This window comes from Arthrobacter glycogeni (genome assembly GCF_054510815.1).
Genome location: NZ_JBTNDV010000008.1, coordinates 1 through 57,671, shown reverse-complemented (window position 1 = coordinate 57,671; position 57,671 = coordinate 1). Strand labels below are relative to the sequence as shown.

50 protein-coding genes, 3 tRNA genes and 1 pseudogene (1 of these 54 running past the window's edge) are annotated in these 57,671 nt (G+C 60.4%); 29 read left to right on the top strand and 25 right to left on the bottom strand.

Going from position 1 to position 57,671, the window contains the following annotated elements:
- From ACX80G_RS10000 to trxA, 3 genes are all read left to right on the top strand, one after another.
- A protein-coding gene (locus tag ACX80G_RS10000; RefSeq protein WP_459307488.1) for an ABC transporter substrate-binding protein crosses the window boundary here: on the top strand, positions 1–937 show its 3' portion. Its footprint begins 587 nt before the window's first position; only the last 937 of its 1,524 coding nucleotides appear in the window; its start codon lies off the left edge, out of view; it ends in the stop codon at positions 935–937.
- A gap of 134 nt (positions 938–1,071) precedes the next feature.
- Positions 1,072–2,142 carry a thioredoxin-disulfide reductase gene (trxB, locus tag ACX80G_RS09995; RefSeq protein ID WP_459307487.1) on the top strand — a complete coding sequence of 357 codons (1,071 nt, stop codon included), beginning with the start codon at positions 1,072–1,074 and terminating at the stop codon, positions 2,140–2,142.
- Positions 2,139–2,462, top strand: a complete 324-nt coding sequence (gene trxA / locus ACX80G_RS09990) for a thioredoxin (RefSeq protein ID WP_459307486.1) — start codon at positions 2,139–2,141, stop codon at positions 2,460–2,462. Before trxB ends, trxA begins: the two co-directional genes overlap by 4 nt.
- Positions 2,463–4,039: 1,577 nt before the next feature.
- Here trxA and ACX80G_RS09985 read toward each other — a convergent pair.
- The 8 genes from ACX80G_RS09985 to rpmH all read right to left on the bottom strand — a co-directional run bounded on the left by ACX80G_RS09985 (position 4,040) and on the right by rpmH (position 9,783).
- Positions 4,040–5,362, bottom strand: coding sequence for a ParB/RepB/Spo0J family partition protein (locus ACX80G_RS09985; protein ID WP_459307485.1), 1,323 nt, complete (start codon positions 5,360–5,362; stop codon positions 4,040–4,042).
- Between the two features lie 94 nt (positions 5,363–5,456).
- On the bottom strand, positions 5,457–6,419 hold the full coding sequence (locus ACX80G_RS09980; RefSeq protein WP_459307623.1) for a ParA family protein: 963 nt from the start codon (positions 6,417–6,419) through the stop codon (positions 5,457–5,459).
- Between the two features lie 260 nt (positions 6,420–6,679).
- Positions 6,680–7,312 (bottom strand): 16S rRNA (guanine(527)-N(7))-methyltransferase RsmG, encoded by a 633-nt coding sequence (rsmG, locus tag ACX80G_RS09975; protein WP_459307484.1) that lies wholly within the window; start codon positions 7,310–7,312, stop codon positions 6,680–6,682.
- Positions 7,313–7,334: 22 nt separating this feature from the next.
- Positions 7,335–7,892, bottom strand: coding sequence for a Jag family protein (locus ACX80G_RS09970; protein WP_459307483.1), 558 nt, complete (start codon positions 7,890–7,892; stop codon positions 7,335–7,337).
- Positions 7,889–8,851: a membrane protein insertase YidC gene (gene yidC, locus ACX80G_RS09965; RefSeq protein WP_459307482.1), complete on the bottom strand. Its 963-nt coding sequence runs from the start codon at positions 8,849–8,851 to the stop codon at positions 7,889–7,891. The genes ACX80G_RS09970 and yidC overlap by 4 nt, the downstream gene beginning before the upstream one ends.
- A gap of 13 nt (positions 8,852–8,864) precedes the next feature.
- Entirely contained in the window at positions 8,865–9,212 is a 348-nt protein-coding gene (gene yidD / locus ACX80G_RS09960) for a membrane protein insertion efficiency factor YidD (RefSeq protein WP_459307481.1), read from the bottom strand.
- Positions 9,209–9,562 (bottom strand): ribonuclease P protein component, encoded by a 354-nt coding sequence (gene rnpA, locus ACX80G_RS09955; RefSeq protein ID WP_459307480.1) that lies wholly within the window; start codon positions 9,560–9,562, stop codon positions 9,209–9,211. Before rnpA ends, yidD begins: the two co-directional genes overlap by 4 nt.
- Positions 9,563–9,645: 83 nt before the next feature.
- Positions 9,646–9,783, bottom strand: a complete 138-nt coding sequence (rpmH, locus tag ACX80G_RS09950; RefSeq protein ID WP_022892375.1) for a 50S ribosomal protein L34 — start codon at positions 9,781–9,783, stop codon at positions 9,646–9,648.
- Positions 9,784–10,196: 413 nt separating this feature from the next.
- On the opposite strand from rpmH, the gene dnaA reads away from it, so the two are divergent.
- From dnaA to ACX80G_RS09890, 12 genes are all read left to right on the top strand, one after another.
- Positions 10,197–11,621: a chromosomal replication initiator protein DnaA gene (gene dnaA, locus ACX80G_RS09945; RefSeq protein WP_459307622.1), complete on the top strand. Its 1,425-nt coding sequence runs from the start codon at positions 10,197–10,199 to the stop codon at positions 11,619–11,621.
- 450 nt (positions 11,622–12,071) lie between these two features.
- Positions 12,072–13,196: a DNA polymerase III subunit beta gene (dnaN, locus tag ACX80G_RS09940; RefSeq protein ID WP_459307479.1), complete on the top strand. Its 1,125-nt coding sequence runs from the start codon at positions 12,072–12,074 to the stop codon at positions 13,194–13,196.
- 65 nt (positions 13,197–13,261) lie between these two features.
- The gene (gene gnd, locus ACX80G_RS09935; RefSeq protein WP_459307478.1) at positions 13,262–14,155 is read left to right on the top strand and encodes a phosphogluconate dehydrogenase (NAD(+)-dependent, decarboxylating); all 894 of its coding nucleotides are present in this window, start codon (positions 13,262–13,264) and stop codon (positions 14,153–14,155) included.
- Positions 14,156–14,165: 10 nt separating this feature from the next.
- Entirely contained in the window at positions 14,166–15,338 is a 1,173-nt protein-coding gene (gene recF / locus ACX80G_RS09930) for a DNA replication/repair protein RecF (protein ID WP_459307477.1), read from the top strand.
- The gene (locus ACX80G_RS09925) at positions 15,325–15,900 is read left to right on the top strand and encodes a DciA family protein (protein ID WP_459307476.1); all 576 of its coding nucleotides are present in this window, start codon (positions 15,325–15,327) and stop codon (positions 15,898–15,900) included. Before recF ends, ACX80G_RS09925 begins: the two co-directional genes overlap by 14 nt.
- A 291-nt stretch (positions 15,901–16,191) precedes the next feature.
- Complete coding sequence (gyrB, locus tag ACX80G_RS09920; protein WP_459307475.1) at positions 16,192–18,261, top strand: DNA topoisomerase (ATP-hydrolyzing) subunit B; 2,070 nt, start codon at positions 16,192–16,194, stop codon at positions 18,259–18,261.
- 74 nt (positions 18,262–18,335) lie between these two features.
- On the top strand, positions 18,336–20,957 hold the full coding sequence (gyrA, locus tag ACX80G_RS09915) for a DNA gyrase subunit A (RefSeq protein ID WP_459307474.1): 2,622 nt from the start codon (positions 18,336–18,338) through the stop codon (positions 20,955–20,957).
- Positions 20,954–21,490 (top strand): DUF3566 domain-containing protein, encoded by a 537-nt coding sequence (locus ACX80G_RS09910; RefSeq protein ID WP_459307473.1) that lies wholly within the window; start codon positions 20,954–20,956, stop codon positions 21,488–21,490. The genes gyrA and ACX80G_RS09910 overlap by 4 nt, the downstream gene beginning before the upstream one ends.
- 86 nt (positions 21,491–21,576) lie before the next feature.
- Positions 21,577–21,650: transfer RNA gene (locus ACX80G_RS09905), tRNA-Ile, on the top strand.
- A gap of 41 nt (positions 21,651–21,691) precedes the next feature.
- Positions 21,692–21,808, top strand: coding sequence for a DLW-39 family protein (locus tag ACX80G_RS09900; protein ID WP_459307472.1), 117 nt, complete (start codon positions 21,692–21,694; stop codon positions 21,806–21,808).
- A 36-nt stretch (positions 21,809–21,844) separates the two neighbouring features.
- A tRNA-Ala gene (locus ACX80G_RS09895) sits at positions 21,845–21,917 on the top strand.
- Between the two features lie 91 nt (positions 21,918–22,008).
- A complete protein-coding gene (locus tag ACX80G_RS09890; protein ID WP_459307471.1) occupies positions 22,009–22,920 on the top strand; it encodes a DMT family transporter in 912 nt (303 codons plus the stop codon).
- On the opposite strand, the gene ACX80G_RS09885 is transcribed toward ACX80G_RS09890, so the two are convergent.
- On the bottom strand, positions 22,917–23,822 hold the full coding sequence (locus ACX80G_RS09885; RefSeq protein ID WP_459307470.1) for a glycosyltransferase family 2 protein: 906 nt from the start codon (positions 23,820–23,822) through the stop codon (positions 22,917–22,919). The genes ACX80G_RS09890 and ACX80G_RS09885 overlap by 4 nt on opposite strands.
- Positions 23,823–23,895: 73 nt before the next feature.
- A complete protein-coding gene (locus tag ACX80G_RS09880) occupies positions 23,896–24,744 on the bottom strand; it encodes a hypothetical protein (RefSeq protein ID WP_459307469.1) in 849 nt (282 codons plus the stop codon).
- Between the two features lie 170 nt (positions 24,745–24,914).
- Here ACX80G_RS09880 and ACX80G_RS09875 point away from each other — a divergent pair, with 170 nt between their 5' ends.
- Both ACX80G_RS09875 and ACX80G_RS09870 read left to right on the top strand, forming a co-directional pair.
- On the top strand, positions 24,915–25,457 hold the full coding sequence (locus tag ACX80G_RS09875) for a peptidylprolyl isomerase (RefSeq protein WP_459307468.1): 543 nt from the start codon (positions 24,915–24,917) through the stop codon (positions 25,455–25,457).
- A gap of 271 nt (positions 25,458–25,728) precedes the next feature.
- On the top strand, positions 25,729–26,334 hold the full coding sequence (locus ACX80G_RS09870; RefSeq protein WP_459307467.1) for a rhomboid family intramembrane serine protease: 606 nt from the start codon (positions 25,729–25,731) through the stop codon (positions 26,332–26,334).
- A 188-nt stretch (positions 26,335–26,522) separates the two neighbouring features.
- Here ACX80G_RS09870 and ACX80G_RS09865 read toward each other — a convergent pair whose 3' ends face one another.
- A complete protein-coding gene (locus ACX80G_RS09865) occupies positions 26,523–26,771 on the bottom strand; it encodes a cell division protein CrgA (protein ID WP_459307466.1) in 249 nt (82 codons plus the stop codon).
- Between the two features lie 264 nt (positions 26,772–27,035).
- On the opposite strand from ACX80G_RS09865, the gene ACX80G_RS09860 reads away from it, so the two are divergent.
- Positions 27,036–27,680 (top strand): anthranilate synthase component II, encoded by a 645-nt coding sequence (locus ACX80G_RS09860; RefSeq protein WP_459307465.1) that lies wholly within the window; start codon positions 27,036–27,038, stop codon positions 27,678–27,680.
- A gap of 32 nt (positions 27,681–27,712) precedes the next feature.
- On the opposite strand, the gene pknB is transcribed toward ACX80G_RS09860, so the two are convergent.
- From pknB to ACX80G_RS09825, 7 genes are read right to left on the bottom strand one after another with little or no spacing between them, the layout of a single operon-like run.
- Positions 27,713–29,629 carry a Stk1 family PASTA domain-containing Ser/Thr kinase gene (pknB, locus tag ACX80G_RS09855; RefSeq protein WP_459307464.1) on the bottom strand — a complete coding sequence of 639 codons (1,917 nt, stop codon included), beginning with the start codon at positions 29,627–29,629 and terminating at the stop codon, positions 27,713–27,715.
- A 21-nt stretch (positions 29,630–29,650) separates the two neighbouring features.
- Entirely contained in the window at positions 29,651–31,438 is a 1,788-nt protein-coding gene (locus ACX80G_RS09850) for a protein kinase domain-containing protein (RefSeq protein WP_459307463.1), read from the bottom strand.
- Positions 31,435–32,877, bottom strand: a complete 1,443-nt coding sequence (locus tag ACX80G_RS09845; RefSeq protein ID WP_459307462.1) for a peptidoglycan D,D-transpeptidase FtsI family protein — start codon at positions 32,875–32,877, stop codon at positions 31,435–31,437. Before ACX80G_RS09845 ends, ACX80G_RS09850 begins: the two co-directional genes overlap by 4 nt.
- A complete protein-coding gene (locus ACX80G_RS09840) occupies positions 32,874–34,277 on the bottom strand; it encodes an FtsW/RodA/SpoVE family cell cycle protein (protein ID WP_459307461.1) in 1,404 nt (467 codons plus the stop codon). Before ACX80G_RS09840 ends, ACX80G_RS09845 begins: the two co-directional genes overlap by 4 nt.
- Complete coding sequence (locus ACX80G_RS09835) at positions 34,274–35,773, bottom strand: PP2C family protein-serine/threonine phosphatase (RefSeq protein WP_459307460.1); 1,500 nt, start codon at positions 35,771–35,773, stop codon at positions 34,274–34,276. The genes ACX80G_RS09840 and ACX80G_RS09835 overlap by 4 nt, the downstream gene beginning before the upstream one ends.
- A 14-nt stretch (positions 35,774–35,787) precedes the next feature.
- Positions 35,788–36,273, bottom strand: a complete 486-nt coding sequence (locus ACX80G_RS09830) for an FHA domain-containing protein FhaB/FipA (RefSeq protein WP_459307459.1) — start codon at positions 36,271–36,273, stop codon at positions 35,788–35,790.
- A gap of 2 nt (positions 36,274–36,275) precedes the next feature.
- Entirely contained in the window at positions 36,276–37,001 is a 726-nt protein-coding gene (locus ACX80G_RS09825; protein WP_459307458.1) for an FHA domain-containing protein, read from the bottom strand.
- Between the two features lie 326 nt (positions 37,002–37,327).
- Here ACX80G_RS09825 and ACX80G_RS09820 point away from each other — a divergent pair.
- Positions 37,328–37,410, top strand: a tRNA-Leu gene (locus ACX80G_RS09820).
- A gap of 96 nt (positions 37,411–37,506) precedes the next feature.
- On the opposite strand, the gene ACX80G_RS09815 is transcribed toward ACX80G_RS09820, so the two are convergent.
- Genes ACX80G_RS09815 through imuA' form a run of 3 tightly spaced genes read right to left on the bottom strand, consistent with a single transcriptional unit; the run spans position 37,507 to position 43,330 of the window.
- A complete protein-coding gene (locus ACX80G_RS09815) occupies positions 37,507–40,926 on the bottom strand; it encodes an error-prone DNA polymerase (protein ID WP_459307457.1) in 3,420 nt (1,139 codons plus the stop codon).
- A gap of 32 nt (positions 40,927–40,958) precedes the next feature.
- Positions 40,959–42,569: a DNA polymerase Y family protein gene (locus ACX80G_RS09810; RefSeq protein ID WP_459307456.1), complete on the bottom strand. Its 1,611-nt coding sequence runs from the start codon at positions 42,567–42,569 to the stop codon at positions 40,959–40,961.
- Positions 42,566–43,330, bottom strand: coding sequence for a DnaE2-dependent mutagenesis accessory factor ImuA' (gene imuA', locus ACX80G_RS09805; protein WP_459307455.1), 765 nt, complete (start codon positions 43,328–43,330; stop codon positions 42,566–42,568). Before imuA' ends, ACX80G_RS09810 begins: the two co-directional genes overlap by 4 nt.
- Before the next feature lie 102 nt (positions 43,331–43,432).
- Between imuA' and ACX80G_RS09800 the strand changes: the two genes are divergently transcribed.
- Positions 43,433–44,140, top strand: coding sequence for an SOS response-associated peptidase (locus ACX80G_RS09800; protein ID WP_459307454.1), 708 nt, complete (start codon positions 43,433–43,435; stop codon positions 44,138–44,140).
- Positions 44,140–45,039 (top strand): glycosyltransferase family 2 protein, encoded by a 900-nt coding sequence (locus ACX80G_RS09795; protein ID WP_459307453.1) that lies wholly within the window; start codon positions 44,140–44,142, stop codon positions 45,037–45,039. The genes ACX80G_RS09800 and ACX80G_RS09795 overlap by 1 nt, the downstream gene beginning before the upstream one ends.
- On the opposite strand, the gene ACX80G_RS09790 is transcribed toward ACX80G_RS09795, so the two are convergent.
- Genes ACX80G_RS09790 through ACX80G_RS09775 form a run of 4 tightly spaced genes read right to left on the bottom strand, consistent with a single transcriptional unit; the run spans position 45,036 to position 49,563 of the window.
- Positions 45,036–46,085 carry a glycosyl transferase gene (locus tag ACX80G_RS09790; protein ID WP_459307452.1) on the bottom strand — a complete coding sequence of 350 codons (1,050 nt, stop codon included), beginning with the start codon at positions 46,083–46,085 and terminating at the stop codon, positions 45,036–45,038. The genes ACX80G_RS09795 and ACX80G_RS09790 overlap by 4 nt on opposite strands.
- A gap of 7 nt (positions 46,086–46,092) precedes the next feature.
- Positions 46,093–47,202, bottom strand: a complete 1,110-nt coding sequence (locus ACX80G_RS09785; RefSeq protein WP_459307451.1) for a glycosyltransferase — start codon at positions 47,200–47,202, stop codon at positions 46,093–46,095.
- 55 nt (positions 47,203–47,257) lie between these two features.
- A complete protein-coding gene (locus ACX80G_RS09780; protein ID WP_459307450.1) occupies positions 47,258–47,644 on the bottom strand; it encodes a DUF5997 family protein in 387 nt (128 codons plus the stop codon).
- Positions 47,641–49,563 carry an FAD-binding monooxygenase gene (locus ACX80G_RS09775; protein ID WP_459307449.1) on the bottom strand — a complete coding sequence of 641 codons (1,923 nt, stop codon included), beginning with the start codon at positions 49,561–49,563 and terminating at the stop codon, positions 47,641–47,643. Before ACX80G_RS09775 ends, ACX80G_RS09780 begins: the two co-directional genes overlap by 4 nt.
- 270 nt (positions 49,564–49,833) lie before the next feature.
- On the opposite strand from ACX80G_RS09775, the gene ACX80G_RS09770 reads away from it, so the two are divergent.
- The 8 genes and pseudogenes from ACX80G_RS09770 to ACX80G_RS09735 form a co-directional block, all read left to right on the top strand.
- On the top strand, positions 49,834–51,327 hold the full coding sequence (locus ACX80G_RS09770) for a fumarylacetoacetate hydrolase family protein (protein WP_459307448.1): 1,494 nt from the start codon (positions 49,834–49,836) through the stop codon (positions 51,325–51,327).
- Between the two features lie 25 nt (positions 51,328–51,352).
- Positions 51,353–52,057 (top strand): GntR family transcriptional regulator, encoded by a 705-nt coding sequence (locus ACX80G_RS09765; protein ID WP_459307621.1) that lies wholly within the window; start codon positions 51,353–51,355, stop codon positions 52,055–52,057.
- Positions 52,054–53,586, top strand: a complete 1,533-nt coding sequence (hpaE, locus tag ACX80G_RS09760) for a 5-carboxymethyl-2-hydroxymuconate semialdehyde dehydrogenase (RefSeq protein WP_459307447.1) — start codon at positions 52,054–52,056, stop codon at positions 53,584–53,586. Before ACX80G_RS09765 ends, hpaE begins: the two co-directional genes overlap by 4 nt.
- A gap of 43 nt (positions 53,587–53,629) precedes the next feature.
- Positions 53,630–54,709 carry a 3,4-dihydroxyphenylacetate 2,3-dioxygenase gene (hpaD, locus tag ACX80G_RS09755; RefSeq protein ID WP_459307446.1) on the top strand — a complete coding sequence of 360 codons (1,080 nt, stop codon included), beginning with the start codon at positions 53,630–53,632 and terminating at the stop codon, positions 54,707–54,709.
- Positions 54,710–54,711: 2 nt separating this feature from the next.
- Positions 54,712–55,497 carry a 2-oxo-hept-4-ene-1,7-dioate hydratase gene (gene hpaH, locus ACX80G_RS09750; protein WP_459307445.1) on the top strand — a complete coding sequence of 262 codons (786 nt, stop codon included), beginning with the start codon at positions 54,712–54,714 and terminating at the stop codon, positions 55,495–55,497.
- A complete protein-coding gene (locus ACX80G_RS09745) occupies positions 55,482–56,285 on the top strand; it encodes an aldolase/citrate lyase family protein (protein WP_459307444.1) in 804 nt (267 codons plus the stop codon). Before hpaH ends, ACX80G_RS09745 begins: the two co-directional genes overlap by 16 nt.
- A 63-nt stretch (positions 56,286–56,348) precedes the next feature.
- The gene (locus tag ACX80G_RS09740; RefSeq protein WP_459307443.1) at positions 56,349–57,089 is read left to right on the top strand and encodes a LysR family substrate-binding domain-containing protein; all 741 of its coding nucleotides are present in this window, start codon (positions 56,349–56,351) and stop codon (positions 57,087–57,089) included.
- A 239-nt stretch (positions 57,090–57,328) separates the two neighbouring features.
- Positions 57,329–57,671 (top strand): annotated as a pseudogene (locus ACX80G_RS09735) (HNH endonuclease); the annotation flags it as partial.

Here is a 57,671-nt window from a genome sequence, read left to right as displayed (position 1 = left end):
GGTTCCACCACCCCCGGCCGTGGCACCTCGAGTCGCTGATGGAGGTAGCGGCGGCGATCAGAGCCAGCCGAAAGTATCACTCTGGTCTGACCAGGACTACGACGCCGGTACCGAAAGCTCCCGGGCTGATCAGACCGGCCGGGCGGCATCGCACTTCCCAGCTGCGGCCGCTGCCAGCGCCCCTGCACTAGATGATGGCGGCGAGTCTGTCGACGACGCTGACGACGACCGCGGAAACAACCCAAAGTACACCCGGGTGCTCGTTGGTGTAGTGCTGACCATCATCTTGGTCACCGTTGTCGCGTTGGCAGTCAATCAGCTCAGTGGCTTTTTCTCACCCGATCTGGAGGCCGGACCCGGTACCGCCACAACCACCACCGCGACCCAAGCTACGGAGGAGCCGACCGAGGATGGCACTGCAACACCCTCTGAGGACAGCGAAGATACCGCCGAGCCAACCGTTGATCCAATCGATCCCATTCCGGCCGGCGTCACACGGCTCGTCCCCGATAATGCCGCCCTAAATGCCGCTAGCGACGGGGACTTGCCCCTCATCGTTGACGGTAATCCCGGTAGTTTTTGGGGAAGCCTGGTCTTCGCCAATGAGACCTTTGGTGGCCTCGCCCAGAGCATGGCTCTCGTTGTCGAACTTGAGGAAGAGTCGACCATCAACCAGATTCAGATCGAGCAGCTTAACGGTTCGGGCGGTAGCTTCACCGTTCTTCTGAACGACGAGCCAACCCTCGACGGTGCTGAGCAGATTGCGCAAAGCTCATTCACCGGTCCAACGACCAACATTCCGGTCCCACCCAACGCCGACGGTGAACCCGCTACCGCGCGGTACATCATTGTTAACCTTACTCAGCTTCCTCGCTTGACCAATGTCCAGGCGGTCTTCCCATGGGGCGTCCGGATTGCCGAGATTAGCGCCTCCTAGCTTGATCCTCAGCTGTTGAGCCAACCTGGCCTGGACGGAATAAGCTGGTCGGTGGAGCGGTTCTTATCAGTAGTCGCTCCATCGAGCCCCAAGGCTACTGTTGTGGTGTCAACAAAGGAAGGTTCACCAAACCCGTGAGTATAGAAACCGGCACATCCGGAACGACCAGCAACGATACACAGAAGATCCACGATGTGATCATTGTGGGCTCAGGCCCAGCCGGGTACACAGCAGCTGTGTACACCGCGCGTGCCAACTTGGCTCCGTTGATGATTGCCAGTTCGGTCAAGGCTGGCGGTGAATTGATGAACACCACCGATGTCGAAAATTACCCTGGCTTCCCTGACGGGGTCATGGGTCCAGACCTAATGGAACAATTTGAGAAACAGGCCGTCCGCTTTGGCACCGAAATCCTGTTCGAGGATGTCACATCGCTCGAATTGAGTGGGCTGGTAAAGAAGGTCACCATCGGGACCGGTGAAACCTACCTGTCCCGATCCGTCATTATCTCCACCGGATCTGAATACCGCGAGCTGGGGCTCGATGACGAGAAGCGCCTATCCGGTCACGGCGTCAGCTGGTGTGCCACCTGTGACGGATTCTTTTTCAAGGACCAGGACATTGCCGTTATTGGAGGGGGCGACTCGGCAATGGAGGAAGCACTCTTCCTGACGAAGTTTGCACGGACCGTCACAGTAGTGCACCGCCGTGAGTCCCTTCGCGCTTCCAAAATCATGCAGGATCGGGCGCTCAATCACGAGAAGATCCGTTTTATCTGGAATTCGGAAGTCATCGGAATCGACGGTGAGGCTAAGGTGACCGGTCTACGGCTTGGAAGCACTGTTGACGACTCCACCCAGCAACTCGCAGTGACCGGAGTGTTCGTTGCTATAGGTAATGATCCCCGGGTCGAGCTCGTCAAGGATCTGCTCGAATTAACGTCCGAGGGCACCATCGCCGTTCAGGGACGTACGTCAAAGACCTCGATGCCTGGCGTCTTCGCTGCCGGCGATGTTATCGATCCCACCTATCGCCAGGCCATCACGGCGTCGGGCTCCGGCTGTGTCGCAGCACTCGACGTCGAACACTATCTTGCCGACCTTGGCGATTCGATCGACACCGCTGCTGCAGTCCCTACCCCACCTGCCGAAAAAGTCTCTGAAGAAGCTCGCGTACTCAGCCCCAACCTAGGAGAACCACTATGACCGCTAGAGAAGTTACTGATGCCTCATTCGACGTCGACGTGCTGCAAGCCAGCAAGCCGGTACTCGTAGACTTCTGGGCAGAATGGTGTGGGCCTTGCCGGAAACTATCGCCAATTCTCGATGAGATCGCCGGAGAGCATTCCGAAAAGGTTGATGTTGTGAAACTCAACGTTGACGACAACCCCGCGACCGCCGCCAAGTATGGCATCACGTCCATCCCTGCCGTGTACGTTTTCAAAGATGGCGTCGTCGCTGCGCAGTCAATCGGAGCGAAGCCTAAGCAGGTCATCGAAGAAGAATTCGCTGATTTTCTGAAGTAACCCAGAGATCCTTCTGGATCAGCTATTTGGATCTTCGAGTAGCCACTGCCCCTTTCAACGGGGCGGTGGCTATTCTCGTTTTAGCACCCGCTTCAGATGAATTATGGCCGCCGAGGAAACATTCGGGCAGATCTACCAGCCGAGGCAGACCTAAACGACCATCCAGCCCTCTGGTGTACCCGCATCTCAGCTCAGTATCGGTTGCCTGTCATCTGACCTGTGAGCCTTGTCAATAGAATGGCCACACACGGGTCACCTCCAGAGTCTGGGCGCGTTAGTGAGCCCGCTACCGGCAGCGCACTCAGGTCATCCCGAGCTATTGGTTCGGCTCGTTCCCTCCACCCGTTTGCCAACATCAGGCGGCCGCCCCTGTGATTGACCGAAAAGATTGGTTTCACGTGAAACACTGGCGGCGCTGGGGTCCGCTCTAACCCCAATAGGACCCCAAAGTGAACTCAGAATCCGGGCGGAGGAGGAGGGGCCACAGGTCGACAGGTCTTCTCTACGTCATGGATTTGGCCGTGACTGACTGACCGTGACCATGACCGACCACCCAAGGCCCGAATATTATGACTGGAGGGTACGCTGTACATCCCCGATGGATCTGCCACGTCTACTATCCGGATCCAGGTGTTTCACGTGAAACGAGCAAGCGATGCTGTCCGGGGTCGCCTGAGGCTACCCGAAGGCCGGCGTCGACGGAGGCTCATTCGGAACAGTAGCGCCAGCGATCACGGCAACGCATACTTGCAACCCAAAGCCGCTTGTGGATGCCATGGTTCGCTCAGTGTCCGATTCCGCGCAGTGTGTTCCGGTGCACTGTCACGCAATCGACAACCGCCCGCCACCGATGGAATATGTTCGGCCGCTGGCCTTCGACGTGAACCATCCTGACCTGGTTACGATCGCTCACTACCTCGGTGACACTACAATCATGAATAGCGGTCGCATCTCTGGTCCATGCTGTCGGCGATCCGTGACTCCCATTTGACCCCGCTGTCCTCAACCCCGCCGTGAACTCTGCTTGACACGTATCGCCATCGGGTAGGCGGGCTCGATAAAAGTCTACTTCGTGAAAGCTTCATCTGCATGATTGTTTCACGTGAAACAAGCCCCCGAGGGACTACAGATTAGGCGAAGTAGCTCGGCGGTGTAATCGGGTGAGTAATCGAGCCAATCTGGTCACGACTACTCATGCCGGATCCTCATAGAACAAAAGCGGACTAAGGCGCCCAGTCGCTCCGGGCAAGGGGCTGCACCGCACGAGGAAGAGACCCCGAAGTCCGCCCCAGGTACGCCCTGCAAGGCCCGGAACCTGCTCAGGGGACTTCGAGTTCCACGTGGAACACCAGATTCGAACCCGGGACGTATGGGGCGGCCCATGAGATAGTCCCGACGGCATGCCGCCTTGCCTGAGGCCGATCGAGCGCGGCAGGCAAGCTACCGAAAGTCCGTCGCATCATGCTACATACCCTGATTGGACCAACCGAACTACAGTTCCGCGGGCTGGTCATCAATCCCAGCTGTTTCACGTGAAACAGCAGATGTAGCATGAAGCCAAGGCGAACCAGGCGTGCTTACGTGGGTTGCGACGCTCCCAAAACCCCCATAATTCGGTTAAGATCATCCACGCTGGCGAACTCAATGCTTACTTTTCCCTTCCGAGCTCCCAGGGTGATTTTTACGCTAGTGTCCAGTCGATCGGAAAGAGAGGTTGCTAGATAATCGAGCCGCTCATGTCGAGCGCCTGCGCGAGGGCTGGTGGGTTTCACAGGTCGCCTGAGCCCGTCACTCATCGACACCAGCTCCTCCGTTGTCCTCACCGAGAGGCCTTCAGCAACAATCTTCTGAGCGAGTTTCTCCATCTCAACCTGATCACTCAATCCGAGGAGGGCGCGGGCGTGTCCGGCCGAAAGGATCCCTGCCGCGAGCCTTCTTTGTACCAGCGGAGGGAGCTTCATTAGCCGAAGCGTATTGGAGATCTGGGGGCGCGAACGTCCAATGCGCTCAGCCAGCTCGTCATGGGAGCAGCCAAAATCATCAAGCAACTGCTGATATGCTGCTGCTTCTTCAAGCGGATTGAGCTGACTACGGTGCAGGTTCTCCAGGAGAGCATCCCTGAGAAGATCGTCGTCAGACGTCGATCGGATAATTGCCGGTACCGCAGCCAGGCCGGCTTCCCGCGAGGCACGCCAACGTCGCTCGCCCATCACCAGCTCGTAGGGCTGGTCGCCGCCCTCTACAGAAGGGCGCACCACGATAGGCTGCAGGACACCTATCTCACGAATCGAATTGACGAGTTCCGCCATCTCCTCATCGTCAAAAACACTACGGGGTTGCTTGCGGTTAGCGTGGATCAACCCAACCGGGATCTCCGCGAAGGTTGCCCCAGGCACCGCCACGAGGTCCAGTTCAGCATCGGAATGCGTCGTTTCACGTGAAACGTCTTCCAACTCCTCTATCTCTGCCGTCACCACATCACGACTGACTAAGGACACACCGAATTCTTCAGGAGCGCGCGCGAACTGAGATTCGACCTCGATCGACGGGGGAGCCCCGCCACCCGTGGGTGCGTTCGCCGCGGCCGCATCGGACTCTGGGGACGCTGCAGGCACTGCGGGACTGCCGCCTGACTTCCGTTGTCCGACGCGTTTGGGGGCCCTGGTCGGGGCTTTGAGGGCGTCTTTGTTGATTACCGAAGCATTCCGGGTGGACCGCGGCGAGTCGTCAATAGTACCGCCCTCGCTCACCGGGCGTTCCGAAGCGGCGGGAAAGAAAAGGTCGGCAGGGCGGCCGCTCCTCGGCGTTACCGTCTCCCTGACTGGATCCGGAGTCTCCACAGGTGCGCTTGGGATGAGAGCACCTAGCCCACGTCCCAATCCGCGTCGCTTTTCGGCCATGACAGGTCCCTTCAGGAGTGCAGAAACAATCTGCATCGTATGAATAGCTAAGTCCCACCCTACTGCGGATCGGGATCAATGGAGTCGAGGCAGGCTAACTGCGTTCGGCAATCTCGGAGGCAGCTTCAAGATAGGACAACGCGCCACTGGACGAAGGATCGTACGTCATCACAGTCTGTTGGTAACTGGGAGCCTCTGAGATTCTCACCGACCGAGGGACAACCGCCTTCAAAACCTGCTTCGGAAAGTGTTCGCGTACTTCCGCTGCAACCTGAGCGGCAAGGTTCGTCCTACCGTCGTACATGGTAAGAAGGATGGTGGATACCACCAAGTCAGCATTGAGATGCTTTTGAATCATCTCTATATTCTTCAACAGCTGGCTCAAGCCTTCCAGTGCATAGTATTCGCACTGGATGGGAATCAGGACCTCTTTGGCTGCAACAAACGCGTTGACAGTCAGGAGACCAAGGCTGGGGGGACAGTCAATAAAGATATAGTCCAATCGTTCCTCGCCCTGTTTGGACCGATCCTGTGCATACAGATCAATCGCCCGGCGCAGTCGCTGCTCCCGAGCGACAAGAGAGACCAATTCAATTTCAGCCCCAGCCAAGTGAATTGTCGCTGGTGCGCACAGAAGATTTGGTACGTCGGAGCAAGCGACTACAACGGTGCCCAACGGCAGATCATCGATTAGGACGTCGTAGATACTGTCAACCTCCGCATGATGAGGCACACCAAGGGCTGTCGATGCGTTTCCCTGCGGATCAATATCGATCACCAGGACCTTGAGTCCGGCCGCTGCGAGGGCCGCCGCAATATTCACAGTCGTAGTGGTCTTTCCAACCCCGCCCTTCTGATTGCTGACCGTGAGTACACGAGTACTCTCTGGTCGAGGAAGTCTCCGACTACTCAGCTTTTCCCGGCGCCGGTTCTCGCTGGCAAGCTCGCGGGCAAGCGGTGTGCTGTCGTCCATCGCATCCATGACATTCCTTGGTGCTGCGCTAGTGGTGTTCAACGGGGCAGAAGCTGGTGCCGTCGGTTGGGGACTAGTGATCATGAATGTTGTTTCACGTGAAACAATGCCCATATTGGCGGGATCAGCAAACACTTCTGGTTGAATTTCCCCGAGGGTCACTGCGAGGGAAGATCCTGCGGACATCAACGACTGATTCCGCTTTGCACTGTCTTTCGTGGTCACGCGGGATTACTCGCTTTCAACATACCGGGGCCGGTCCTCCTTCTAGACTAGCCTGTGCCCCCGACGAACCGGCCGTGAAACAGACGGTTCGGAGGAAGATTCGAGAAGGCTCCCCGCTACTATCCGACAATGATGCGCACAACAGTTGTTGGCTGTTCCAGAAGTCCATCCCCGACCTGAAGTACTACAGTTTGTCGTCCGCCCAGCTTGCGGATAAGTTTCGCGGCCCTGCTGACTTCCTCCGCGGCACTCTGTCCCTTGATCGCCAGAACCTGGCCGCTTCCGGCAAGAATAGGTATAGTCATCGCCGCAAGCCCCCCCAACGCTGATACAGCCCGAGCAGTGACCACGGTCGGGGTCACCTTACCCACGGCGTCCTCCGCGCGTCCACGGAATACCGCGACATTTCCGAGGTCGAGATCCTCAACCACTTCGTGCAACCATGTCACGCGTCGTTCGAGGGGTTCGATCAGCGTGAAGGTAAGATCGGGCCGAGCAACCGCCAAGGCGATGCCCGGCAGGCCTGCGCCGCTTCCGACGTCCGCCACTGACACCCCGGCGGGAAACAGTTCAGCGATGACCGCGCAGTTGAGCACGTGACGGCTCCACAGCCGGGGGACTTCTCGCGGCCCGAGTAAACCCCGTTCAATTCCGGTTGTTGCGAGATGTTCCACGAACCGTTCGGCGAGACCTAGCCGGTCACCAAAAATTGTCTGCGCGGCGCTGAACTCCGCTTCAGTCATGTCCACCATATGTTAGCCCTATCTTGGGGGGCTAGGAGTCAGCGGGCGAGACGACGATGTGCCGATCGGAGCCCTCGCCCTCCGACTCGCTAATCGATCCGGCCTCGGCCACAACGTCGTGCACAATCTTGCGCTCGTACGCCGACATTGGTTCCAGGGCTACGTCGTCGCCCGACTCCTTGACCTTATTGACTGCCTCGAGAGCGATCCCGCGGAGTTCCTTACCCCGCACCTCCCGGAAACCGTCGATGTCGAGAACCAGCCGTGAACGATTGTCCGTCGACGTCAGCACGGACAATCGGGCGAGCTCCTGCAGCGCCTCAAGTACCTCCCCATCTCTGCCCACCAGCCCACTCAGTGAACCACTGGGAGGGTCTTCAGAGACGATCGAGATATAGGTACGCCCGTTCCTCACCTCGATGTCGATGTCACCGTCGATATCGGCAATGTCCAGGAGTTCCTCAAGATAATCGGCTGCCACGTCGCCCTCATCCTCCAGCCGGCTGATCGTAGCTTGAGAGTCCGTTCCCGTTTCATCAGTGTCGACCACTTCTTTGGGGGTTGTCCCGGGAACATTCTCGACTGTCATTTCCGCTTCCTGTTCTTGCGCTGTGGCTGAATGCGCTGGCCCTTGGTCTCGGCGACCTCTTCCGCAACGGGATCGGCCTTCCTCTCCCCAAGCAGCGGCATCATCGGAAGTCCCTTTTTGGCACGTCTTTCGGCCAAGGCCTTGGCCGCAGGGGACCCCGGGGTAGGCATCCGGCGGATGACGTAGAACTGCTGTGCCATCGTCCAGATATTTGTTGTAGTCCAATAGATCAGTACACCGATAGGAAAGTTGATTCCACCAATACCGAAGACCAGCGGGAGGATGTAGAGCATCAATTTCTGCTGCCGCATGAAGGGGCTTTGCATGGCTTCTTCGGACATGTTCTTGGCCATAATCTGCTTCTGGGTAATGAACTGCGAAGCTGTCATGGCCAGGATCATGATCACCGACAGGATGATGACGCTGAGGTTGGCGTTGTCGCCGAAACTTCCGAGAAAGGTCGAGGATAGCGGAGCGCCAAAGATCGTGGCGTCGTCGAACTGACGCACCTCCTGCGCCGTCATCTCCCCGATGGTTTCACCGGTTTCGGAAGCGCTCGATACTCCGTTGAGTACAGTAAAAAGCGCGAAAAAGAACGGCATTTGGATCAGTATGGGCAGGCAGGCAGCAAACGGATTGGTGCCGTGCTTCTTGTACAGCGCCATCTGTTCCTGGGTCATCGCTTGACGGGACAGTTGGTCCGTTTTGCCCTTGTACTTCTTCTGCAACTTCCTCAGATCCGGCTGCAACGCCTGCATGCCGCGCTGCGCCTTGATCTGCTTGACGAAGACCGGAATAAGCGCTGCGCGGATGACAACGACGAGTCCCACGATGGACAACGTCCACGTCCAGCCGGACGCCGCATCCATCCCCAGAAAAGTAAACCCGTCGTGGAAGAACGTCATGATCCATGACACCAGCCACTGGAACGGGAAGAGGATGGTATTGAAGAAGTCCATAGCTATTTGCTCCTCAGGCCGCCGAGCGGCTCTCGTCATCAGCAGGAATCACAGGATGATTCAGCACAACAATTTTGGGTATTTTTCCAACGGCAAAAGACCGACCACCTGCGGGCACGTGGTCCACCCCACCGTCATTCCACGGATGGCATCGACAAACCCGCCAAACCGCAAGAGCACTGCCTTTGAAGGCACCGTGGATTGTTACGGCTTCCAGCGCATACGCCGAGCAGGAAGGGAAAAACCTACATACCTGGCCATAAAGAGGGGAAATCACTACCCGATAAGACTTCAGCACTGCAATCATGCAGTTGGCTGGCAGTTCACGCAGCGCCGACACACGTGGGGCAGCGGTCGTCATGTGCTGCCTCTCTTCCTACTGGATACCGAGTCGAAGGCCCGGTCGAAGTCGCTAGCAAGCTGACTCCAGGTTGCGTCAGCGGCAGGCGGCAGCGCCCGCACCACCACGGCCAGTCCACTGGGATGCCGGGATAAGGCTGACGAAGCCATTTGTCTAAGTCTCCTCTTAACGAGGTTTCGTGTCACGGCGTTCCCTACGCCCTTGGAGACGATGAACCCGAACCTGCTCGGATCCTCCCCGGGAATAGGCGCCATATACAACACCAAGTTCCGGCGCCCAGAACGGGAGCCGGAACGTACGGTATGGGTGAAATCTGAAGCGACTCGGACCCTATTAATGCGGGACAACACTAGGATGCCCTGGACGATCGGGGTGCTTTGGCATCGTGTGCCACCAGACTGGCCCGAGGCTTCGTCAAACTAGCTTGGCCTATTTAGGCCGACAGCTCGGTGCGGCCTTTGCCGCGGCGTGCTGAGAGGATAGCTCGGCCAGCGCGTGTGCGCATCCGAAGGCGAAAACCGTGCTTCTTAGCCCGGCGGCGGTTATTCGGCTGAAAGGTCCGCTTGCTCACTGTATTTACTCCAAGACAATCTTAGGATGCGTCCGGTCTGTTGCTACAAGGGGGAAGAACAGACTGACGATTCGACGTTGATGGCTGCGGATGGAGCAGAGACCGGCACATTTCATCAACTAAAACTGATGTGCAGGCATGCAGGATGCAGACATATAGGACTACATAACGTTAGGCGACCGGTCCCATGCCAGTCAAACCGAGCGACCAACGTGCCACAACGCTTTGAACGGCTACTCTGTGGACAACTCGAAATTCTGTTGCCCTAAAAGTCCTCCGCTGACGATCGTTGGCAGACTGGACGGCCGCGGAGGCCAGCTATCTTCTGTACTACCCTTCCTCTAGTCTTGCCCAAGGGTCATTTATCCACTAGCTGTGCATAACTCTGTGGATGATGGCCATTTTCAATGGACATGGTGAAGAGGTATTTTGTGGGCCCGGACGAGATAAATGATGTAGGGAGTTCCTGGCGCAAGGTCATTCGCACCCTCGAACACGATGAAAGGGTGACACCTCGACAGCGAGGCTTCGTTGTGCTGGCTCAGGCGCAGGGGCTTATCGGCACAACCCTTCTGGTCGCCGTTCCCAACGAACTCACTCGCGAGGTTCTTCAGACGCACCTTAAGGCCGCCCTGGATGAAGCCCTCCGGGCCGTGTTTCGCGAGGATTTGCAGTGCGCTTTTGTCATCGACCCGGAGTTGACTCCGGTGGAGGTGGAAGAGACCGAACCTGTCCACACTACGGAGCCGGCGCGTGAAGAAATCAAACCCGCTCCCACACTCCCTAGTAACTCCCATGAATTTGGTCGCCTCAATCCTAAGTATGTTTTCGATACCTTCGTGATTGGATCTTCCAATCGTTTCGCCCACGCGGCGGCGGTTGCTGTTGCCGAAGCTCCGGCAAAGGCCTACAACCCTCTATTCATCTATGGGGATTCCGGGCTTGGTAAGACTCACCTCCTCCATGCCATCGGCCACTATGCCCGCCACCTTTACACCGGCATCCGGGTTCGATATGTGAATTCTGAGGAGTTCACCAACGACTTCATTAACTCGATCAGGGACGACGAGGGTACAAGCTTCAAGCAGACATATCGAAATGTCGACATACTTCTCATTGACGATATCCAATTCCTCTCGGGAAAAGACCGGACCCAGGAAGAGTTTTTCCACACATTCAATGCCCTTCACAACCACAACAAGCAAGTAGTCATCACCTCAGACCTACCCCCAAAACAACTTTCGGGATTCGAGGAGCGGATGAGATCTCGGTTCGAGTGGGGTCTTCTCACCGATATCCAGCCCCCCGAGCTAGAGACCCGGATAGCTATTCTCCGGAAGAAGGCCATCAGCGAAGGGATGAGTGCGCCCGATGACGTCCTCGAGTACATCGCCTCGAAAATTTCAACCAACATCAGGGAGCTCGAGGGTGCCCTCATCCGGGTTACCGCTTTCGCCAGCCTCAATCGCCAGCCCGTCGACGTAACGCTCGCCGAGGTGGTTCTCAAGGACCTCATTACCGACGACGGCGCTCAGGAAATCACCTCGGCCGTCATTATGGCTCAGACCGCCGACTACTTCCAGATCAGCATGGAAGAGCTCTGCAGCAAGTCACGTACACGAACATTGGTCACAGCACGGCAAATCGCCATGTATCTTTGCCGAGAGCTGACGGATATGTCGCTGCCGAAAATCGGACAGGAACTTGGCGGTCGGGACCACACCACTGTTATTCACGCCGATCGGAAGATCCGTGAGTTGATGGCGGAGCGTCGAGCCATCTTCAATCAGGTCACAGAACTCACCAACCGGATCAAACATCGCCGTAAAGACGCCTAACTACAGCTGAAGTATTAACAGGTGTGGATATTTCTGTGGATAACTGGTCGAACAACACGTCCTTTGCTGAGGACAACTTCGCCAGGACTGTGGATCGGCTCAAAATCAAGGGATTCGCCCACACCTCACCCTGTGTTCGTCGGGCTACTATTCACACCTTCTCAACAAGCTGTGGCCCTCTACGACTAGCTGTACTTCAGTTATCCACAGTTTCAACAGGCGTTACTACCACTACGAACCTTAAATCCAAGAGTTCTTCCACATAACATTTTCCCATCAGGTTCCACCGCCACATCGTCACCCGCCGCCTCTAAGAGCAGAGGCAAGGCGTCCCTCGACAGTCAGGCTAAGCTTTCTGTGAGTACTGTTGTTCCTTGCCCTGCGGCAGAGCCCTTTCCCGCTGGCCAGTAAACTTCCCAAGAATGATGTTGAGAAAGGCGGGACCCTTCAGTGAAATTCAGAGTTGAGCGGGATGTTCTGGCTGAGGCTGTTACCTGGACAGCACGTTCGCTGTCCCCCCGCCCACCGGTTCCTGTGCTTTCCGGCCTGTTGATCAAAGCAGCTGGCGGAACCCTCAGCCTTGCCAGCTTCGACTACGAAATTTCTGCTCGCCTCGAGATCCCTGCCGATATCGCTGAAGAAGGGACTATTCTCGTGTCCGGGAGGCTGCTGGCCGACATTTGCCGTAGCTTGCCGTCTGCTCCCGTTGAGGTAGAGACGGAAGGAACCAAAGTAACGCTGACCTGCCGCAACAGCCGTTTCAACCTCGCGACCATGCCGGAAGGCGAATACCCCGAGCTTCCCACACCGCCAGAAATCAGTGGCGTCGTTGACGGAGATGCATTCGCTCAGGCTGTCTCACAGGTAATCATCGCAGCGAGTCGCGACGATACCCTTCCTATTCTTACCGGGGTTCGAATGGAGATTGAGGACGATCTTATTACTCTTCTCGCAACCGACCGATACCGGCTGGCCCTGCGGGAAGTCACCTGGAAGCCCGGGACACCGGGAATCTCAACTAGCGCCCTTGTCAAAGCGAAAACCCTCAACGAAGTAGCAAAAACCCTAGGTAGCTCAGGAGATCTCAGTATTGCCCTGTCGAGTGACAGGGAACTGATCGGGTTCGAAAGTGGCGGACGCCGCACCACGTCGCTGCTCGTTGACGGCGACTACCCAAAGATCCGTGCCTTGTTTCCGGAAAGCACTCCCATCCACGCAACAGTTGAAACCAGTGTGCTGGTTGAAGCTGTCCGCCGAGTGTCACTTGTAGCGGAACGCAATACTGCCGTTCGGATGGCCTTTAGCGCGGGGCAGGTCACTCTTGATGCCGGCACAGGCGAAGACGCCCAGGCGTCCGAGGCAATTGAAGCCACTCTCGATGGAGATGACATCACCGTTGCCTTCAACCCCCACTACCTGAGCGAGGGCCTCGGCGCCTTCAGTAGCAAGTTCGTTCGTTTTTCTTTCACCACGCCTCCGAAGCCGGTAGTGATTTCCGCCCAGGAAAACGCAACCGGCGAGGATCGCACCGATTACCGCTACTTGCTGATGCCAGTTCGAATGGCTAACCAGTAAGCAACGTTGACCACCTGACCATATTGGTCGGATCCCGGTCACTGCCCACAGGAAGAGAAGTAGCAATGCACATTGGCCTCGTCGGACTTGGCAAAATGGGCTTCAACATGCGGGAGCGGCTCCGTCGGAGAGGGATAGCTGTCACCGGGTTTGACCGGAATCCAGCTATTTCTGACGTCCTTTCACTCGACCTGTTGGTCGCTTCGCTCCAGACTCCGCGAGTGATCTGGATGATGGTGCCGGCCGGAGCGGCTACCGAATCTGTTGTTCAGGACCTTGCTGCACGCTTGGATGATGGTGACCTGATCATCGACGGCGGAAATTCGCGGTTCACCGACGACCAAAGGAACGCTGAACTGCTCGCCGCGCGGGGCATCGCTTTTGTCGATTGTGGTGTTTCTGGAGGCGTGTGGGGCCTTGAAAACGGCTATGGCCTGATGGCGGGTGGCGCTCCCACCGACGTGCAACGTGTCCTCCCTGTCTTTGATGCGCTTCGGCCAGAGGGGCCCCGCGAGGAGAGCTTCGTCCATGTCGGGAATGTAGGAGCGGGCCACTACGCCAAGATGGTCCATAATGGCATCGAATATGGGTTGATGCAGTCCTATGCTGAAGGATATGAGTTGTTGGCAGCAAAGGACATCATCAAAGATGTCCATGGCACTTTCCAGGCCTGGCAGCATGGAACAGTTGTCCGGTCCTGGTTGCTTGATCTTCTGGTTAAGGCCCTCGAAGACGACCCAGCGTTGACCAGGACCGCAGGATATGTTGAGGACTCAGGTGAGGGACGGTGGACTGTCGAGGAAGCCATCGCCAGCGAGATTCCGGTACCCGCGATCACGGCTGCGCTGTTTGCCCGGTTCTCATCCCGGCAGGACGATGCCCCAGCCATGAAGATGGTTGCAGCGCTTCGCCACCAGTTTGGTGGACACGCGGTTCGTGCCCCCAAGGAATCCGCGTGAGTGGAGCACAGTGTACGTCCAGCATCTATCACTGACAGATTTCCGTAGTTATGGCCAGGTCGAAGTACCGCTTGAGGCTGGAATCACGGTCTTTGTAGGGCCCAATGGGGTAGGCAAAACCAACATTGTCGAGTCTATCGGTTACCTTGCCTCGATGTCCTCGCATCGGGTCAGCACGGATAAGCCACTCATTGCATTCGGCGCCGAACGCGCCCTGGTCAGGGGAAGATTGGTCCGCGGCACCCAAACTACCAGCGTCGAGGTCGAAATCAATGCTGACCGCGCGAACCGGGCCAGAATAAATCGAGCCAACCCGGTGCGAGCCGGCGATGCAGCGGGAATACTCCGGACTGTTCTCTTCGCACCGGAGGACCTCGCCCTGGTCAAGGGGGATCCCTCGAACCGACGTCGTTTCGTCGACGAGTTGATGGTGACATTGCTGCCGCACCGGGCAGGGATGAACACCGACTACGAGCGGGTGCTCAAGCAGCGGAATGCTCTCCTCAAGTCTGCCCGGAACAGTGGAAAGTTCTCCGCCTCCCATGAAGCCACCCTCGACGTGTGGGATCAGCATCTAGCTCAAACGGGGGCCAGGTTGTTGCATGCGCGGTTGGCGCTGTTGGCACAACTACAGCCACATTTGGAACGCGCATATCGTCAGTTGACCGATGGATCAAAAACTGCGGAAGCAACCTATCGCTCCACCCTGTCGGGTCCCGCAGCCGACGGCGCGCCCGGTGAAGACAAATCCCTAGGTTCGCTTGGAGTGGAGGACCTGACGGACAAGTTCATCGCCGAACTTCTTACCCAACGGAAGAGGGAGCTCGACCGGGGGATTTCATTGGTTGGGCCCCACAGGGATGATGTGGAATTGATCCTCGGTGGAACTATTGCCAAGGGGTACGCCTCCCATGGAGAAACCTGGTCCCTGGCCTTGGCGTTGAGGTTGGGCTCGTACTACCTGTTGATGGATGACGACCGGACGCCCGGGGCTGGCCCGGTACTCATTCTTGATGATGTTTTCGCTGAGCTTGATACAAGCCGGCGTAGGAAGCTCGCCGCAATTGTGAGCGGGGCTGAACAGGTATTGGTGACAGCGGCAGTTAGTGCAGACATTCCTGAGGCTCTTGCGGGACGCCAATTCCAGGTTGTTCCGGGAGGACTGGTTCATGGCGGTGCCTAGGGAACCGGCACAAGACAGCGACACCCCCGCGGGGTCGGATGAGAATGATCAACCGGTAGTCAATGATATTCAATTGAATGCGCCACAGTCACTGCTCAACCGGGTGCGGGATGCCTCCAAGAGTCGTGGAAACACCCGGTTACCCGCGAGCCAGCGAGCAGTCGTTGTGCCTAAACGCCGGCAAACAGGGGCGATCACGTATTCCGGACGCGATCCAGAAGGCGTGGGAAATGTGTTCAACAGGTTACTGAGTGAACGAGGTTGGAAGTCGCCGGTAGCCGTAGGAGCGGTGCTGGCGCGCTGGGATGAACTCGTTGGACAAGAAATTGCGGTCCATTGCCGGCCGGAAAGTTTCGACGGCAATACGGTCCTGGTCCGGTGTGATTCGACAGCATGGGCTACCCAGCTGAGGTTGATCAGCCCGATGTTGATTCAGAAGTTCGACACGGAGCTAGGCTCCGGCGTCGTCACCCGTATTTCGGTGCTTGGACCGGCTTCCCCAAACTGGCGCAAAGGGGGGCGGACCGTAAAGGGAAGGGGGCCCCGCGACACCTACGGATAGGACACGGTACCGATGCATTGGACCGGCCTCTTGCGAGTTCGGTAAACGCCGTGTAGGGCTGTGAACTCCCCGCAGGACGTATCCGTCCCTAGTGGCCTCCCCCGGGAGCCTCCTAACCGGCTTTATTCGCCAGTAGAGGGCTATTTAGTGCCGAATTGGCCATGGGGGCAGGGTAGAATGGGGAGTGGGCATTCCCGAGGGGATGCCTTTGACCTGTTGCCTGCTCCGTAGGCGTTAGACAGAGAAGTTAATTACCTAAAGATTCCTACCTTTGAGGAGCCGACAGCGCCTGTGGCTAATGACAATGAGCTGGACGCCAAAACCCAGGGCACTCCGCAGTCTGCTGCAGGAGCCCAAAATGGGACCACCGGATACGACGCGAGCGATATTAGCGTCCTGGAAGGTCTTGAGGCGGTTCGCAAACGCCCGGGCATGTACATTGGTTCGACCGGCCCACGCGGGCTCCATCACCTGGTTAATGAGGTGGTTGACAACTCGGTCGATGAGGCGCTTGCTGGGCATTGCGACACCATCAGGGTGACCTTGCTGGCGGACGGGGGCGTCCGGGTCATTGATAATGGACGCGGAATCCCAGTGGACATGCACCCCACCGAGGGGCGGCCTACGGTTGAGGTTGTCATGACAATCCTTCATGCCGGCGGTAAGTTCGGCGGGGGTGGCTACGCGGTGTCGGGTGGCCTGCATGGCGTCGGTATATCAGTGGTCAACGCCCTGTCGTCGCGGGTGGAAACCGAAGTGAAACGTCAAGGGTACGTCTGGAATCAGTCCTTCGCCGATGGAGGTAAGCCGGTTGGTGAGCTACGCCGGGGGGCCGAAACCACCGAAACAGGGACCACCCAGACGTTCTATCCTGACGCCACGATTTTCGAGACCGTGGAGTTCGATTTTGAAACCCTCCGTGCCCGGTTCCAGCAAATGGCCTTCCTGAACAAGGGGCTTCGCATTATCCTCGTGGATGAGCGGGCCGCCGAGGTGGAAACCGAGGAGATCGCTGAGACCTCAGCTGGCGGCGCTGTGGAAGAGCACGCTCCGAAGCACCGTCAGGTGGACTACATGTATGAGAACGGGTTGCTTGACTACGTCAATCACCTGAACTCATCCAAGCGAGTCGATGTGATTCACGAGGACGTCATCGGGTTCGAAACTGAAGACACCGACCGCAAGATCGCCGTTGAAGTGGCCATGCAGTGGACCAGTGCGTATTCAGAAAGTGTTCATACCTACGCCAACACCATCAATACCCATGAAGGCGGTACACACGAAGAGGGTTTTCGTGCGGCGATGACATCCCTCATTAACCGCTATGCGCGGGATAAAAACATCATCAAGGAGAAAGACGAAAACCTCACCGGCGATGACATCCGCGAGGGCTTGACGGCAGTTGTCTCTGTGAAGCTTTCCGAACCGCAGTTTGAAGGCCAGACGAAAACCAAACTGGGCAACTCGGAAGCCAAGGGCTTTGTTCAGCGGGTGGTCACCGATCAGCTTGGTGACTGGCTGGAACGCAATCCTGGTCCGGCACGGGACGTGATTCGCAAATCAATCCAGGCTGCGCAGGCGCGGCTCGCTGCGCGGAAGGCCCGCGAATCGACTCGCCGCAAAGGCCTTCTCGAATCGGGGGGCATGCCCGGCAAGCTGAAGGACTGCCAATCGAAGGACCCTTCGAAGTCGGAAATTTACATTGTGGAGGGCGATTCAGCAGGTGGTTCGGCCGTTCGAGGCCGTAACCCTGACACTCAGGCGATCCTTCCCCTGCGCGGCAAGATCCTGAACGTTGAACGGGCGCGGCTCGATCGCGCCTTGGGTAACAGCGAAGTGCAGGCCATGATTACCGCGTTCGGCGCCGGAATTGGCGAGGACTTCGACGTCGCGAAGGCCAGGTATCACAAGATCGTGTTGATGGCTGATGCTGATGTTGATGGCCAGCACATCACCACGCTGCTCCTGACCCTTTTGTTCCGCTATATGAGGCCATTGATTGAAAACGGCTACGTCTATCTGGCGCAGCCACCCCTCTACCGGATCAAGTGGTCCAACGCCACCCATTCTTATGTCTTCAGCGACCGTGAACGGGATGAAGTCATCAAGATGGGGCTGGCCAACAATCAGCGGTTGCCCAAGGACAACGGTGTGCAGCGGTACAAGGGCCTCGGGGAGATGAACTACACCGAACTTTGGGAGACCACCATGGATCCCGATAACCGCACGCTGCTGCAGGTTACGGTCGACGACGCGGCCGCAGCGGATCAGACCTTCTCGGTCTTGATGGGTGAAGATGTCGAGTCCCGTCGAAACTTCATTCAGCAGAACGCGAAGGACGTTAGATTCCTCGATATTTAGGGAGCACGGGCGACGTATTACGTCACAGCGACCTCCAACGGCCTTGGTACTTAGACACTGAACGGAACTAACGTATGAGCGACGAAGAAACACCCGACCTTCCCCTCGAAGGGCGTGTCCTCTCCGATCGAGTAGAACAGGTCGACCTGCAGACGGAGATGCAACGGTCTTACCTGGACTACGCGATGGCAGTCATTGTTGGTCGCGCGCTGCCTGACGTCCGTGATGGGTTGAAACCAGTTCACCGGCGGGTTCTCTACGCAATGTTCGACGGTGGATATCGCCCGGACCGTTCCTTTAACAAGTGTGCCCGCGTGGTGGGTGAGGTCATGGGTCAGTACCACCCCCACGGTGATACTGCGATCTACGACGCGTTGGTCCGCCTGATTCAGGACTGGACCATGCGGTACCCGCTGGCTCTGGGGCAGGGTAACTTCGGGTCACCCGGCAATGACGGAGCGGCCGCTCCCCGGTACACCGAAACCAAGATGGCTCCGCTCGCGATGGAGATGGTCCGCGACATCGACGAAGAAACCGTCGATTTTCAGGACAATTACGACGGCAAGAACCAGGAGCCGACGATCCTCCCGGCCCGATTCCCCAACCTGCTTGTCAACGGATCATCGGGTATAGCCGTTGGCATGGCCACCAACATCCCACCACACAATCTCCGCGAGGTTGCCTCAGGTGTTCAGTGGTACCTGGAAAACCCCGACGCCACCAAGGAAGAGCTTCTAGAGGAACTTTTGGTGCGCGTTAAGGGCCCGGACTTCCCGACGGGGGCACAGATTCTGGGCCACAAGGGAATCGAGGACGCCTATCGGACCGGGCGTGGATCAGTCACGATGCGTGCCGTGGTCAATGTTGAGGAAATCCAGGGCCGCACCTGCCTGGTGGTCACCGAGTTGCCCTACCAGGCCAACCCCGACAACCTGGCTATCAAGATTGCTGATCTGGTCAAGGACGGCAAGATCAGCGGGATCGCCGATCTCCGCGATGAAACATCGGGTCGGACCGGACAGCGCCTGGTGATTGTTCTGAAGCGGGACGCTGTCGCCAAGGTGGTGCTGAACAATCTCTACAAGCACACCCAGCTCCAGGACAACTTCAGCGCCAACATGCTGGCCATCGTCGACGACGTACCCCGCACGCTGAGCCTTGATGCCTTCATCAGGCATTGGGTCACCCACCAGCTCGAGGTCATCGTCCGGCGGACGCAGTATCGGTTGCGGAAAGCTGAGGAAGCAGCCCACATATTGCGCGGCCTACTGAAGGCACTTGACGCACTCGATGAAGTTATTGCCCTGATCAGGAGGTCATCAACTGTCGAAGACGCCCGCCACGGGTTGATGGGGTTGCTGGCTATCGATGAGATTCAGGCGCAGGCCATCCTGGATATGCAACTACGCCGCCTCGCTGCCCTGGAACGCCAGAAGATCCAGGACCAGCACGCGAAGTTGGAGGCGGAGATCACGGAATACCAGAAAATCCTGGCCTCCAACCAACTGCAACGGGATATTGTCTCCACCGAACTCCGCGAAATCGTCGATAAGCACGGCGACGACCGCCGCACCGAAATCCTGATGGGCTTCGACTCGGACATGAGCATGGAGGACCTGATCCCCGAGGAAGAGATGGTTGTGACCATCACCCGCGGCGGTTACGTCAAAAGGACCCGTAGCGACAACTACCGACAGCAGGCGCGGGGAGGCAAGGGCATCAAGGGTGCCCAGCTCCGCGGGGATGACGTCGTCGAGCACTTCTTTGTCACCACCACCCACCACTGGTTGCTCTTCTTCACCAACCTGGGACGGGTCTACCGGGCCAAGGCGTACGAGTTGGTCGAGGCAGGACGGGACGCGAAGGGTCAACACGTAGCTAACCTGCTTGCTTTCCAGCCTGACGAATCCATTGCTCAGGTCCTGGATCTGCGTGACTACCAACAGTCTCCGTATCTGGTCCTGGCAACCAAGCGCGGCCTGGCGAAGAAGACCCGGCTGGAGGATTACGACACCAACCGTACGGCCGGGGTCATCGCCATCAACCTGCGCGACGGCGACGAACTGGTTTCCGCTCAGCTGGTCTCTGAAAGCGATGACATGATGCTGGTCTCGCGTAAGGGGCAGTCCCTCCGATTCACGGCGACAAATGATGCGCTACGGCCTATGGGCAGGGCAACATCGGGTGTCACTGGCATGAAGTTCCGCGACGACGATGAATTATTGGCCGCCAATGTGGTCACCGACGAATCATTTGTGTTCATTGTGACGGAAGGGGGGTTCGCCAAGCGGACCAAGGTCGAGGAATACCGCGTACAGGGTCGAGGTGGTCTGGGGATCAAGGTGGCCAAGCTCGCTGAGGAACGGGGCGACCTGGTTGGGGCGCTGATTGTTCAGGAAGAGGATGAGGTGCTCGTGGTGATGGGCGGCGGTAGGGTGGTTCGCTCAGCTGTGACTGGAGTTCCGGCCAAGGGCCGCGACACTATGGGTGTCATCTTCGCCAAGCCCGACAAGAAGGACCGCATCATCGCCGTCGCACGCAACAGCGAGCGAGGACTGACGGTGGAGGATGGTGCCGAGGACCCGGGGACCGAAGGAGGCGAATCACTGGGGGCAGTGACCGATGAAGTACCGTTGACGTCAGAAGAAACGACTGAGCGGGAAGCGCAGTCACCAGATAATGGAGGTACCGAGTGAGCTCGCCCAACTCTAGCCCACGGGCAACCGGAGGATCGGTCAGACAGACTGGTACCGGACCCCGCGTAAACGCTCCCGCACGGCCAACCCAGCGGCCAGCTGGTGCCGCCCCCGGTACACGCCCCGGAGCTGTACGTCCTGGGCTGGTGAAACCAGCACCCAAAGCCAAGGCGCGCAAGGCAAGACTTCTGGTGAGCAAGGTGGACCCTTGGTCTGTCCTGAAGATGTCATTCTTGCTATCGGTCGCCTTGGGGATAGTGACAGTGGTTGCAGCGATCGTCATTTGGACGGTGCTGGACCTCACAGGGATTTTTGATGGAGTGAATGACCTGCTGCGTGAGATAGCGGGTTCTGAAAGTGGAGGGTTTGATCTCCGCCAGTTTGCTTCGCTCGGTCAGGTGGTGTCCTTCGCAACAATCATTGCCGTCGTCAATGTGGTGCTCTTGACTGCTCTGGCCATGTTATCGGCCGTGCTGTACAACATTTCGTCGACGTTGGTCGGCGGTATTGGGGTTACTCTCACCGACGACTGACCGTCCAGGTGAGGGCCTGTTTGCGAACGATTTGATGATTGCCGAGATACTCCTGTAAAGTCGTGTTTCGGCCCGAACAGGCTTCGGGGCGTATAGCTCAGGCGGTTAGAGCGCTTCGCTGATAACGAAGAGGTCCCAGGTTCAAGTCCTGGTACGCCCACGGACCTACCAGCCGCAGGTAACTGCGATAGGAGGAACACTGTGAAGAAGTTGTTGGTTATCGCAGCAGCTGTTGCAAGTGCTTTCGCCTATAAGAGGTGGCAGGAGTCCGAGAGGGAAAAAGCGGTATGGAGTAGGGCGACCGACACGGTCGGCTAAGCTATACTGGTGAGGTTGCCGTCACGGCAATCGTTCGGGGGCATGGCGCAATTGGTAGCGCACCTGCTTTGCAAGCAGGGGGTTCGGGGTTCGAGTCCCCGTGCCTCCACCGAAAGGAAAAGGTTCCGGTCTGTTGACCGGAACCTTTTTCGTTTTAGCGAAGATTAACCGCAGAGCACTGGGTGAATTAGTGTTACTTGGTGATCATCTTCCTGTCGATTCTTGGGGTACTTGGTGTAGCGGCGTCGGGGCCGATTATGGCGGCGACGGTGGCACCCGCTTTGGCTATCGCCTTTTGGCGTAACGCCATCGGCGCGGTGGTCATGGGCGGACCGGCGGCTATCTCCAAACGGCACGAATTCAAGGCGCTACGCCGCGTCGACTACCTCCGCCTTGCTGTAGCTGCCACCGCGCTAGCATTGCACTTCGCGTGCTTCATCACCGCCCTTAAGCTGACCTCGGTGGCAGCGGCCACGGCGCTGGTCTGCCTGCAGGTGGCCTGGATAGCGTTGTTCAACGCGATCCAGGGTTCGCGGCCCGCTACCAAAGTGATTGTCGGCCTGAGCGTGGCGCTGGCCGGCGTCGTCGTGATCACAGGGTTCGACCTGACGTTGTCCCGGGATGCTATTCTCGGGGACCTCCTGGCCCTTGCTGGCGGGGCGCTGGCGGGGATCTATCAGATGGCCGGAGCCAGCGCCCGGAAGACCATGTCCACCGGAACCTACACCACGCTGTGCTATGGCGGATGTGCGGTGATCCTATTGATGATGTGTTTTGTCTTCCGGCAACCGTTGACCGGGTTCTCGCCCGCAGCCTGGGTGGGGATCCTCGCCGTCACCCTGGTGGCTCAGCTGATGGGTCACACGGTGTTCAACCATCTGCTGGCCGTGATGAGTCCGCTCGTTGTCTCAATGATCATCCTGCTGGAAATTCCCGGCGCCGCGTTGTTGGCCGCGATATTCCTTGGCGAACAGTTGCCAGCTGGAACCTACGGGGGTCTGTTGCTGATCCTGGTGGGCCTGGCGATAGTGGTGGGCGGCCAGACGGCCGGGCGCGCCCGAGCCAGGGCCGCGGGCGCTCCGGTTGCCCCCCCGGTGCTGGGGGGCTCTTAGGACAGGGGTCCCTGATCATCGGCGGGGGGCTGAGCTGTTCCACCACGGCGAACACTGTGGGGGCTGCGCGCGGAGTGAACGGCGCGGATCATTTTCGCTGGATAATAGATCGACATGAAGATCAGCGGGGGGACCTTGAGGAACCGTTTGTTGATGCTGTGGGCTTTGTAGGTGCGATCAAACCTGGTCACGTAGTAGCGGTAATCCTTGGGTGAATCCTCTAACCGGCGTGCGGACATCCCGCTTACCATGGTCGGAAGGTAGCGAATCACCAGGTCGTGGTCGGCGAGATGAAGTGAGAGGTCAATGTCCTCGTGCATCTCGTCGGCCGCATCACGGCACGTTGATCCGCGGATCTGTTCCCAGGCCGTGTGGCGGATCGCCATATTGGAACCGAACAGGAAATGATACTGATTCCGAGCCAGTTTCAGGACCAGCTGCCGCAGCTTGTCATCGGCCAGGAGTCCCCAACGGCGCATCGGCATGTCGTAATAGACCACTGGTCCTGTGGCCGCGGCCACCTCGGGGTCAACAAAACCAGCAAGAACCTTTTCCACCCAATCGGGTTCCACTACAGAATCCGCGTCGATCCGACCGATGATGTCCCCAATAGCGCTGTTGAAGCCATAGTTGCGGGTAGGGATGAGGCCCTGGTCGGCTGATTGCTCCAGCAGTCTGATCGGGCTCTCGGGGTATTCCAGCTGCATCTGGGTGACGATGCGAGCTGTGCCGTCCGTGGAACGGTTATCGACTACGAGAATTTCATCGGCCGGGACTGACTGGTAGATGGCAGCGATCAGGCACTGTCTGATGACGCTTTCCTCGTTATACGCCGGAACGACTATGGAGACGGTGTTCTTCAAGGGATGCACGGCCGTAAATCTACCACCGTAGCTCGTCATACTGGCCCAGGACGGCTTAAACAGGAAAGGCGGCTCCGAAGAACCGCCCTCCCTTGTTGCTAAACCACTGACGCTACTTTGTAGCGTCCTTGACGTCTTCCGCTACCTCAGCGACTTTTCCGGTTGCCGTAGTGCCAGCAGACTTTGCTGCATCTGGAGCGTCGTCCACCGCGTTGCCAGCCTTCGCGGCGGCTCGGTCGGCGGCTTCCTTGATGTCGGCGACAACATCCTTGGCTTCCTTGGCTCGCTCGGCCTCGCCGGTAGGCTTGGTTTCCACCTTTACAGGGGTTTTCCAAGGGTCCTCGACCGGTTTCGATGCCCGCCAGACTGCTACGCCTGCGGTGATGGCCGCGGCGATAATACCGAAGATCAGCCAACCCTTACTGCCGCTCCTCTGACGCCTCTTCAGGTCACGCGATGCCTTCAGGGCCGCTGCCGCGGCAGCTTTCTGGGCCTTCTTGACGGCCTTCTTGTCACCGGTGACCCGGGTGACCACCCGATTCACTGGTTCGGGAATCGTCGCATTGGACAATGAACGGGATACGGAGTCGGCTGCGTCGCCAAGCTTGTGGGAGAGCGTCGGAAGATAGTCATCGACTACCTTGTCCCGGGCACTCGTGATCGCCGGGGCTGCTCGATCCAGAGTCTTCTGGATGTGGGGGGTAGTGGAATCCACCACATAGGAGATACGAGGCGCAACCTTGTCCAGTCCGTCCTGGATACGGGGGGTGACGGTAGAAATGCCGCCGGAAATGCCGTGGGCGGCCCGTTGCACCCCATGCTGGATCCTGGGCGACGCTGATCCGTAGCCCTTTTCGATACGGGGTGCTACCCAGTTGTAGGCGGCGTCCACGCGGGGCGCGGCCCAATCCCGTGCGGCTTCGGCACTGGTGGCGACGCTCTTCTCAAGGTCGTGGGTCATACGTTTGTTCTTCTTCACATCTGCCTCCCGCGGATAGTGGCTGTTGACTGTCAGCCTACGTGCTAACGCTTTCTCGTGCTATTCGTCCACCGTATTCTGCACGATTTTCACTGTGCGCTGAACGGGCCATTCTCAGCGGTTTGCCAGGGGCTCCGTGAAAGAATAGCAATATGACAGCTATTGCAACAGCACAAGCAACTATCCATACCAACCTCGGTGACATCCTTGTCAACCTGTTTGGGAACCACGCACCAAAAACCGTGCAGAACTTTGTCGGTCTCGCCACCGGCGAAAAAACGTGGACCCACCCCCAGAGCGGTGAGGAATCTACGAAGCCGCTGTATGACGGCACCATCTTCCACCGGGTGATCAAGGACTTCATGATTCAGGGCGGAGACCCTCTCGGCGAAGGTATCGGCGGACCGGGTTACCAGTTCGACGACGAGATCAACCCCGACCTCGACTTCACTGCTCCCTACAAGCTGGCCATGGCCAACGCAGGAATCCAGGGCGGCCGCGGCACCAACGGGTCACAATTTTTCATCACTTCGGTACCGACCACCTGGTTGCAGGGCAAGCACACCATCTTTGGCGATGTCACCGATGAAACCTCGCGCGGCATCGTCGAGCAGTTGAATGCCATTCCTACCGATTCGCGCGACAAGCCGCTGGAAGACGTAGTAATCACCTCGATCACGGTCAAGCAGCTCTAAAACCCCAATGACATACGGAATCCCGGCGGATCAGCCGCAACAGGAAGCGCCCGTGTGCCCCAGACACGTAGATCGGGTTAGCTATGTCCGCTGCCAGCGGTGTGGCAGGCCAGCGTGTCCGGAGTGCCAGCGCCCGGCTGCCGTCGGGGTCCAGTGTGTTGACTGCGTAAGGGAAAGCGCGCGTAACGCCCCGACCCGGCGAACCCTTTTTGGGGGAGTAGCGAGGCAAGGGAAGCCGATTCTCACTTTCTCCATCATTGGTGTCTGCGTAGTGCTTTTTCTGCTGCAGCTGGTGACTCCCGGCCTCACCGAGGTGTTGTCGTATGCCCCCCTCTATACCTCCGAGTATCTTTCTCCCGAGCCGTGGCGGATGTTGAGTGCAGCATTCCTCCACTCAACCGGATTCCTGCTGCACATCGCCTTTAACATGTACGCCCTGTGGATCATGGGACAGGCGTTGGAGCCGCTGCTGGGACGAGCCCGTTTCCTGGCGCTCTACCTGCTGTCAGCGTTTGGAGGGTCAGTGGCGGTGCTGCTGCTCTCCAACCCATTGCAGTCGGTGGTCGGTGCTTCGGGAGCGGTCTTCGGACTCTTCGGGGCGATGTTCATCGTGCAGCGCAGTAGGGGCGGCGACGTGAGGCAACTGGTGGTTTTGATTGCAATCAATGGCGTACTCGGGTTTGTGGTGTCTGGGATCTCATGGCAAGCGCACCTGGGCGGGCTCCTTGCAGGGGCTGCGGCCGCCGCCATCATCGCCTACGCGCCGAAGGGTAGTAATCGGGCCCTGATTCATTGGAGTGGCCTTGCAGGCTTGGCGGCGGTACTCGTTGGACTGACTGTGCTGGGGTCCGCCCTGGTACGGCTGCCCCTTGGGTAAGAGTTGTCCACAGGTCTTATCAACAGCGGGGATAACTTACACACATGTAATTCCACAGGTGTGGATAAGCACGGGCCCGCACTCGGCAGTATTTTATCTTTCACACCCACTAAGTTACCCACAGTTGTGGATAACTTAGTGCACAACGTGTGTACGGAGCAGAACTCCCTCTGGTTTCCGGAGAGAGACTAGTGCCACCGAGTGGTCATCAGGAACCCAATGATCGCCAGACCAAACCCGACCAGAATGTTCCAGGAATCGATCGAGGGAATCGGGAACCGTGCTTCGGAAACGTAGTACACGATGATCCACAAGAGGCCAAGGATCATCAGACCGAACATGACTGGTTTGTACCAAACGGGGTTCGGCTTGCGCTCAGCGGAGGCTGCAGCCGTGTTGGACTGGGTCGGCTTCTTGCGGGACTTCGACTCGGGCACTTGTCCTCCTAGATAGGCGAAGCCTCATCAGCTTCGCCATAGTGTTTACCCTCACAAGGGCTCGGCAGTCGGCGATCACACACGCTATCCTGAAAAAGAATCACTGTGGTCAGCACGGTTTCCGCTTAATTCTAACCAATGAACCGGTACCGGGGTGCCGGAAGGCCATGCACCTGAAATTCCTGGAGCGCTGCTGCTGATGCCGGGCGGTGCTGACAAGACATGATTCCGTCTTCGACAGTTCAACGATTGGCACCCTGCACCATGAGCAAAATTACCCGCATTCTGGTTATCGACAACTACGACAGCTTTGTCTATACCTTGGTCGGCTACCTGCAGGAGCTGGGAGCCGAGACCACTGTGGTGCGGAACGACGACGTGACGTTGGCTGAGGCGATTGCCCTCGCCGACGTGCGCGACGGTGTGCTCGTGTCACCGGGGCCGGGCGCTCCTGGAGACGCGGGGATCTGCATCGAGATGATCAAATGGTGCGGTGCCAATCAAATGCCAATGCTGGGCGTCTGTCTGGGACATCAGGCGCTGGCTGAAGCCTACGGCGGCACCGTGACTCACGCGCCGGAACTCATGCACGGCAAGACCTCGCTGGTGGAGCATCAGGCGGAGAGCATTTTTACTGGGCTACCCTCACCCTTGACCGCCACGCGGTACCACTCGCTCGCAGCCGTGAGCGATGTTGTCCCGCCGGAGCTGGTGGTTACCGCACGTACCGCCAGCGGCATCATCATGGGGTTGGAGCACCGGACCGCCCCATTGTGCGGCGTCCAATTCCATCCCGAGTCCGTGTTGACCGAAGGTGGCTATCGGATGTTGGGTAACTGGCTCGAGTCCCTCGGGCTGACTGGAGCCGCAGCGACGTCCTCAACGCTGAGCCCGCTGATCTCCAAGTAGGTTTCCGCCCGGATGCCCTCTCTGCCGAGCGGCTAGGGCTCCTCGGGCTCTTCCGAAGGAGTCGCTGTCGGAGTCGCTGTCCGTGTCGGCGTTGAAGTAGTGGTCGGAGTCGTGGTCGGTTCAGGCGATGGTTTCTCGGGCGCCGGTTCCATTGCCACAGTGAGGACGATTTCTGTCCCCGGGGCAACAGCCGAGCCGGCTTCTTCACTCTGGTCGGTGACGGTATCCGGTTCCACCACTTCGTTTTCAACCTGGACAACCCGGACCGTCAGACCCTTCGCCGGGTCCTCAAGCAACGCCCTGGCCTCATCGACAGGCAATTCGATCACGCGGGGCATCTCAACCAGCCCAGTGGACAGCACCAGATCGACGTCGGACCCGACGGGCACTGAACCTCCCACTGCGGGGTTCGTGGAAATGACGCGGCCAGCCGGAATGGTTGCGCTGTTCTCCTCAGTGACGTCGCCCCCGCCGAGACCGGCTGAGGTCAGCGCGTCTCTGGCGGATGACTCTGTCATTCCTGTGATGCTGTCGGGAATGACGGCGTCGGATGGTCCCTCCGAGATAGCGACGCTGACGGTTGATCCGGGTTCGACCTCCTCACCAGCCCCGGGATCGGAATCAATCACCAGCCCCGGATCGACCGTTTCGCTGAATTCTTCCTCGAACTGTGGGCGCAGGTCTGCGGCGAAGATGGCGTTGGCCGCTTCGTCCTGAGTCATCCCTTCGACCGTCGGAACAGCCTGCAGCACTGGACCGGCAGGTTCGTTGTTCAAAAGGTTGAGCAACACAAAGGTTCCACCGGCGAGGACCAGAGCCACGATGATGAAAAAGGTTGTGGTCCAGGCACGTCTGGTCGACCGACGTCGGTGGTCGTCGTCATCGTGGTCATCGCTGGATGTGCGGGGCAGGGGGAAAGGGGGGTGGTCTTCAGTAACGGGTCCGGAGCTCATTGAGCCTCCGGCCAGTACCTTGGCCATGGCGCGGGTCTGCGGCTCCTCGTCGGGCCCGGAGACCGCTGCTGGAAGCGTCGATAGGGCCGTGGTGGCGAGCTCCTGCGGCGAGGTAGTCGGAAGGACACCCTTCCGGGCCGCCTGCAGTGCGGTACGGAAGGCGACAGCATCCTGGTAACGGTCCTGGCGGTCCTTCTCCAGGGCACGGTGCAGCACGGCGTCCAGCGCCGGCGACACCTCGGGATTGAACTGGCTGGCCGGTTTGGGCTCTTCCCGGACGTGTTGGTACGCCACCGAGACTGGGCTATCCCCAATGAAGGGCGGGCGCGCGGTAAACAGTTCGTACATCAGGCAGCCGGCCGAGTACAGGTCGCTGCGGGCGTCGACCGTCTCGCCGCGCGCCTGCTCAGGGGAGAGGTACTGCGCAGTTCCAATGACGGCCTGGGTCTGCGTCATGGTGGCAGCTGAATCGGCCATGGCCCGGGCAATGCCGAAGTCCATGACTTTCACGTTGCCCTCTGGGGTGATCATGACGTTGGCCGGTTTAATGTCGCGGTGGACTATGCCCGCCTTGTGGCTGTATTCCAGGGCAGACAACACACCGACCATGTGTTCTGCTGACTCATCAAGGGACAGGTCGCCCGCCCGGATCAGATCGCGCAGCGTTCGGCCTGCCACGTATTCCATCACAATGAACGGAACTCTGACGTCGTCGACTGAGCGCCCGGGAACATCTTCTTCGCCGGTGTCGTAGACGGAGACGATAGTGGGATGGTTGAGGGCGGCGACCGCTTGCGCCTCGCGGCGGAAGCGGGATTGGAACAGTGGATCGCGGGCAAGATCCCGGCGCAGCACCTTGATGGCCACCGACCGGCCCAGCCGGATGTCACGACCGAGGTGGACATCGGCCATGCCGCCACGCCCGATGAGCTCACCTACTTCGTAACGTCCGTTGAGGACCCTATCAGTGGTCACGTGTCCGCCTTCCGCCTGCATCTGGGTAGTAACCGAAGAGCGCTACGGCGCTTCGGTGGGGGGTGGTGGGCTGGTGGTCACGACCGGGGGCTGGGTAGTCGCTACAGGGGGCGGGGTGGTCGCTACGGGGGGCGGGGTGGGTTGCGCTGGTCCTGAGGACACCACGTAGTTCACTGTGCTACCCGGCGCCACCTCCGATCCTTCGGTGGGGTCCACGCTGAGGACAGTCCCCGCGGGTTCCTCGGATACCTGCTCGCCTGTCTGGGAGCCCAACAGGCCTGCTTCAGCGAGTGCGGCCGCGAGTTGCTGCTCGGTTGCCCCCACTAGCCGTGCCGGGACAGGCACGGTCGCGGGAGCTTCAGGTCCGGTCGACACCGTCACGGTTACCCTGTCACCCCGCGTTAGGCTTCCGACAGGCGCCACCGCAATCACGATGCCTTCGGCCAGGTCCTCCGAGTTCTGCTCCTCGATAACAGGGTCAAGGCCACGCGAGATGAGGTCATCCCGAACTTGATCTACCGGGAAGCCCACGAACTCGACTGCGCTAATCACCACTGGCTCTTCAGTTTCCTCCAGCTCAGTCGTCGGCGTTTCGGAGGGCGTTTCACTGGAGGTTTCTGTCTCTGTCTCGGTCGGGTTTGCGCTGGTAGAGACGGCCGTGGTGGTTGCAGGAGGTGCAGTGGTGGGGTCGTCGTCGGCGCCTGTGAGCACCGGCCAGAGGAAGAACAATCCGACGCCAAATCCCACCAACAGAAACAGCAGAATCAGGGGGATCAGCCAGGGGCTTCGACCCCGGGATTCGTGGACGGGTTCGTCCCTATCGATGTCGTCCTCGTGCCATTCGCGCGACGCGGCAACCGCTGTGCTTCCGACGACCGGCAGTGACGACGTCGACGACGACGGCACGGCTCTCGTCGCCGCGGTTCGGGGTACGGGTACCGGAGCAGTGATCGGTCCGGTACCCGCCCCGAAGAGGAGCATCCCCGGCACGGCGGTCTCGGCGGCCCGGATGTCATTGCGCCGGATGGCGGCGACCGCCTGAGCCAGCAACTCTGCGTCGGCAGGACGTTCGGCCGGGTCTTTGGCGAGCATCGAAGCGATGAGGGCACGGACCGGGGTGGGGATGGTCTCGGGCAGGGGCGGCGGCGCATCATTGACCTGGGCCAGGGCTATAGCGATCTGGGACTCACCGGAGAACGGTCGACGGCCAGCGAGCAGCTCGTAACCAATCACCCCGAGCGCGTAGATGTCACTGGAACCGGTGGCGGCTTGACCCGTGGCCTGCTCGGGCGCAAGGTACTGGGCCGTGCCCATCACCTGGCCGGTGGCGGTCAAGGGAACCTGATCGGCCAGTCGGGCGATACCGAAGTCGGTGATCTTGACCCGACCGTCCGGCAGGATGAGCAGGTTGCCCGGCTTCACATCGCGATGCACGAGCCCCTGACGGTGTGCCACCGAGAGGGCAGTAGCCGTTTGTCCCACGATGGAGAGGGCGCGGTCCGGTGACAGGATCTGCTCGCGCTCAATAATGGTCGAAAGTGGCTGGCCCGGGACCAGCTCCATTACAAGGTAGGCGGAGCCGCCCTCCTCGCCGTAATCGAAAACGTTGGCGATGCCGTCATGGTTGAGCAGGGCAGTGTGCCGTGCCTCGGCGCGAAAGCGGTCGAGGAAGTTGGGGTCGCCCGTGTACTCCTCTTTCAGAATCTTGATAGCGACTTCGCGGCCCAGAACCTGGTCCATCGCTTTCCAGACCTCGCCCATTCCGCCAATGGCAATCCGGTCGGTCAGCTTGAACCGTCCGCCTAAGGTGATCCCTGATGTAGGCCTCACTTATTCAACACCGCCTCTATCAGTTGCTTAGCGCTTGGACTCGTGAGTTGGGCGCCCGTCGCAATGTCGACGTTCTGCATCACGATTGACACCACCACCTGGGGATCATCGGCCGGCGCAAACCCAGTGAACCAGGCATTGTCGCCCTGGCCCGATACCTCGGCTGTGCCTGTTTTACCAGCGACGTCGACGCCGGGGACGGCTGCTGCGCGAGCCGTGCCGTTGTTGACCACATTGACCATCCAGTCGGTGAGCTGGCTTGCCGATTCGGCGCTCATGGACTCCCTGAACACCTCGGGTTCCGGTGTGCTGATCGGTTCCAGGTCGGGAGCCCGCAGGGCCTTGACCAGGTTTGGCTTCATCAGGACACCATCATTGGCGATCGCTGCGTTCACCATGGCCATCTGGAGGGGGGTCACCCGGACGTCAAACTGGCCGATGGCCGACTGGGCGAGCTCCGGTTCGGACGGCTCGGCTGGGAACTGGCTGGCCTCGACCCGGACGGGAATGTTGAATATTTCCCCGAAACCGAACTCCTGTGCCTGTTCCAGGACCGATTGTGCACCCAAATCCCAGGCGATCTGGGCGAAGGGTGTGTTACAGGATTGTTCAAGCGCAAACTCAAGGTTAGCCGTCGCTCGTGAGGCGCAACCACCGTTGACGAAGTTGGGAAGGCCAGCATCGGTTCCGGGGAGGTCGAGAACCGGCGGGTTGGGGATCTCCGAGTCGGCGTCAAAGTCCCCGGATTCCAGGGCTGCTGCAGCGACCACCAGTTTGAAAACGGAACCGGGGGCCACCAGGGATTCCGTCGCGGGATTGAAGTAGGGCGAGAGGCCGGGGACGGTGGACAATTCCTCAAGGTTCTGGAGGACCACAGCCGTGTCGTGTCCGGCCAGCAGGTTCGGGTCGTAGGACGGTTTGGACACCATGGCGAGGATGTTGCCGGTGCCGGGTTCCATCACCACGATCGAGCCCTGTTGACCATCCGGAATTAGATCCCACGCCAATTGCTGGATCTCCGGGTCGATCGTCAGTTCAACAGACGCGCCCCGCGCCTGGGCGCCTGAGAACAGTTGAACGATGCGATCGTAGAACAGCTCGTCACTGGTGCCCGACAGCTCGTCGGCCATGACGCTTTCCAACTGGGTCGCACCGTTGGCCAGCGAGTAGAACCCGGTCAGGTGGGCGTATAGATTTGGTTCGTTGTAGACCCGCTGGTAGTTGAACTGATCGTTGGACGGGACAGACTCGGCTACGGCCCGCCCGTCCACGAGGATTGATCCGCGGTTTTTACCAAAGTCCTGAAGCAGTGAACGGTTGTTCCAGTCGTTGCCGGCAAGGGCTTTGGCTTCGAAGAACTGGACATATGTCAGTGATCCGAGGACCAGCGTGAACATGGCGAGGGCTACCAGCCACGCGCTCCTGATTGCTTGATTCATGCGCTGACCTCCTTGGATCGGCCAGTGGACCGCCCGGTGCGGAAATCCTGCCGGTCAGGGAATGAGTCCTTCATCGGTCCGGTGACCGCCGGCCGGCGGGCGGATTCCGAGATGAGCAGCAGAATGGCGACGATGATCCAGTTGGCGAGCAGCGAAGATCCACCGGCGGACATGAACGGCGTGGTGAGACCGGTGAGGGGAATCAGCCGGGTTACCCCACCCATGACCACGAAGCACTGCAGGGCGATCGTGAAGGACAGGCCGCAGGCCAACAGTTTGCCGAACCCATCCCGGGTGCCCAGCGCGGTGCGGATACCACGGGACACCAGCAGGACGAACAGCATGATGATGCCGAAGAGCCCGATCAACCCCAGCTCCTCACCGAGTGCAGCAATGATCATGTCGCTGTTGGCATAGATCACCAGATCAGGACGCCCCTCCCCGAGACCGGTGCCGAAGAGTCCACCATTGGCGAGGCCGAAGAGCCCTTGCACCACCTGGAAACTGCTCCCGGACTGACGGTTGAACACCTCCGGGTCGAACGCGTTGATCCAACTGTCGATGCGCAATGACACGTGGCTGAACAACTGGATAGCCACGAAGCCACCAGCGGCGATCATCAGCAGGCCGATCAGGACCCAGCTGATCCGGCTGGTGGCCACGTAGATCATCACCATGAACAGGCCGAAGAAGAGGACCGACGATCCGAGATCGCGCTGGAAGATCAGGACTCCAATGCTGACCAGCCAGGCGACGACCATGGGAGCGAGATCCTTGAAGCGGGGCAGTTGCAGCGGTCCCACCTTCTTGCCTGCCAGCAGGATGAGATCCCGGTTGGTTGAAAGGTAGCCTGCAAAAAAGATGGCGAGGGTAATCTTGGCGATTTCTCCAGGCTGGAAGGTACCGAACCCCACATTGATCCAAATCCGGGCACCGTTGATCTCGAGCCCGAGTGGAGAGAGCGGCAACAGCAACAGGACGGCGCTGGCGATCAGGGAAATATAAGTGAACCGTCGAAGCATCCGGTGGTTCTTGAAGACCAGCAGGACCGCAATCGAGGCTGCCATGGCCACCGAGGTCCAGAGGAACTGACTTTCCGCGACGGTGGTGTCATTTGCCAGGTCGATCCGGTAGATCATTGCCAAGCCAACACCATTGAGCGCAACCACAATCGGGAGTATTACCGGATCGGCATATTTGGCGCGGATCCGGAGGACGAGGTGGAAAGCTAGAGCAAGCGCAGCCAGAATGCCGCTCTGGGTCCAGAAGGCGGAGTCGAATGGGTTGTCCTTTTCCAGGCCCACGATGAGGTTCGCGCTAGTTGCCACACTGAGGGCCAGCACCAGAAGGAGCGCTTCCACGTTGCGGCGTGATCTGGGAATAGTGAGGACGTCGCTCATGATGTCTCGTCTCGGCAGCCCTGCGCGTCACCGGGTGCGGCCTGGGCACTGTTCTCCGGGCTGGGACTGCTGGATGGGTCGGCTGTTGGATCAGAAGTGCTGGAGTTGGACGGTGACGGTGACGGCGACGCGGACGGTGACGGGGTTGCGTCCTCCGGCGGGCACGCCACAGCGCGCAGGTCGGCTCGGAGGCCCTCGACAATACGCTGGGCATGTTCAAGGTCGGTGGCAGGCAGGGAACTGGTCACCCGGGCACGCTGGTATTCAGGGAGGTTGGATACCGGAATGTCAGTCTCCTGGTCGAGGTGGCTGAGCTTCACGGGCCCGATCGTCTGGGATACCCCGTTGAAGATCGCCACGTTGTCTTCGTAGGCGGCGACGTAATAGCGGGTCTGCGTCCAGGCGTACCCGAACCACAGGACGGCTACCAGAATCAGGGCCATCAGTCCCAGAAAGGACGGGACGAGCCAGCGTTTACGGCCCCTAGTGGGTTCACCGTCGTCATCGAACAGCTCTGCATCCACTGCGGCCTTGTGGGTCAGCATCATCGCGGCGCGGCGTTCGGTGGTGCGCTGCGTGACAATCGGAATCTGACCGGTTTCCGTGGCCAGAGCGGCCGATCCAACCAGCACATGCGGCCGCGAGGAGAGATCCTGCCGGATCACGTTGGCGCGGATTGCTGAACCCGGGGCTGCCTCGGGCGGTTCTGCATCGTCCTTTTCTCCCGCGGCAGTCTTCGCAGGGGGGATGGTGGTGAGTGCCGCGGTCCGGAGATCCTCGGGCGTCGCCTCGACGATCTCGACGACTGCGATCGTCACGTTGTCGGGGGACCCACCAGCAAGAGTCAGATCGATGAGGGTATCTACGCAGGCCCGAAGATCCGGCGTCTCACGCATGATTCGCGCGATGAGGGGATCCCCGAGGACGGCGTTGAGGCCATCCGAGCACAGGAGCCAGCGCTCTCCGGCGGTGACCTCAAAGGAATGCAGATCCAGTTCGGGGCTTGCGTCAACGTCACCGAGTACCCGCATCAGCACGTTCTTATGCGGGTGGACGTCGGCTTCCTCGGGTTTCAGACGCCCCTCGTCGATAAGCCGCTGCACGAAGGTGTGATCGACGCTGATCTGCTCGAAGACGTCATCTTTGAGCCGGTAGGCCCGGGAGTCACCGATGTGAGCGAACTCGATCCGGTCGCCGTTGAGCAAGAGTGCTGTGACTGTGGTGCCCATTCCGGCCAACTGGGGGTTGGCGCTCACCAGCTCCGACAGCAGGGAATTTGCAGTCTGGATTTCGTCAGCGAGCTGGTTGGCTGCGTCGCCGTCGTAATCCTTTCGGTCCAGATGGACCAGGTCCAGCACCGTTGAGGCGGACGCCACGTTGCCACCCGCATGACCGCCCATACCGTCGGCCACGACGGCAAGGTAGCGTCCAACATAGGCGGAGTCATCGTTCTTGGCGCGGACCATCCCGACGTCCGAGCGTGCCGCGAAACGCATGATGTAGGCCAACGCTATGACCTCAATTCGATGACCGTCTTGCCGATCCGAACAGGGACACCCAAATCAACGGGTAAAGCGCGGGTTAGCTGGCTGCCCGCCAGGAAGGTGCCGTTGGTGGAGCCGAGATCCTCAATGAACCAGCGGCTCCCCTGGGGAAACAACCGTGCGTGACGACCGGAGGCGTAGTCATCTTCGAGTACCAGGGTTGCCTCTTGTGCCCGCCCCAGCAGGATGGGACTCGAGGAAAGTTCGAGTGTGGTGCCCTCTAGGGGGCCCTCGGTGACGACCAGGGTGCGCGCTGTCACGCGGGGTGAAACCTCCTCGACCAGTTCGGGGTGCTTTCGCGCCTGGCGCGCTGAGGGGGTACCGAGGCGGTTTCGACTGCCTACCACGAGATCCCGTCGTAGGGCGCTGACTACGCTGATCACGAGAATCCAGATCAGGATCAGGAAGCCATACCGGAGCACAGCGAGTGTCAGTTCACTCAGTTCACTCATTCCTAGCGGCCACCGTTCGGGACCGGGATGAGTCGGAAGGTCATGCGCGTGCGGCCCATCGTGATGATCGATCCGTCAGTCAGGTCGGTTTTTCCTTGAACGCGCTGGCCGTTGACGTAGCTGCCATTGGTGGAGCCGAGGTCGACGGCCTGGGTGGTGCCACCCTGGGTGCGGATCTCCAGATGCTTCCGGGAGACTCCCGTGTCATCGACGAGAATATCTGCTTCTGAGGATCGGCCAAGGATTATCGATCCGGCATTGAGTGAGTAGCGCTGGCCGTCGAGGTCAAGGACGGGCTGTAACCTGGTCGGCTGGCGGGTGGGAGCGTCGGGGGTTGCTGGTCGTCGCGGGCCATCCTGCTTCTCGGTCGCTGAATCAATCTCGAAAATCCCAGCTTTGAGGCTGGTGTCGCGAGTGAATGACACTTTGACAGCACCCCGCAGGGTGTAGCCCTGACTGTTGACGTGCTTGATGACGACGTCGCACAACTCTTCAGCGAGGGACGCGCCCCATTCCTGGGCCAGTACGAAATCAGACTCTGACAGCCGGGCCGTGAAGACGTTTGGCGCGAGGGTGCGGCCCTCTGTGAGTGTGATGGCTTTGTTGTCCAGTTCCCTCCGCAGGGCACTGGCTATCTCGACAGGTTGCACCTGGGATCGCGACCCGGTCGAGAAGGCGCCTCGGACAATCTTTTCCAATCCGCGTTCAACGTTATCCAAAATGCCCATTTGCTGCCTCCTCACCCATCGACTGGTTGGTTGGTCGGAACAGCCGCTCATAGCCCTCGTTGTGCACGAAGGCATGGTCGACGTACGACACGATCAGTTCGATACTACTGGGGACCTCTGGAAAAGGCCTTAACCACTCGTCGTGCATCAACCACCAGGAGATGACAATTCCGGCATCAGGACGGGTGCGACAGGGTACCCGTCCCAAACCCTGACTGCCGGGGGAGGGCAGAGCGTTTAGGTGATTCAAGTGATGCTCCGTTATGCTTATTTCTGCTGTTCTCGGAGGTTTTCGAACGTTTGACGGAGAAATTCTGAGCGGTTGCGCGCGAGTGGCGGAACGGCAGACGCGCTGGCTTCAGGTGCCAGTATCCGAAAGGGTGTGGGGGTTCAAATCCCCCCTCGCGCACGGCTTAGACCCCCGGTTATCCGGGGGTCTTCTTCGTTAAGTCGCGAGTGTGGTAGTGAAATCCTGGTTGCTGTTGTTGTGGATCCGTGGCTGGGATTACTGGAAGTCCCGCGATTTGGTCGTTGCCTTCATCTTCAGTACTTCAAACTTGTCCGCCACAATATTCACCACACCCTCCGAAGATCGCTCCAGCATGCCACGGACCAGCACACCGCTTGCCTCCCGCGCGATGCGCCGGTAGCGCTGCCAGACTCCCACCGAGCAGATCACGTTCACCAGTCCCGTCTCATCCTCAAGGTTCATGAAGGTAATCCCGCTGGCAGTGGCCGGTCGTTGCCGGTGGGTGACCACACCGCCCACTTCAACCCTCCGTCCTGACTCAGCCTGCACCAGATCCGCGGCAGTCAGAACACCCCGCCTGGTCAGGGTTGATCTGAGGTGCCGTACAGGATGATCATCGGGGGTGATGCCGGTGGACCAGAGGTCAGAGGCGACCCGGTCAGCAGCAGTGAGGTCAGGGAATAGCGGAGGTTGGATATACACGGTGGTGCCCTTGAGTTGTCCAGCTCGTTCGGTCGCGGCGGGGCCGGCATTCCAGAGCGCTTCACGCTCGGTGAGCCCCATCGACTCGAATGCTCCCGCCGCTGCCAGCGATTCAAGCTGGGCGGCGTTGAGTTCAGTGCGCCGTACCAGGTCAGCCATATCCGCAAAAACACCGTTGCGAAGGCGCTCGGAGACAATCTGTTCTGCCACCCTGGCCCCGATGGACTGGACGCTATCCAGGCCCAACCGCACAGCAAAGGTGGCATCCCGCCGGTGCAGCGTCGAGTCGAAAGGGATCTTTCGGTCAAAAGGCCCAACAGGTGGTTGATGATGATCACAGCAGGCGTCCATCCCTGTGGCTGGTCCGATAGCAGCACCGGTATGTTCATCGAGGGGCTCAAGATCTGCATGCACTCCCGACTGCAGCAGATCCGGCCGAAGGACTGTCACCCCATGCCGGCGGGCATCCGCCACCAGGGTCTGCGGAGAATAGAATCCCATCGGCTGAGCCCGCAACAGTGAAGCGAGGAAGGCCCCGGGATAGTGCAATCTCAACCAGGCACTGACATACACCAGGAGGGCGAAGCTGATGGAGTGGCTCTCAGCAAAACCGAAATTGGCGAAGGCCTGGATTTTGAGGTAGATCGAATCAGCTGTCTCACCGGTAATGCCATTGGCTGCCATCCCTGCATACAGCTTGTCCCGCAGGGTATCAATGCGTTCAAGTCCTCGTTTGGACCCCATGGCCCTGCGTAGCTGGTCGGCGTCGGCCCCCGAACAGTTACCAACCACCATGGCCATCTGCATGAGTTGTTCCTGAAAGAGCGGTACCCCCAGGGTTCGTTCCAGTACGGGTTCCAGTTTGGGATGCAGGTAGGTGACGTCCTCATCCTTCAACTTCCGTTTAATGTAGGGGTGGACGGCCCCACCCTGAATAGGCCCTGGCCGTACCAGTGCCACCTCAATCACCAGGTCATAAAACTCTCGCGGCTGGAGGCGGGGCAACATGCCCATCTGGGCACGACTCTCCACCTGGAACACGCCGATGGAATCGGCGAAGCAGAGCATGTCATAGACGCCCTGCTCTTCCTTCGGAATGCTGTGCAAATCCCACTTTTCACCAAAATGCTTCTCAGCCAGATCGAAGTTGTACTGGATGGCGGCGAGGATTCCTAGCCCCAGCAGGTCGAACTTCACCAACCCCATCCACGCACAGTCGTCCTTGTCCCACTGCAGGACGGTCCGGTTCTCCATCCGTCCATGCTCAATCGGGCAAACCTCGCCAACAGGCCGATCCGTGAGCACCATCCCCCCTGAATGGATGCCAAGGTGCCGCGGAAATTTCAGCACACTCTGAGCCAGGTTAACGACCGCCTCAGGGATGTCGTGGTCGTCGCTGGACACGAGCCCACCCCACCGTTCAATCTGTTTGGACCAGGCGTCCTGCTGCCCCGGGCTGTGGCCCAGAGCCTTGGCCATGTCACGGACAGCAAATTTGGGCCGGTAGGTGATCACGTTGGCTACCTGGGCGGCATTGAATCTGCCGTACTTGTTGTACACATATTGAATGACTTCCTCCCGCCGGTCGGAATCGAAATCGACGTCGATATCCGGTTCCTCATCACGCATGCTGGAAAGGAAACGCTCAAACGGCAGATTATACAGAATCGAATCCACAGCAGTGATTTCCAGCAGGTAGCAGACAGCCGAGTTGGCAGCCGAACCACGACCCTGGCAGAGAATCCCCTGGTTCCGGGCGAAGTGCACCAGGTCGTGAACAATCAGGAAGTAGCCGGGGAACTTCTTGTCCTCAATGACTCCAAGTTCCTTTTCGATCCGCTCCACCACATCACTGCGTCCTGGATAAAACTTGTCGGCACCCTGCCAGACCAGCTTCCGCAAGTAGCTCATCTGGGTATGCCCGTCCGGGAGGGTCAAATGAGGCAGCCCGGGCTTGACGCTCCGCAGCCTGAACGCAAGGTCGTCGGCAAGATCCACTGTTCGTTCGATGGCACCGGGATAAGCTGCAAACCGAGCAGCCATTTCTGCTCCGCTGCGTAGATGAGCAGTTCCTGCAGCGGGCAACCAACCGTTCATCTCATCGAGACTCCTTCGTGCACGCACGGCTGCCAGCGCCGTGGCCAGTTGGTGCTGAGCGGGTGAGGCATAGTGCACGTTGTTGGTGGCGATCACAGGAAGCCTCAGCCGGGCTGCCACAGCAGCCAGCGCATCGTTGAAAGCACTGTCCATCGGGTTTCCCTGGTCGGAGAGCTCAACAGCAACGTTGTCCTGCCCAAACAGCTCAACCAGGTGCCCGACGGCAGATCGGGCACCCCTCTCGCCATCACGCATCAGCGCTCGGCGGACAGTACCTTTTCGACAGCCGGTGAGGATCATCCAACTGCCTGACGCCCGCCCGGCCAACCCATCAAGGCTGTACAGCGGTTTCCCTTTCTCTGCGCCCTCGGCCAATTGTGCAGTGGTGATGGCGCCAGCCAGCCTCCGGTATCCCTCTGCGCCCCGGGCGAGGACCAGTAGGTGGCTGCCTTCCGGATCGGGCTCACCGTTTTGGGGTTTCTGCAGATCCAGGGACAGTTCAGTGCCATAAACAGTGCTCAACTGTGGGTATTTTTCGGCGGCTTCGGCAAGGTGAACCACCCCGTAGAGGCCGTCATGATCGGTCAACGCCAGACCATGCAGCCGCAGCCGGTGGGCTTCCTCAACTAATTGTTCGGGACTTGACGCACCGTCGAGAAAGCTGAAGTTTGAGTGAACGTGAAGTTCCGCATAGGGCACCAGGGGGCCGGTTGGCTCAGGAAGCTCTGCGTCGGGTGCCCGGTACGGTTGGCGTTTCGGTGACCAGGCAGGGCTGTCCCCGCCGTCAGCACCCACGGGTGGCGCACCAGGACGACGGTGGTCAGAGAGGGTTCGCTCAAACTCCGACCACGAGATGGGCGGATTACTCCATCCCATGGCTACCCCACCGCTTCCTCGCAGGCATAGCCCTAGTCATAGCTGGCCTCAGCCCACCAGCGGTGATCCTCGAGCAGCAGTAACCAGGCTGTACCTGTGCTATCCACGAGCTGGAAACGGTTGAGCACGCGGCTTGCTGAATCCCACCATCGTTCACTGATGGGCCAGGGCCCGGCCCAGTGCTGCACCGTGCGTTGACCGGTGGTTGTTCCTGGTGCAGCGAACCGTACGGGGGTGCTGGTAAGCATTCCTCGGGTGTCAACGTCAACGGTGCACCCCGCAACATCCTGAACGAGCACCTCAAGGGGAGTGTCGAAGACGGTGGCCGGTGCTGGGCCCGGCAACCGTCCAGGCCAGGGTTGGCCCTGTTGGGACTTTGCCGTTGCCGGATGACTGGTTGATGAGTCACCCCACGGGATGAACACCCTGCGGTCCTTGAGCATCCTGCCCCCTGCAACTATCGCAGTGAGCACTGCTCCGTGGCCCAGCATGCTTTGCACGCGGGCCAGCCCATGGTGGATGCTTTCATCGGGTCCGGTGCCCCATAGCCCGTCCGCGTGGTCGCCGAGATCCTCAACAGTGTCAGGAATTGTTTGTACCCGGGTGATGCCTGATTGCAGTCCGTGTTCAATCAGCCCGTCACCTTGCAGCTGCCACCTGACGCGATCGAGGACGTCGTCAGCATCAAACCATCGAGGGTGCCGCCAGAGCCGGTCAGACACTTCGCCGGATTCGGAGTGCAGTACCACCCGCACCGCGGTACACACGAAACCGGTCTCGCGAAGGCGGTCAACAAAGCGGTCAGCAGCGGTACGGAAAGCGAAAGCAAGTTCATCAATTCGAGTCAGGGCCGGTTCGAAGTCGACGACGACATCGAGTTCAGGTGGGGGCTTTCGGGCCACGACAGTGCGGTGGTCGAGCCCGCTGGCTTTGCGGTGCGCGAGGGCTCCCTCGACGCCGAACCGGTTGCGGATGTCACCGGAATCCAATCCGGCAAAGTCGCCTAGAGTCCTGATTCCCAACCGTCGCAGCAGGACTGCGAGTTTGGGTTCACCAAGCACCTCCAAGGGGAACGTGCTCAGGAAGTGTGGTGATTCACCGGGTGGGACAACCCAGATGGGGTCCTGTTCAGCACCCTCAAGAACTTCTGTGGCACGGGCTGCATGCTCAGCTGCGAACGGTGAATCGGCGACACCAATCCTTGCGGTGTTCAGACCAAACGAAGCGAGCGTGGTGAGGAGTACCGACCCTGCGGGAGCCTCGCCGCCGTAGTACCTGCTGGGTCCCTGGGCGTGGATGGCGCAAAGCCCCGGGCGTACCACCTGGACCCCCGGCATGATCTTTTCAATACCGGCGACTACTGGTTCAAAGACCCGTTCATCGAGGTCCGGAGCATAGCGTTCGACGACGAGTTCAGGGCACCGTGCCTGGGCTTCACGGACCCTTAACCCACGTTTTACTCCTTCGGCCCGCGCCGAAGGGGAACAGGCGAACACCTTGCCCTTGTCAATAAGCGCAAGGGGAGCATTGACTGGAACGTCAAGTTCACGAAGGGCAGCGGTAATCGGCCAATCTGGGATCCAGAGCATCATGATTCTGGTGGCGTTCTGCCGGGGTGGTTGAGGAGGTGCCTGCAGCTTCATGAGGCGTTCACCACCTGGGGAATAAAGGGCTGTCTCTCATTACCGCTACCAACACCGGGGAACTGGGCCCACGTGCTTTGCCGCAGTTCGGTCAGAGAGAGTTCCGAGCTCCGGGAGCGGCCAGTGTGTCCCGTGGCTGTGACCTTCAACCTACGGGTCTGGAGGTGTCCCGACCCGGATCCCAAGCCTCCCCACCTGTTTTCTGACACGCTGAGTACGGCTTCGCTCTGCGGCCAGGTACCCAGGGTGATCAAGGCTGCTCCGCGCTGCCGTAGCCGTGCCCTGAGCCGTGCCGCATCTGAACCAGTAATAGTTGATGGTGCCTTGGTCAGAATGACTGACACCACGTCCACCATTGCTGCTGTGACTGCTAGCCATTGGCCATCCAGATGGGGAATGAGGATCAGGCGATCCAGATCAATACCCAGGTTTGCTGCCGCCTCAACGTTGAAGTCGGGGATACCGATGACGCTGCACCAGGCGCCAGAGCCTGATGGGCCAGCTAGCAAGGCCATCGCCAGTGTGGTGGAGTTTTCAACCGAGTAGGCGGCACCAGCCATCAGACCACCGCCAGGGAGGATTCGTCCGAGAGAGGGAATGGTGGGCAACCGCCGGGAGCCCAGCCGGCTGCCCTGCATCTGATTGATCTTCTCCTGCAAGCCTGATTCACTGCGGGATTTACCAGCGGTTTCGGGTACCAGCATGTCCTGATCCGGGGCGTATCCCGGAGACATCACAGGGCTGGTTGCTGGTGCGCTCACCCTTTAATTTTCGAATATATGTTCGATTAAGTCAATCGGTTGTTCGGCCCTTCAAACCTCCTGAACATACGGTTTGGAGGTCCCTCGGAGTACCCTATCCTCATGTGCGGACGTTTTGTGGTGGCGGGATCTGACCAGGACCTCATCGACCTGTTTGACGTTGACTTTGTTGATCAGGAGCTGCCGGAACCCTCCTACAATGTTGCTCCCACAGACACCGTCCGGCTTCTGCTGGAGCGACTGGAGGATACCGGTGGTCATCCTGCCAGACGCTTGACCACCGCCCGGTGGGGGCTGGTGCCGTCCTGGCTGAAAGACCCAAAGAAGGGCCCACCCCTGATCAACGCCAGGGCTGAAACTATCCTTGAGAAACCCTCCTTCCGCACCGCTGCCTCACGTCGCCGGGGCATCGTGATGGCCAACGGCTATTACGAGTGGGAAAAGGGGCCGGATGGCAAAATACCTACCTACCTTCACGGCCAGACCAACGACATGCTAGCCTTCGCAGCCCTGTATGAATACTGGCCAGACCCAACACTTCCGGATGATCATCAAGACAAATGGCTGCGCAGCTGCACCATTATCACCACCACAGCCAGTGACACGCTCGGCCATATTCACGACCGAACACCGCTCATTCTCCCCCCGGATCTCTACTCAGAATGGCTGAATCCACGAATGACCAGTAGCGCTGACGTGCGGACACTGATCGACGCCATTCCTGAACCTCAACTCGTGCCCCGCGTCGTCGGAGACGCCGTCGGATCGGTCCGCAATAACGGGCCGCAGCTGATTGAGCCCGCCGCTTGATGACGGTCTCAGCAGTCTCCGATCCCGCAACCCCACAGTTCTCGGTTCTCGTACTCAGCGCCAACCGGGACCACCACCTCGCCAATCTGGTGGCGGGTCTTAATCGTTCAACCCTGCAGCCCACTGAGCTGGTGGTCGCCTACATGGGCCAGCCAAACCCCGCGCCACTGGTCTCAATGATTCCTCAGCGGATTGTCCATCTTCCAGCGTCGGCAACCGGCGCCCTCAACCTTGCTGCCGCCCGCAACGCGGCTGCCGCGGCAGCTTCGACTGACACCCTCATCTTCCTGGACGTGGACTGCATCCCGGCCAGCACGTTGTGCGAAACCCTACACCGGGACCTGGCGGACGCCGGGGGGCTTGTCATGGCCCAGCCCCGCTACCTGAGTGCCGCAGGATTCCCCAGGCACGACGGCGATGCAGGGCTGATGCGCGCCTCGATCCCGCACCGAGCGCGGAAGTCGCTGGCGCCGGCGGCGGGCGCATCACCTGCCCGCACCGACCGCTATGAGCTGTTCTGGTCCCTGGGTTTTACTGTCACGGCAGACGATTTCGGACGGATCGGCGGATTCGATGAGGCGTTCACCGGGTACGGCGGGGAAGACACAGATTTTTCCTTCACCGCCCGGGACCGTGGCGTGACACTCTCGTTCTCCAACGCCACGATGTTTCACCAGCATCACGGGGTCACCCGCCCCCCGCTGCAGCACTTCTCCGATATCGTTGCCAACAGCCTCGTGTTCTACCGGAAACGGGGGGTGTGGCCGATGACCGGGTGGTTGACTGCCTTCGCCGACGCCGGGTACATCGCCTGGGCCGCCGACGGCAACACGGTTGACGTGCTTAGACAGCCCACCGCGGGTGAGGTTGCAGCGGCACAGGTGAATGCACCGTACTAAGCACCTGACGCCGAGGCCCTGGACACCAGGTCAAGAAACCGGTCGCTGAAGGTGTCGCGGCTGACAAACAGGGCCGCCCCCAGCGCTCCGGCATCAGATCCCACAGCCTGGCGCAGGAGCTCCGGCCACGCTGCAGCTGACCAGATCTCAGCCAGCGGGATTCCGGCTGACCTGTTCAGAGCGCGGGCAAAGGCAGTCTGCTCTCCGAAAGGCCGCGCCTCTGGCACCAGGATGGTGGGCCGGCTGGCAGCGGCCGCCGCCGCGACGGCGTGGTATCCGGCGGACGTGACGATGAGATCCGCCGCCGCCAACTCCGGGCGCGGGTCCTCGACAACGCCGAGCAGGCGCACATTCGGTGGCAGGTTGGCGCTGCCGGAGCTGAGACCCACCACATTCCACTGCCATTCGGGGGATGATCGTGCAGCTCTGGCGATCTCCGTGACGCTCACCCCGCTGCCCCCGAGGCTGGTCTGGACGGTAATGACCTTCCCGCCAGCGGGGACGGTCCTGGCAGCGGCAGAACCTGGTGGTTCGAGCATCCCCAGATACTGCGTCCGGTCTCCGTATGCCTCATGATAGGTGGCATCCTCCAGGGTTTGAGGATAGTAGGCGAACAGCCCGGTGGCGGCAGCGTAGGCGCTCTGATGTGCCACGTCCGAACGGTCACCGGGCATCCGCCGGTAAAGGACCGGATATCCGCAGAGCCGGGCGAAGACTGCGGCCTCGGCGGAGACGTCAATGATCACCACCTGGGGATCGAAGTCCTGCCAGGCAGCATGCAGCTGGGAAAACCGGTCCCTGATAGTTGAGGTGGTGGGTGCGTAGTGCAGAAACGGTTCAGGGGGCACCGGGTAGGGCTCGCCGTCGGGCCGGATATCAGCGGCGAGCTGGGCAAAGCGGGTGTGCGGGATGCCGCTCAGTCCTGGCGGTTCGGTGGAGCCGGTGACCAGGAGATCGACTACCTGCAACCGTGCGATAGCCAAGGCGTGGCGCAGGTGTCCGGATCCGTGATGATGGGTGTAATAGGCAACGCGGGGGAGGGCCATCGGTACCCTAGGACGCCAGTATCTCGGCATCGGTCAGCAGGCCCTGGCCCACCAACTCCCCGAGATGCTTTTCGTAGCTGGTGATCATCACCTCGGCGGCGAACCGCGACGCGGAGGCCCGTACCTCCACGCTATCTGCGTGGCGGGCTTGTTCGATGGCCACCGCCAGGTCGGCTGCCGCGAACCCCCTGGCGACCACCCCGGCCCGCTCGTCAATAATTTCGGCCATCGCGCCGCAGGGCAGAGCAGCCACCGGTGTACCGCAGGCCATCGCTTCGACGGTGCTCAGTCCGAAGGGTTCTGCCCATAACGGTGAGGAGATGAACACGGCACCCGAGCTGAGGAACGACGCCAGCTGGCCGTGGTCGAGGTGGCCAACATGTTGTACCGATTCGCTGAGCAGCGGAGCGATGGTCCGGTCGAAATAGTCCTGATCGCTGATGGGACCAGCAAAACGGATGCGCATCCCGGCGAGGGCAGCAGCTTCGATTGCCACGTGCAGGCCCTTCTCGGGGGTGATCCGGCCGGACCAGACAGCCGTGTTGGGCCGTCGTCGGGCCAGACCTGCAGTGCGCCATTCTTCGAGGCGGATTCCGTTGTGAACCACGTTGATGTTCCGCAGGTGGGTTCTCCACTGCAGCGCGTTGGCCGCCGACACGCTGACAAACTTTTGCCGCGGGGTGGGGGTGTAGCCAGCCGCGTCAAAGACGTCGGTCACCCGTGGGAGTGGTGGGGTGTGAAGGATGGTCAGCATGGGCTGGCGCGGCGGATCGGCATGCGGCAGTGGGCTGAGCGAGTTATTGATGACGACGTCGAACTCGCCCTCGTTGACTCGGGCGAGAGTCAGACGCTGCGCATTGTCGAGGAGGTGCGTCTGAGCATCGCGATCAGGGCCGTCAAGATACTTGGTGAAGGTGAATCCGGCGTTCAGGACGGGCACCACTGTGCCCGGCCCCCGACTGCCGTCCTTGGCGAACAAGGTCACTGAATGGCCTCGAGCTGTCAGCTCTTCGGTCAGCAGGGCGGTATGCATCTCCAGCCCGCCGGGATAGGGGCTGGCTATCGGATGGTGCAGGTGTGCCATGACGGCAATGGTGAGCGGTTGCGCAAGCAGCATAAAAGTAAGTATGCTTCATTTCCGTGAAAAGTCGACACGGAATGAGGAACGAGATCTACTGGGCGGATTTCTCCGCATGAAGATTTTTGGTGATCAGGTCCTGTTTACGGACCGCTGCATGGGTTGAGCGTTCAGCGACCAGCCACGCTGGCGGCTCCTGCAAAAGGGCAGTGATGTCAGTGGTGGAGAGCGGTTCAGTGACTCCCCCACGGGCAAGACCGCTGATGGAGATACCGAGCTTCTGCGCCACTACGGGGCGGGGATGGGGCCCGCTGCGGCGAAGTTCAGCGAGCCACTCAGGAGGATTCTGCTGCAGTTCGTTGAACTCGGCGCGGGTGACGTCAGTGTCCTGGAACTCCTGTGGAGCGGCTGGCAGGTAGATTCCCAGTTTCTTTGCCGCTGTAGCGGGCTTCATGGTCTGGGGGCTTTTCGCGGGGGTCATTCCTCAACCCTAGCTCCCCCCGCCGCCTCCGACCCGCCCTGGGTTCGCATTCGTGCGAAGAAGGCGGCAAGCTCGGTCGTCGCTGTGAGCGGTAGCACGTGGGCCACGTACTGGTCCGGACGGACGACGACGACGACGCCCTCCCGGTCCAGCCCGCGCAGTTCGTAAATGTCCTGGTCGGGGTCGACACCGAATACCTTTTCCAGGTAGTCCAGTTTGAACGGCCCCACCCGGGGTTTGAACACCGCCGGCACGGCGTTGATGTCGAGGCTCCGGTGGTCCTGCTGGTAGATCACTTTGACGTCGAACCACGCGTCCTGGTCCGCGCCCCCGGGGGTCACCATGAGAGGAGAATCCGGCGAGGATTCCAACCAGTTGGCCAAAGTGGCGGCCTTCGACTGAGTGCCCGGAAGGGCCGCATCGGCGAAGACATAGATCCGCCACCGCCCGTCGGCCGTCGCCTGGTGGCCAAGCTGAAGCGGGTTGGTATCGCAGACGCGCACTACTGGCGCTGACTTGAAACGTTTGCCGATAGGGAACCCGGCGGCGAGCTCCTGGTGAGTTGCCTCGCCGACAATCATGGAGGGCGTGTACTCGGTCATGAATCCGGCCGGAAACTCCATGGTGCTGGTATAAAAGTTCTCCAGTTCAGTCGGATCCTCAAATTCCTCGGGTTTCTTGGCCATCAGGGAGGACCACTGCCTGTCGAAGTCGATCAGGTTCTTCGCTACGACCTGCCGCTCGGCGGAATAGGTCGACAACAGACTGTCAGGGCTGCGGCCCTCCAGGACGTGCCCCAGCTTCCAGGCGATGTTGAACCCGTCCTGCATGGAGACGTTCATTCCCTGGCCGGCTTTTGCGCTGTGCGTGTGGCAGGCGTCCCCGGTGATGAAGACCCGGGGGCTGCGGGTGCCGAGCTCCTCGGGGCGGACGTCGTCGAACCGGTCAGTCAGGCGGTGGCCTACCTCATAGACGCTATGCCAGGCGACGTTCCGGACGTTCAGCGTGTAGGGGTGAAGGATGGCGTTGGCTTTCGCGATGATCTGTTCGACTGTGGTGCTGCGGATTTCGCCCGTGGTGTGGGTGTCGACGTCGCCAAGATCCACATACATGCGGAAGAGGTGGCCACCTTCCCGGGGAATGAGGAGGATGCTCCCTCCAGCGCCTGACTGGATGGCGCACTTCAACCTGATGTCGGGGAAGTCAGTCGTGGCGAGCACATCCATGACACCCCAGGCGTGATTCGCCGCTTCTCCGGCGAGCGTGCAGCCGATGGCGGTCCGCACTTTGCTGCGGGCACCGTCTGCGCCGATCACGTATCTCGCCCGTACTGACCGTTGCGTGCCTTCGAGCGGTCCGGTGGTGTGGGTGAGCGTGACGGCGACGGGGTATTCGCCCTCGCTGGAGACTTCTAGGCCGGTGAACTCCAGGCCGTAGTCAGGTTTCATGCGGGTGGGGGAGTGCGCCATGACCTCGGCGAAGTAGTCGAGGACCCGTGCCTGGTTGACGATGAGATGCGGGAATTCGCTGACGCCGGCCGGGTCGTCGAGCGGTCGGGCGGTCCTGATGATGCGTGACGGGTCCGCCGGGTTGGGCTTCCAGAACGCCATCTCGGTGATCCGATATCCCTCTGCGATGATCCGTTCAGCAAATCCGAACGCCTGAAAGGTCTCAACACTGCGTGCCTGGATGCCGTCGGCCTGCCCGATCGCGAGTCGGTCGGGCCGCCGCTCAACTATGCGGGTAGTGATACTCGGGAATTGGGACAACTGGGCAGCCGCGAGCATTCCAGCCGGACCGCTGCCGATGATCAGCACGTCGACCTCATCGGGAAGGTCGTCGGGACGATTGACGCCGACGCCGGCAACGGCCTGAACCCGCGGGTCACCTGAAACGTAGCCGTGATGGTGAAAATGCACGGTTTTCCTCACTCACTTCGTTGTGAAAGCTCGACGGCCAGCAAAATCTGTTCTCTATGCGAATAGGTCCTCCGATAATCGAATGACGTTCCTCGAACTGTACGACGGACCTGACGCAGGACACAACGATCCCAGCCCCACAGGGAAGGGTTGACGTGCCCCTCGCCACGGATGATAGTTGATCGTATACGATTTCATACATTAAGTACTGATGGAGTTGCGGAGCGTGCGCGCAGCACAGCTCTGCAGAACGATGAGGAGAAACGCGGTATGAGCCTTCAGTCCCAGACTCAGACGGTGAGCGCTGAACTGCTGGCCCGCACCCGCAAGGTTGTTGCAGTCCACATCAACTACCCAAGCCGCGCTGCCCAGCGCGGTCGCACGCCACTGAAGCCGTCCTACTTCCTGAAGCCGTCGACGTCGCTCGCGCTCGGATCAATTGATGCTCCAGGCACCGTCGAGCGGCCGCTAGGGTGTGAATTGCTCGGGTTTGAGGGCGAAATCGCCCTGATTATCGGCACAACGGCACGCAGGGTTGCGCTCGACGACGCCTGGAGCCATGTCGCCTGGGTGACGGCGAGCAACGATTTGGGGGTTTACGACCTTCGGTACGCCGACAAGGGGTCGAACGTCCGCTCCAAGGGGGGCGACGGCTTCACTCCCCTCGGTCCGCGCCTGATTCCCGCCGGCGAGGTGGACCCCGCCGCGCTGCGGGTGCGCACCTGGCATAACGGCACCCTCATGCAGGATGACACCACCGAAGAGCTCCTGTTTCCTTTCCCCCAGCTGGTCGCCGACCTGACCCAGCTCCTCACCCTTGAGGAAGGCGACATCATCCTGACCGGCACCCCGGCGGGCGCGTCGGTGGCCCACCCCGGGGACACGATCGACATTGAGGTCACCGGGGGCACCCACAGCAGCGGCCGGTTGAGCACCCGGGTGGTCGAGGGAACGACGCCGTTCGCCGCCTTTGGTGCCCGGCCCAAAACCGATGACACCCAGCGCGAGGAAGCCTACGGATCGCGGGAGGCGGCCGGGTTGGAACCGCTCGGTCACGCTTTGCCGCCGGAACTGAAGAAAAAGCTCGAGAGTGTTGCGACCGCCACCCTGTCCTCCCAGTTACGGAAGCGTGGCCTGAATAACGTGAGCATTGACGGGCTTCAGGCCACCCGCCCGGAGCGCCGCGTGGTGGGACTGGCCCGCACACTGCGTTTCGTTCCCAACCGGGAGGACCTTTTCGCATCACATGGTGGCGGGTTCAACGCCCAGAAGCGCGCCATTGACTCGGTGAACGACGGCGAAATCCTCGTCATGGAGGCGCGCGGCGAAAAGGGCACCGGAACAGTGGGGGACATCCTGGCCATGCGCGCCCAGGTGCGGGGGGCGGCGGCCATCATCACCGACGGCGGGGTGCGCGACTACTCAGCGGTGGCCGACCTCGACATGCCCACCTACTTCGCCAACCCGCACCCTGCGGTGCTGGGCCGGCGACACGTCCCGTGGGACACGGACATCACCATCGCGTGCGGCGGGACGACAGTCCAACCCGGTGACATCATCGTGGCCGATTCGGATGGCATCCTCGTGATTCCGCCGGGTCTTGCCGAGGAGCTCGTCGACGATTGCATCCTGCAGGAGCAGGAGGAGACCTTCATTTTCGAGATGGTCAAACAGGGAAACGGCGTCGACGGGCTGTACCCGATGAACGCCGATTGGAAGGCCAAGTACGTGCAGTGGGTTGCCGCGGGAGCAACACGTGACTGACGCCGTCGTCGTAGCGTCGCCCCTGATGCAGGGTGGCGAGGTCACGCCGGAAAGCAAGTCCGAGCGGGCCTACACTGCGATCAAGGCGCGCATCATCGAAGGTTCCGTCACGCCTGGCTATCGTCTGGTGCTGGCGAAGATCGCCGGGGACCTTGGGGTCAGTGTGGTTCCGGTCCGGGAGGCAATCCGGCGGCTTGAGGCCGAAGGGTTGGTGACGTTCGAACGCAATGTCGGTGCCACCGTCTCCGGGATCGACCCGACCGAGTACCTCTACACCATGCAGACCCTGAGCATCATTGAGGGTGCCGCGACCGCACTGTCTGCGCCGTCGATCGATTCGGTGGCGATTGCCCGCGCCCGCGCGGTGAATACCCAGATGCGCGACTGCCTTGCCCATTTCGATCCGGTCCGGTTTACGGCACTGAACCAGGAGTTCCACAGCATACTGTTTGAGCACTGCCCCAACCCGCACATTCTTGACCTGGTGCACCGGGGCTGGGACCGGCTGGCCACGTTGCGGTCCTCGACCTTCAGGTTTGTCCCGGCACGTGCCAGGGAGTCGGTCCTGGAACATGATGCCCTCCTGCGCCTTATCGAATCGGGCGCCGACGCCGAGACGATCGAGGGTGCGGCGCGTCGGCACCGGACGGGAACCCTCAACGCTTACCTGGCCCAAACGCCAGTTTCCGCCGAATCAGTTCCGCACATCACTCAGGAAGAGAACCAATGACGTCCACTGTCCCTGAAATCAGCTACTACGTCCCCGAGAACCTGCCTACCCACATCCAGCACTACATCAACGGGGTATTCGTCGATTCGGTGGGCGGCGCGACCTTCGACGTGCTGGATCCGGTATCCAACACCACCTACGCCACCGCAGCCGCAGGGCAACGGGAGGACATCGACCTCGCCGTGGCCGCCGCGCGCACGGCGTTCAGTCATGGCCCCTGGCCGCGGATGAAACCACGGGAACGCGCGCGGGTCCTCAACAGGATCGCCGACGCCGTCGAGGCGCAGGAATCGCGCCTCGCCGATCTCGAAAGTTTCGACACTGGCCTGCCCATTACCCAGGCCAAGGGCCAGGCCCTGCGGGCCGCCGAGAACTTCCGCTTCTTCGCGGATCTCATCGTGGCCCAGTTCGACGACGCCATGAAGGTGCCGGGCTCCCAGATCAACTACGTGAACCGGAAGCCCATCGGCGTCGCCGGGTTGATCACACCCTGGAACACCCCCTTCATGCTCGAATCCTGGAAACTCGCCCCGGCCCTGGCCACCGGCAACACCGTGGTCCTCAAACCCGCCGAGTTCACACCACTTTCAGCGTCCCTGTGGGCCCAGATCTTCAAGGACGCCGGGCTGCCCGACGGCGTATTCAACCTGGTCAACGGGCTCGGCGAGGAGGCGGGGGACGCGCTGGTCAAACACGCCGATGTTCCGCTGATCTCCTTCACCGGCGAGACCACCACGGGTCAGACTATTTTCCGGAACGCGGCGACACACCTCAAGGGCCTGTCCATGGAACTTGGCGGGAAGTCGCCGTGTGTCATCTTCGCCGACGCGGACCTCGACGCTGCTCTTGATTCGGCTCTCTTCGGTGTCTTCTCGCTCAACGGTGAACGCTGCACCGCAGGCTCCCGCATCCTGGTGGAACGCGGCATCTACGACGAGTTCTGCGAAAGGTACGCTGCGAGGGCGAGGGCCATCGTCGTCGGCGACCCCCATGACCCCAGGACCGAGGTGGGCGCCCTGGTCCACCCCGAGCACTATGAGAAGGTCGCCTCCTACGTCGAGCTCGGGAAGTCGGAGGGCCGGTTGCTGGCCGGTGGTGGCCGTCCGCCACATCTCCCCGAGGGCAACTACATTGCGCCGACGGTGTTCGCCGATGTCGCCCCGGAAGCGCGAATCTTCCAGGAAGAAATCTTCGGACCCGTCGTCGCCATCACCCCGTTTGAGAACGACGACGAAGCGCTCGCGCTCGCCAACAACACCAAATACGGGCTCGCCGCCTACATCTGGACGCAAAACCTGACCCGGGCCCACACCTTTTCCCAGAACATGGAGGCCGGCATGGTGTGGTTGAACAGCCACAACGTGCGTGACCTCCGCACCCCGTTCGGAGGGGTGAAGGCGTCGGGTCTGGGCCACGAGGGCGGTTACCGTTCAATCGACTTCTATACCGACCAGCAGGCAGTCCACATCAGCCTCGGCGCCGTCCACACCCCAAAGTTCGGCGACACTTCCACCGCGCATAACCTCTAAAAGCCCTGCTACCTTTCGTCTTGCTCAACGAAGAGAGACCATCATGACCAACTTTGTCCCCACTCCCAGCGTCCCGGCACCGGACATTGTCCGGTGCGCCTACATGGAAATTGTTGTCACTGACCTCGTGAGGTCGCGGGAGTTTTATGTCGACGTCCTTGGCCTGCACGTGACCGAGGAAGACGACGGCACCATTTACCTGCGGTCGCTGGAGGAGTTTATTCACCACAACCTGGTGCTGCGCCAGGGTCCCGTGGCTGCCGTCGCCGCCTTCGCCTACCGGGTGAAGTCTCCGGCCGAGGTGGATGCCGCCGAGGCGTATTACACGGAGCTGGGCTGCCGTACCGAGCGGCGCAAAGACGGGTTCACGAAGGGCGTCGGCGATTCTGTCCGGGTGGAGGACCCGTTGGGCTTCCCCTATGAGTTTTTCTACGAGGTTGAGCACGTTGAACGCCTCACTCAACGCTACGACCTCTACTCCGCTGGGGAACTGGTGCGCCTTGATCATTTCAACCAGGTCACTCCCGATGTGCCGCGCGGACGCAAATACCTTGAGGACCTGGGCTTCCGGGTTTCGGAGGACATCCAGGATTCCGACGGCGTGAGTTACGCGGTCTGGATGCACCGCAAGCAGACGGTGCATGACACGGCCCTGACCGGTGGCAACGGTCCGCGGATGCATCACGTCGCGTTTGCCACCCATGAGAAGCACAACATCATCCAGATCTGCGACAAGATGGGCGCCCTGCGCATCTCCGACCGGATTGAACGCGGCCCCGGGCGGCACGGCGTCTCCAACGCTTTCTACCTGTACATTCTGGACCCCGACGGGCATCGGATCGAGATCTACACCCAGGATTACTACACGGGTGACCCGGACAATCCCACTGTCACCTGGGACGTCCACGACAATCAGCGCCGCGACTGGTGGGGCAACGCCGTCGTCCCGTCCTGGTACAGCGAAGCCTCACTGGTGCTTGACCTCGACGGCAATCCTCAGCCCGTCGTCGTCCGTGAGGAAAAAAGCGAGATGGCGGTGACGGTGGGCGCCGACGGCTTCTCCTACACCCGCCAGGAGGGCGATAGTATTGCCCAGGGATTCAAGCTGGGAGCGCAGCTGTAGCCATGCTTGACGCCACAACCATTGAAGCTATCGCCGATGAACTGGTGAAGGCCGGCCGCAGCCGCACCCCGATTCCGCGCCTCACTGCCCGGTATCCCGACATGACGGTCGACGACGCCTACGCCGTCCAGCAGCTGTGGCGCCAGCGCAACGAAGCTGCCGGACGCAGGCTGGTGGGACGCAAGATTGGCCTCACCTCCAGGGCCATGCAGGCCGCCACCGGCATCACCGAACCGGACTACGGGGCCATTTTCGATGACATGGTGCTGGACACCGGTTGCTCGGTGGACTGGGACCGATACACCCATCCGCGGGTCGAGGTGGAGCTGGCGTTTGTGCTGAAGACTGATCTGTCCGGTCCTGGCTGCACCATCTTCGACGTCCTGAACGCCACCGACTACGTGGTTCCGGCCCTGGAGATCCTCGATTCCCGGATCGAGATGGAGGGCAGGACCATTGTGGACACCATCTCGGACAACGCGGCGATGGGGGCCATGGTGGTGGGCGGCCGCCCGGTGAAGCCCGACGCCGTCGATCTCCGCTGGATCGCCGCCATCCTCTATAAGAACCAGACAGTCGAGGAGACCGGCGTCGCCGCAGGGGTGCTCGACCACCCGGCTGCCGGCGTCCACTGGCTGGCCAACAAGATTGCCGCCCATGGCGATAGCCTGAAGGCCGGGGACATTATCCTTGCTGGCTCCTTCACGCGACCACTGTGGGTTCAGAAGGGCGACACCATCCACGCCGACTACGGACCGCTGGGAGCTGTAACATGCCACTTCCGCTAGAGACCACGTTTCGTGAAGCGCTCGCAGGGGCGGATCGCCCGTTGGCGGGCATGTGGGTGTGCTCGGGAAGTCCGCTGATCGCCGAGCTCTGCGCCGGGGCCGGCCTGGACTGGCTCCTCATCGACGCCGAGCACAGCCCGAACGGGCTCGAATCCATCCTTGCTCAACTCCAGGCCGTGCACGGCTACCCGGTCCACGCGATGGTCCGTCCGCCAGTGAACGACACCGTACTGATCAAGCAGTACCTCGACCTCGGGGTGCAGAACCTCTTGATCCCGATGGTTCATTCGGTGGCTGACGCTGAAGCCGCCGTGGCAGCCACCCGGTACCCACCGGAGGGGGTCCGCGGCGTCGGCTCGGCGCTGGCCCGCGGAGCCCGGTGGAACCGTGTCCCCGACTATCTTTCCCGCGCCGGCGAAACCATCAGCGTGACGGTGCAGGTCGAGTCGGTTGCCGCCGTCGATGCCGTCGAGGCTGTCCTGGCCGTCGACGGTGTTGACGCGATCTTCGTGGGCCCTGCCGACCTTGCTGCTTCCCTGGGGGTGCGCGGGCAGCAGGAACATCCCCGCGTGCGGGCCGCCGTCGAGCACTGTCTTTCGGCGGCTCAGAAGGCTGGGAAACCGGCTGGAGTGAACGCCTTCAACCCCGATACTGCACGCCACTATCTGGATCGTGGTGCCAGTTTCATTCTGGTGGGTGCCGACGTCGCGCTGTTGGCGCGGGGTTCGGAGGCCCTGGCAGCTCAGTTCGTTCCCGTGTCCGACGGCGATTCTCCCGCCAGCTACTGAACCTCCTGCCCAATCGGCCGAGGTAGGGGTCCGGCGGACGCGCTCGTGGGTTAGTGTGATCAGGTGTCCGAGCCCCAGCCCAGCGTCCTCACCGTCGGTTTTGTCCCAGGTGTGACCCCCGGCAAATGGGTCAGCAGGTGGCGCGAGAGGCATCCGGCTAAACCGCTGGAGACCGTCGAGTACGAAGTTGCCAGCCAGGAGCTTGCCCTCCGTGACGGCACTGTAGACCTTGGTTTTGTCCGCCTACCGGTTGAGCGCGAGGGTCTCAGCGTCATCCCGCTCTACGAGGAACAGCCAGTGGTGGTAGCGGGCAAGGACCACGAACTGTCGCTGTTTGATGAGGTGCCATTCGTTGAACTGGCCGAGGAGAACCTGCTTGAGGTCGGCGCGAACGGTGGGGAGAAGGGTGCCATCGAACTGGCGGCGACGGGCGCCGGCGTGGTGATTGTGCCCATGTCGATTGCGCGCCTCTACACCCGCAGGGACGCAATCTATCGTCCGGTGCTGGATGTACCAGCCACCACCATCGCCGTAACCTGGTTGGCCGACAATCTTTCCGAAGACATCGAGGAATTCATTGGCATTGTCAGGGGGCGCACCGAGCATAGTTCACGGCAGCCTTCGGCCAGGGAACCGGCAAAGAAGGAAAAGAAGGCGCTGAAAGCAGCGGTCAAGAAGCAACCTTCGGCAGGGTCCGCGAAGCCCGGCCAGAAGGCTGGCGGGACCAAGCGATCGTCAGCAGGCGGCAAGAAACAAACCCCGCGCGGTCGAAAGCCCGGTGCGGGCGGGCGTGGCCGACGCTAGCCGGTGCAGACCCCTGTTTGCCGACCCCGAACTCCCCAGCCCCTTCCCTTTCGCAGAACCGTGAGGTCTGGTGGGTGATCGGGTGAGTCGCCCGATCTAACGCCTCAGCGGGTGGGTTGTGGGGTTTCGTGCACGCCCCCTGTGGGCTGTGACCGGGCCGCGAAAAATAGTTCAAAATTCTTTTCCGGATGTCCTCCTGCGGACCTTGTTTTGTCAGTGCCCGATGATGGAATGGGGGTATGAAAAGCAGTACAGCTTCTCCTACCGGAAAGGGATACCCTCCCGAATCCGGCGCGGACTCCGGCTCGACCGGCGGGCCCGCGAACACGTCTGCGGGGGCTTCGGGCGGTTCGTCGGGGACGTCTGGTGGGGCGTCTGGTGGGTATGGTCCGGGGGATCCGTTGGGTGTCGGCGCGGTGTGGACCGCCCCGGCGGCTGATCGGGAAGCGTCAGCTGATCGGCCGGTGTTGATGGGCGGGGTGGCTGTGGCGGCGGTGGTCGGCCTGGATGCGGGGCGGACCCTGGACCTGATTAAGGATCTGGGAGGGTTGCGTTCCTGGGTTGATGCGCAGGAAGCGAAAG

Excerpts from the sequence above, each read along its gene's own strand:
- ACX80G_RS09785 (WP_459307451.1), bottom strand. The coding sequence starts at position 47,202 with ATGCTGCTTGCGCAACCGCTCACCATTGCCGTCATGGCACACCTGCAC.
- hpaD (WP_459307446.1), top strand. The coding sequence starts at position 53,630 with ATGACCAACTTTGTCCCCACTCCCAGCGTCCCGGCACCGGACATTGTC.
- hpaE (WP_459307447.1), top strand. The coding sequence starts at position 52,054 with ATGACGTCCACTGTCCCTGAAATCAGCTACTACGTCCCCGAGAACCTG.
- ACX80G_RS09825 (WP_459307458.1), bottom strand. The coding sequence starts at position 37,001 with ATGGGCATTTTGGATAACGTTGAACGCGGATTGGAAAAGATTGTCCGA.
- ACX80G_RS09800 (WP_459307454.1), top strand. The coding sequence starts at position 43,433 with ATGTGCGGACGTTTTGTGGTGGCGGGATCTGACCAGGACCTCATCGAC.
- ACX80G_RS09745 (WP_459307444.1), top strand. The coding sequence starts at position 55,482 with ATGCCACTTCCGCTAGAGACCACGTTTCGTGAAGCGCTCGCAGGGGCG.
- ACX80G_RS09880 (WP_459307469.1), bottom strand. The coding sequence starts at position 24,744 with ATGACCCACGACCTTGAGAAGAGCGTCGCCACCAGTGCCGAAGCCGCA.
- pknB (WP_459307464.1), bottom strand. The coding sequence starts at position 29,629 with ATGCAGGCGGAAGGCGGACACGTGACCACTGATAGGGTCCTCAACGGA.
- ACX80G_RS09790 (WP_459307452.1), bottom strand. The coding sequence starts at position 46,085 with ATGGCCCTCCCCCGCGTTGCCTATTACACCCATCATCACGGATCCGGA.
- ACX80G_RS09810 (WP_459307456.1), bottom strand. The coding sequence starts at position 42,569 with ATGAAGCTGCAGGCACCTCCTCAACCACCCCGGCAGAACGCCACCAGA.
- ACX80G_RS09765 (WP_459307621.1), top strand. The coding sequence starts at position 51,353 with ATGCAGGGTGGCGAGGTCACGCCGGAAAGCAAGTCCGAGCGGGCCTAC.
- trxA (WP_459307486.1), top strand. The coding sequence starts at position 2,139 with ATGACCGCTAGAGAAGTTACTGATGCCTCATTCGACGTCGACGTGCTG.
- ACX80G_RS09795 (WP_459307453.1), top strand. The coding sequence starts at position 44,140 with ATGACGGTCTCAGCAGTCTCCGATCCCGCAACCCCACAGTTCTCGGTT.
- ACX80G_RS09780 (WP_459307450.1), bottom strand. The coding sequence starts at position 47,644 with ATGACCCCCGCGAAAAGCCCCCAGACCATGAAGCCCGCTACAGCGGCA.
- yidC (WP_459307482.1), bottom strand. The coding sequence starts at position 8,851 with ATGGACTTCTTCAATACCATCCTCTTCCCGTTCCAGTGGCTGGTGTCA.
- ACX80G_RS09860 (WP_459307465.1), top strand. The coding sequence starts at position 27,036 with ATGAGCAAAATTACCCGCATTCTGGTTATCGACAACTACGACAGCTTT.
- ACX80G_RS09875 (WP_459307468.1), top strand. The coding sequence starts at position 24,915 with ATGACAGCTATTGCAACAGCACAAGCAACTATCCATACCAACCTCGGT.
- ACX80G_RS09970 (WP_459307483.1), bottom strand. The coding sequence starts at position 7,892 with ATGACAGTCGAGAATGTTCCCGGGACAACCCCCAAAGAAGTGGTCGAC.
- rsmG (WP_459307484.1), bottom strand. The coding sequence starts at position 7,312 with ATGGTGGACATGACTGAAGCGGAGTTCAGCGCCGCGCAGACAATTTTT.
- ACX80G_RS09815 (WP_459307457.1), bottom strand. The coding sequence starts at position 40,926 with ATGGGATGGAGTAATCCGCCCATCTCGTGGTCGGAGTTTGAGCGAACC.
- gnd (WP_459307478.1), top strand. The coding sequence starts at position 13,262 with ATGCACATTGGCCTCGTCGGACTTGGCAAAATGGGCTTCAACATGCGG.
- hpaH (WP_459307445.1), top strand. The coding sequence starts at position 54,712 with ATGCTTGACGCCACAACCATTGAAGCTATCGCCGATGAACTGGTGAAG.
- dnaA (WP_459307622.1), top strand. The coding sequence starts at position 10,197 with ATGGTGAAGAGGTATTTTGTGGGCCCGGACGAGATAAATGATGTAGGG.
- yidD (WP_459307481.1), bottom strand. The coding sequence starts at position 9,212 with ATGACGACCGCTGCCCCACGTGTGTCGGCGCTGCGTGAACTGCCAGCC.
- ACX80G_RS09845 (WP_459307462.1), bottom strand. The coding sequence starts at position 32,877 with ATGAATCAAGCAATCAGGAGCGCGTGGCTGGTAGCCCTCGCCATGTTC.
- gyrA (WP_459307474.1), top strand. The coding sequence starts at position 18,336 with ATGAGCGACGAAGAAACACCCGACCTTCCCCTCGAAGGGCGTGTCCTC.
- ACX80G_RS09835 (WP_459307460.1), bottom strand. The coding sequence starts at position 35,773 with ATGCGTTTCGCGGCACGCTCGGACGTCGGGATGGTCCGCGCCAAGAAC.
- ACX80G_RS09985 (WP_459307485.1), bottom strand. The coding sequence starts at position 5,362 with ATGGCCGAAAAGCGACGCGGATTGGGACGTGGGCTAGGTGCTCTCATC.
- ACX80G_RS09770 (WP_459307448.1), top strand. The coding sequence starts at position 49,834 with ATGAGCCTTCAGTCCCAGACTCAGACGGTGAGCGCTGAACTGCTGGCC.
- ACX80G_RS09885 (WP_459307470.1), bottom strand. The coding sequence starts at position 23,822 with ATGACGAGCTACGGTGGTAGATTTACGGCCGTGCATCCCTTGAAGAAC.
- ACX80G_RS09925 (WP_459307476.1), top strand. The coding sequence starts at position 15,325 with ATGGCGGTGCCTAGGGAACCGGCACAAGACAGCGACACCCCCGCGGGG.
- ACX80G_RS09830 (WP_459307459.1), bottom strand. The coding sequence starts at position 36,273 with ATGAGTGAACTGAGTGAACTGACACTCGCTGTGCTCCGGTATGGCTTC.
- ACX80G_RS09840 (WP_459307461.1), bottom strand. The coding sequence starts at position 34,277 with ATGAGCGACGTCCTCACTATTCCCAGATCACGCCGCAACGTGGAAGCG.
- ACX80G_RS09980 (WP_459307623.1), bottom strand. The coding sequence starts at position 6,419 with ATGATCACTAGTCCCCAACCGACGGCACCAGCTTCTGCCCCGTTGAAC.